Below are 57,671 nucleotides of genomic sequence, written 5' to 3' on the forward strand. Positions count from 1 at the left end.
TTTGAATGTGTGCGGATAAACAAAATAATATTTCGTTTATTGAGGGTGTGATTCAGTCAACTTGCTGCGAGCTTTGATTTTGCTACGTGACAACAAGTAGTAGGCAGGCAGCGTGAGTAACACAGCATCAAAAACCTCAATCGTGGTGATAGTGATCCAGCCCTGATTAGACGCCATTGAGGTAGAGACTCCAATGACCCAAGCGATGATGGCACGTATATTCAAGCTTTGGTTGTGGGCAAGGTGTTGCAGGGTATATTTTTCACAGCGTCTAACGATAAAAAAATCCACCACGTAAATGGCGGCGACTGGGGTGAATATAATGGATAAACTAAACAAGAAATTGGTGAAGTTGTCCAATAGATCAAATGACGCGACCACGGTGCCCAAGACGCCTGCAGCGACTATGCATTGCCACTCTTTACATTTAGGGAACACGGCAATAATGCCTAGGCCACAACTGTAAAGGTTGATCACATTGGTGACGCAGCAAGAAATAAGTAATAAAAAGAATGCCAAACCGCCTAAACCCAGCACCAGCATCACAGATAGAATGTCGCTATCGGCCACAACAATGCCCGCGAAAGCCGCAACAACGTATACAAAAGAGTTGATCAGCAAGAAGGGCAGAAAAGAAGCGTAAACCGTATCAACGGGTTTAGCGGCATAGCGGCTAAAATCTGGCATTAATACCACACTCACAATAAAGCTACCGACGACCGCTGAAACCCCTTCGCCAAAGGTCATTGAGCCGCTCATTATTTCGGATGTAGGGTCGCTTTGAGCATAGCCAAAACTCTGTACCAATAAATACACCACAATGGCAAACAGGATAGGCACTAATAGATTGGTTATGCGCTCTATGGTTTTAAAACCCCATATGGTTATCACTGTGATGAGTACACCAAATAACATTTCAAGCTGCCATGCCTCTGGGGCAGAATCAGTGTATTTAAGTAAAAGCTGCTGGCTAACTTGGCTGAATAAATCGACGTTAATGCCATACCAACCGAGCAAAGAAACCACAAACGCAAGGTTAATGACGTTTGCCCCGGATGTACCAAACACAAATTTAATCGTCATGCAGGATGAAAAACGATTATGCATGCCAACAAGCCCAGTGACTGTGCCTAAAATAGCCAGTGTTAAACCACCCAGCAGAAAGGCAAAAATCGATTGCTCTAGCCCAAGAGCATCGCCAAGTTGGATACCGGTGATCAAACCCGGTACGGCAAACGCTAGCCCGCCGTTTATCATGCCAATCCCAATGCCATTGACAGTCTCGCTTTGGGGCACTGGAGTTGTAGCATAATCGTTCAAAGAGGTTGCAGTTGCAGCGCTGTGTTTATCTGTCATGTGTGGGTAACCTATAAAAGACAGCCCCTTGGGGCTGTTAAAAATGTTTAGCTGTGGCCCTAGGGATGCTATACAGGTTTGCGCTAAAAGCGGTATGCAGCTTCAATCCCGTAAGTGCGAGGTTTATTAGGCTGACGCGCAAACTCTGTTACACCATCGTCTAATATAAAAATGTCCTCGATCGCACGTTCATCGGTTAAGTTATTCACAAACAGTTGAATTGTCCATTGTTCGCTTCGTAATCCTAGGTTGGCATTGATAAAGCGGTACTGAGACGAACGAATTTGTGGCTGGGTAATATCGAATGATTTAGGTCCTTCCACTTGCAGCGACGCGCTTGAGGTGAGTGACCAAGTATCATTTAGCTCAGTCAGGTAGTTGGCTGACAATGCTAAGTTGTAATCAGGCACCCACACCATGGTTTCTCCCTCAAGCGAAGGCTGGCGAGAGAATGCTTTAATTTCAGAATCAAGCAGGCCTGCGCTGAAGCGAATATCTATGTTCTGTGATGCTGCTACGGCAAGTTCAAGTTCTACCCCGCGGGTTTCAACACGTTCAATGGCGAGGTTTTCAAGAGTAAAGGTGCGTACGTTGAATTGTGTGACTTGCGCATCATCTTGATCGATAGCAAACGCGGCACCGTTTAAGGTCACCGAGTTATCAAACAAGGTGGCTTTAAAGCCTGCTTCAACGCTGTCTGATACTTCTTTGTTGAATGTGCGGCTTATGCCTTCTGCTGGCTCATTGAATCCACCGCTGCGAAAGCCTTTAGAGTAACTTGAATAAACCAAAAAGTTTGGCATTGCTTGGTAGGCAAGGGTGACCTTTGGCTGTGACTGGCTAAAGGTTTTCTGCGCGAAGGTGTTATCAGCAAAATTAGGATCAAACGACTCCCGTTTATCTTGATCAAAACGTAAAGCAGTGGTTAATTCTAGTTTGTCGGTAATGTCATAGTTTACTTGGCCAGAAATAGCCCACGCTTGGCTGCTGTTGTTGTCGGCAATAACTAAGTACTTCTCTTGGTCAGTAAAGTCGCTGTGATTACGGGGAGTGTCGCCCGCAAAATCATCAAAAAAGCTTACCACTGTGTCTCGTTGCCTATCTTGATAGAATAAAGACACCGCCCAGCGTAAAGGTTGCTCACTTTGCGAGGTGAAACGACTCTCAACCGTAAACGATTCTACGTCTGACTCACCCGCAGTACCAAAAGGAGCGCGAAATAAGTCTGCTTCATCGATGAAAGTGGCATCAGCAGAGTAGTCACCATCGTAGAAATGCTCGTTCTCGGATTGACTATAAGCTGTGATGAAATCAAAGGTTCCAAATGCGTAATCCTGTGACAGTTTGGCACTTATCTCGAACACATCGCGCTCGTCACGGTTTGCTATGTTTTGCGAGGTGTCGATAGAAAAATCTTCGATGGTGTCAGCGGTCACACCTTGATAATACGCAAATCCAGCCGTGCTGGTGGTATACCTGCTTTTAATGTTTAAGCTGGTGTCGTCAAACATATCAAATTGCAATTGGGCAAAGACTGAGTCTTCATCTAAGGCATCGGCTTCATCGTTTAAAAATGTGTTATCGATTAAACCGTCACTGCTTTTTGTGTAACCGCCTACTCTAAAGTAGGCGCTGTCTTCTTCGTTTAACGAGCCTGATAGTACACCACTTAGATGATAGGCATTACCATTGCTGTAGAACCCTTTTACACTTCCTTCTAAGTCTTCTATGGGTTGTTTGGTGGTGATTAATACTGCACCGCCCACTGCTCCGCGGCCATATAAAGCACCTTGGGCGCCGCGCATCACTTCAATGCGCTCAACGTCTACTAAATCTTGGTTGATAAATTCAATATCAGATGCGGTGACGCCATCTACCACAAAAGCAAGGGGAGGATCGCCCACTTGAGGTGTGATCAAGCCACGAATAGTAATGCGCGATAGACCAGGGCGGAAGTTATCTAACTGCGTTAGGTTAGGTGTCAGGTTTGCTACATCTCTGAAATTAGCAATTCGTGCGCTTTCTATCATATCCGATGAAAATGCGGTGACTGAATCAGGCACTGATTGAATGGACTCTGTTCGACCACGAGCAGAAATAGAGATAATTTCTAGATCATTTGTTTGAGCCTGTTCCGAGGCGCGTGTGTCAGTACCTTGTGCGTAAGCATGGGGAATAAGCGATAGACTAACGCATAGGGCAAGGGTAGATTGGTTGAACGACTTTATTTTATTGAACATATTAACGCCTCAGTGGGAGTTTATTTTTTATATTGAGCAGTTCCAACGCTGCTCAAATTTTGTGTCGTTTAAGTTTCCATAATTGGAACAAAATATTATTTTGTTGTGCGTGCCCGTTTCAGGCATTATTTTTTGAACCCTAGCCCGTGAACGCTGGATTTTGTTTGAACAGGCTTTATCAGCCAGGATGAGAGGCAAACATCAGGTAGTGAAATGAAAAAAACGATTAAAATCGATAGTTACAACCGAAAAATTCTAGCAACACTGCACCTGCAAGCTGATTTAACCAATATAGAGTTATCAGAAATCGTTAACTTATCGCCAAGCGCCTGTTTTCAAAGGGTAAAGACGCTCAAAGATGCCGGCTATTTCAGAGCTGCGCATGCTGACGTGAACTTAGATCAGTTATGTGAGCATGTGTTGGCCTATATTGAATTTACCTTTGACAATAACACCGCTGCCACTAGCAGGCGCTTTGCCGCCGTCATCGAGCACATGCCTCACATTATGGATTGCATGCAGCTTAGCGGCGACGTGGATTATATTTCCTTGAGTTGCTTCCCGGATATTAAAGCGCTCAACGCAGCGTGCACTGAATTAAGTGATAACCCTGATTTGTCGATTAAACACATTAAAACACGCATCGTATTAGACAGAGCTAAGTGGTTTTTGGGGTATCCGCTGGCGCACCTTAAATGGATTGACGAAAGCCCAGAGTTTTAGTGGGAGCGTGTACAGCTTAGCTAACTTACCAACACATGCTCTGCAGTTTTTTAATATGTCATGCAATTTTTTCAGTGCGTTGTTAACAGTGGATAAGGGCTGCCTTTAGTCGAGTAAGGTTTTTAATTGGTAAAACACGCGAAAAATGTGTGATGGAATGTATAAGTTCATTACTTTACGGATTCATTAAATCGTTAATAATGACGATATATAGTGAAAGGTGAAAATAGTTTGTACTGGGGTAAACTCAGCGCAAGCAATAATAATATTGAACAAGCATAAGGTAAGTGGAATAACCTTAGGCTATAAAAACAGGGCAAGACGTTGGTTAATATAAAAAAACTCAGTTCAAAAGTATTAGGTGTGTTAATGGTTTTTGTGGCTGCACTAGGCCTCATTGCTGCATTAACTATCAACAACCTTAGTTCTCATGTTGATCAATACAGCGACTTATTAGAGCGAGAAGTCAAAGCTGCATTATTAATCGATACGGTTAATCTTACTTTTAAGCGCCAAGTGCAAGAATGGAAGAACGTACTTTTGAGGGGCAAAGATAGCCAAAAACGTGAAAAATATTGGAATAGCTTCAGCGCACGCCACAAAGAAATTGAGCAGCAACTAACTGTTTTGAAAAGCATAGACGTGAGCGCACAAGTGCGCGAGCAGTTAAACGACTTTGCCTCAGTGCATTCGACCTTGTACGACAAATACCAGCTGGGCTATCAAGCCTTTATCAATTCAGGTTATGACCCATACATTGGTGATGAAGCTGTGGCGGGTATTGACCGTGCACCTACCAAGCTGCTCGAAACCCTTAGTGCGCAAATCAGCAGCCAAGTGATAGCGCAAAACGAGTCCAAGAATAGCCAAGTTAGCAGCTCATTGTGGTGGGGAAGTGTCAGTTTAATCTCAACTATAGTGCTTGGCTTTGCCCTATTATTGTGGTGCTTAAAGGCACTAGTGACTTCGCCTTTACATAAGTTAAGTGAGCATATTCACGCTGTTAGCCAAGGTCGACTTGCATCTCCTTTGATGTTTGAACGTCAGGATGAAATTGGTCAAATGGCTCAGTCTGTAGAGACTTTGCGCGTAGATCTGTTAGAGATCCATTCAGGGCTTGGCTCAACCCAACAAGATTTAGACAGAGTGTGCTTTAGTTTAGTCGATAGCGCAGGGGCCATCAGCCAAGGTGTTACAGAGCAAAATCACGGCACGGCCAGCGTGCAGGAAGCGGTGGATCAACTGTCGCAAGTTGCGCAAATTATTGAGCAGCATGTGCATCACGCTGCAGATTCGGCGACGACAGCCAGTCGCTCAGCGGTCACCAGTATTGAAGTTATGCAGCAAACTATTGAGACCATTTCTGGCTCGTCTAAGCAAATAGAAGACACGGCAAAAGTTATTTCAGCGTTAAACGAAGACGCGCGAAAAATCGGCACCGTATTGGACGTCATTCAAGGCATTGCAGAACAAACCAACTTACTAGCACTTAATGCTGCCATAGAAGCCGCCCGAGCCGGTGAGCATGGTAGAGGCTTCGCTGTGGTGGCGGATGAAGTCCGTACGCTTGCGGCCAAGACCCAGCAATCTACAGAAGAAATCAAACAGATGATCGCAAATGTGCAGCAAGGCACCAGTGATGCGGTAAATGCGATTAGCCAAGGGCAAGACCAAACAAAATTCAGTGTCGATAAGGTGCTTGAAGCCGATGGTAATTTGAAAGGGGTCACCAACGCAATTGAAGATATCGCAGCCGTGAATCAACATATCGTTGAAGCGATTGCCCAGCAAAACAACGTGACTCAAGACATACTGCGTCATTTGAGTGAGCTAAGCCAAATAGCGAAACTCAACGGTGAGCATGCCCAATCGTGCGACGAAGATAACCTGACCTTGATGGATGTCAAAGATCGCATGGCAGGCATCATCAAAAAATTCGTGCAATAGCCCTAAGCTCAAAAGCAGCCCTGAGCTTAGAAATAGCCCTGAGCCAATAAACAGCCCTGAGCTTAAAAACAGCCTTGAGCAGATAAACCGCGAGGGAATGACAGCGGCTTTTGCTCTGAGTTGTCACTATTTAAAAGGGAACAACCATTCCTACATAGTGGCGCCTTAACCAATAACCGCTGGACGCATTCTAAGGGGGCACTTATTAATGCGGATTGCTATTATTACCTCGAAACGTAAATGGTGGTTGACCCTCTATCCGCTTTGAAAACGTGATAAAATTTAAGTAATTCAAATAACGCACGCAGCTTCTATATTATCCTAGGCTGTTTCATTATCATCTCGAGACCCACTTATGCTCAAAAAAATTATGCTACTGGTCGTCCAAGGCTTGCTAGCTGTGGTGCCTATTACGTTGACTGTCTATGCATTGTATTGGCTGGTAACAACTGTGGAATTGGCGTTAACACCGATCATACCTGCTCAATGGTACTTCCCGGGCATGGGGTTAGTCACAGGCATTGTTTTGTTGTTTTTCGCGGGGTTATTGGTCAACGCTTATGTGGTCAAAGTACTACTGCATTGGGGCGAGCGCGTTTTTGAACGTATTCCATTGGTGAAAACCTTTTATGGCGCCATTCAAGATGCCGTAAATCTGATCAATGTGGGCAAGCAACAAAAGGTGCAAAGCGTAGTATCGGTTCAAATTAGCGACAGTATTGATTTAATTGGCTTTGTGACGAATGCCGAAGGTGGAAAAACGTTATTTAACGATGCGCAAAAAATCGGCGTTTACATTCCTCTTAGTTATCAAATAGGTGGCTATACCTTGTATATAGACAAAGCCAAAGTCACCTCACTGGATATAGACGTAGAGACTGCTATGCGTATTGCGCTCACAGGTGGTAGCCAATCTAAGAACGAAAACGGATTTAAAAAGCAAAAACCCCCTCAGTAATTACACTCTCGCTGGGTGTTTTTTGTACCAAAGGCTTGGGCTGTTAGCTAAGTGTCTGTAAAAACCTGCATTATTGCGTCAAAGTGAGCTATTTTTAGGTAAATAATACTCTCTTTTGTCTCAGCTCGTAAGAATTGCACACCCGATGCAATAAATTCCCATTGCTCTGAACGGCTTAGCTGCTCTGTAAATTCATGATTGCTTGTAACTCATTGCCATACAAGGTTTTTCTCTTTCTTGGCCGCGCTGGCACAGCCATTGCTTTTACTTAAGCAAGGATGCAAATAAACACCTATGCATTTGCGAGAACCTTCTCATTGGCTTTAGGCAAAGCGTTGAACGCTAACCTGAACCCAAAGGTGTGAACTTAGCCACTTGGTTAAACGACCTAACAACGTAAGGGGAAAATCATGGAAAATGCAAAAACAACTAACGCGAATACCAACTCAAAAACGGATTCGCCAGTTTCGAAAAAAGCCCAAGAAGCATTGCACGACTCAGTAGATGCAGTGGCAGATAAAGCCTCTCAAGCGGAACGCTCAGTGCGCGACACTGCCCAGCGCTCTGCTGAATCTCTAGGCGAAGCGCAAGAGAAAATGGTCAAACAGTGGAACGGTTCACAAGTGCGTAAGTTCGCTACTGAAAACCCCATTGCTACCGTAGGTATTGCGTTCACGGCTGGCATGTTAATCACTTCGCTGTTGCGTAAGCGTTAAGATAATGGACATGCCTAACCCGGATAAGCCTCGCAGTGCTGAAGAAGATAGCCAACAGCATGTCGAACTTATAAAGGAAATCATCGGGGCCGCTACGGACGCAGGCAAACGTTATCAACGGCAGCTTTCCCTAGCCAAAACCTTAGCCGGGCGAGAGTGTAAGCTCTCTGCCCGAGCCATGGTACTGGTGCTTATTGGGGTGCTGCTATTAACAGCGGTGAGTGCAACCTTATGGATTACCCTCAACGCTATGTTAGCACTAGGGCTTATTCAGCTTAATGTGCATTGGGTGTGGGTAGGCAGCGGAGTCATTTTACTGAATGCTGCAGTCGCTTTGGGGATAGTCATAACGATTAAAGCATTGCTTAAGCACGTAAGTTTATCCAGAGCGTGGGATGCACTGACACTCTCAAGCAGCGAGGCCGTGAAAGACAAACCAGATGATAGCAAAGCGGCCAACAAACTGAATACCGAGCAACATTTTCAGCATTAATCGCGACCTGGGTAGGGGCGCTCAAGGAGGCAAGTAATGTCAACTGACAGTAATTTTGGCCACTCTATCAGCCGACTCTTATTGGGTCGAAGGTTAACCGATGTTGAAAGAGCAACATCAAATGCGTATGAAAATCAGCAGATGATTTTAGCGCGAAAAGAACAGGTTGCTAGTGCGACCAAAGAATTTTGTAGATTACCATTAACACCCGTAGGGGCGTTTGCCGCGGGTGCTGCAGTGGGCTTGAAAGGCTCTAAACCTGCATCGGTGCCACTTATAATGCGCATCGTGAGCCTGGTTAATCTGGCTTAAAACAGTTTTTTAGGAGTCACTCAACTCACCTAAGGCAATATTCCTCTGCCGCTTTTCGGTGACTCCTTTTTTATACCTTATGAGAGCTGGCCTGCCATCTAAAGTGATAAGTAGGCTGGCTCTCAGATAGCCAATCAAATCAGCATTAAGACTATTTGAGCGTAATATTTCTTCTTTACTCCCTGAGCGAACTCAATGACTTTTTATAGGTGATTGAGCAGGTGCCTTAGAAGCACACTTGATCCTTGCCCTGAGCCTTTGCTTGATACAACAGCTTGTCGGCGCAGTTGATAAGCTGTTGCAGAGTATGATCAACATCTTTGGAATATGACGCCACCCCCATAGAGAAAGTGACGTAATTAAAATTTTGGTGTCGCTGTTGTATAATTTTATTAAATTCTTCACGGATCCGCACAAAAATCACCGAGATGTCTTGTGCCGTGGTGTTAGCAAATACAAATAACCATTCTTCTCCGCCGTAGCGCCCAAATCTATCGTATTGGCGAATGACGTTCTTGCATGCCATGGCAAATGCGACAAGCACATCATCGCCCACATCGTGGCCATGGGTGTCGTTCAGCTTCTTAAAATTATCGATGTCAATGATGCCAACCATCAATGGTTGTTGGGTGCGAGATGATTCCTGAAAACGTATTTCCGCGTAGTCTAATATTGCCCGGCGGTTCGGAGCCTTGGTTAGATGATCATTCAACGCCATGGCTTTGAAGTGATTGCGGTTTTTAATCTGGATAAACAGCATAAAACCGATGAAAACTAATATAAGCGCGCTAAACCCAATCACTAGCCACCAAATTCTTTGCTGCGCGGCCTGCTGAGCCTCTTGCTGTTCAATTTGTAGGTTCTTGAGCTTATTTTCGGTGATAAGCGCTTGGTTTTCCTTTTCTTTTAATGCGCTGTTAAAGCGGATGAGCTGCTTTTCAATCTCTTTTTGTTTTTCCTCTACACGTACTTTATCCGCGAATGCGTAGTTCTGAGCCAGAATATCGAAAGCGCGCTGAAAGTTCTTGTTCGCGTAGGCAATATCAGCATCAAGCTTGCCTAGCTTTATCGTGTACGTAGGGTCTTTTAAGTTTTCCAGTAGTAGGTGGCTTTGCTCAGATTTTTTAGCTGCGAGATCCAACTCATTTAGTCCTAAATACGCTTGCGCTTGGCCTATGCGTGTCTCGAATAAAGATAATGCAGAGCCACTTTGCATTAAGATAGGCTCTATTTCATTAAACCTCGCCAGAGCGGTATGCCAATTTTGGCTGTCAATATCGTATCGAGCCAATTCCTTTTTCGCCCAAGCGACGCCAACTTCATCGTCTAACTCCGCGCTCATTTGCATGGCTTGCTGCATGTAATTTCTAGCTTCTTCCAAATTCTCACTGAGTGAATAGGAAACGCTCATATTGTAAAGGACGATGGATGTAGCGAATTTATTCTTTAATTGATAGGAAACCGCGAGGGCTTTGCGCAAATAATCAAGAGCAATATCGGTATTTTCTAGCGTGTTATTAAGATTGGCTAGGGTATTCAGCACTGAGCCGACTGCAGATAAATCATTCGCTAGTTGGTACGATTCATAGGCTTTATTGAGGGATACTAGCGCACCTGTGTAGTCTAAAAATTGATACTGACTGTCACCCACGTCATGATAAATCTCTCCTGCTAATCTAGGCGACTCAATGTTATTGGCTTTCACCAATAATCTGGTATGTTGCTCGGTGATGCCGGCAAACAGTCCTTTAGAATCACGAATATTTAAGTCAACCAATTCTAAGCGTATTAATATAATCGGCTCATTAAGTGCATTGGCTGAGGTCATTAACCGAGGAAGCAAGGCTTCTGCTTCATTGATTTTAGAGGAAGCTAGTAGAACTTCCGCTTTTAACGTATAGGCATATAGGCACGCCACTAACCAGCTTTTCTGCTCGCAGCTTTCAATAATAGGTAGTAGCTTGTTGAGCTTATCAATAGGGGAGTTGGCATTTTCAGTTTTAAGTACATCAATTTTAGCTAATAATTGTGCTTCACTTTCGTCAGAGGCGTCTTGTGCAAAGGCGCATTTACTCGAACAGAATGAAAAGAGTAATAGAAAAATAATGCTTAATATTGATGATGTGTGCATAAATTATTTCGAGGCTCATTCCTGAATACGAGTTCCTTCAATCTCCAATCTCGTTTTTATGCGCTTAGATTAAAAGCGATCAAAAAACGCGCAGCATACCGACTTTTTTATTCACGCACTTTGCGCTGTGACTAACAGATTAGATCAGAGCGTGTATGCAACAAAGAGTAAGCACTAGATCTTATCTATGCAACTGTCTTTGTTAGATAAATTCAGCGAGTCGTTTCGCTATAAGCTTATATAAGGCTGGCATTGAGCCATATGAACGCACAAATAAAAACGGCGGCTCAAGTTGGCCGCCGTTTTTTGTGTAAAAGTTTTGCTTACTCGTTTTAGAGCGTGCCGATGACGCCTTCTCGGCGTTTGTCTGCTGCACCTTCAAGGCTGCCATCAGGCTGGCGCATAATTACGCTTAAACCTGAGTTTTCACCTTTTGAAGCATCAACATCAAAACCCATATCTTTCATGGCTGATATAAGTGATTCAGGTGCAACGTCTTTTTCCAAACGGACGGTTTTGCCTCTGGCAACCATGTTCGGTAAGTCAACCGCCGCTTGCGGGTTTAAATCCCATTCGAATACGCCAACCAAAGTTTTTACTGTGTAAGCGATAATATTATTGCCACCAGGAGAGCCGGTTGCCAATAAAAACTCGCCGTCTTTGTCTAACACAATGGAAGGTGACATAGATGAGCGCGGGCGTTTATTTGCCGCTACTGCATTGACGATAGCGTTGCCATTTTTGTCATGGTGCTGAAACGAGAAATCAGTTAGCTGGTTGTTTAAGAACATTCCGCCTACCATGCGTGTGGTACCGAAAATACTTTCAACGGTGGCAGTCATAGACACCACATCGCCTTTTGTGTCGACAATTACAAAGTGGGTCGTGCCGTGCACATCCCGGGTCGCGTCAATACCTGCCGTTTCGCTACTTTGCGTACCGTTATAAGCCCAAGGGTCGCCAACGGCATAGGTTTCAGGTGTCGCTTTATCTGAGATAAGCGTGGCGCGCTTGGCAAGGTACTCTTTATTCAACATGCCGGTAATGGGCATATCAATAAAGTTAGGGTCGGCAATAAATTGGTCTCTGTCGGCGTAAGCCAACTGTTGCGCTTGCGCCAAAACAGCCCAGTTGTTGGGATCATCAGGGCCAGCAGCACTCGGGCGAGGACCATTTTCTAAAATCCCCATGATCATGCCTACAGCCAGCCATGAAGAAGGTGGTGGTGCGCCACAAATTTGCGTATCTCGGTAGTCCTGACACAGTGCAGTGCGCTTAACAGCCTGATAAGCTGCGATGTCTTCAGCCGTTAACGAGCCCGCTCTAGGCTGCTGCTGCACCATGGCAGCAATCTTTTTAGCAATATCGCCGTGGTAAAACTCGCTGGGGTCGTTAGCAATTATCTGTAGTGTTTTCGCGTACTCAGGGTTCTTTAAAATGTAACCCGTTGGATGAGGTTGGCCTGCCTCATCAAAAAAGTAATTATGCGCATCTAACGGGCCTTGGTCACGGGTGCTAGGGATATATTTACCAAAACGCTCTAACATGCCGTGTAAACGAGGAGATATTTCAAAGCCATCGGTAGCCAGTTTACTGGCATAGCTAAACAAGCTACTCCATTCTAGCGTACCTTGATCTTTGTGGGCCATAGACAACATAGAAACTATGCCGGGTACGCCGGTGGACAAGCCACTGGTTTTTGCATCGATATACGACATTGAATCGCCATTTTCTAGCATGAACATATCGGGCTTGGCACCACTGGGTGCACTTTCACGGCCATCATAAACCGCCAGTGATTTAGTCTCGTTGTCGTAATGCACCATAAACGCACCACCAGCTAACCCTGAACTCTGGGGCTCTACAAGACTTAATACCGATTCAATGGCGATGGCTGCGTCGACCGCTGAACCACCTGCGCGCAATATTTCTAACCCTGCGGCAGTAGCGTGTGGGTTGGCAGTGACAACCATAGCTTGTTGTTTGGGTAGTGTTGCTTTTAATTCTGTTTGGTTCTCCGCTGAACTACAGCCCCAAAGGCTGACGGATAACACCCCGAAGGCGAGTAAATGAAACTTCATTGATTGTTCCCGATAGTTAAAATTTGATAAACAAATGATAGTGAAATTAAAGAGGCGAGAATCACTTTTGAAACGTTTCAAAATGCGCAGTACACCCAAAAGGTGACACTAAGATGTATCACCCGCTATTTTTCTATCACAAAAAAGCCCTGGCTGACAGTAGGCTTACAAAAATCACACCTAATTGACTCTTGAACATACAAATAAGGGTTTTAATTTAGACTTGCTCAGCAAAAATTTCGTTCATATTATCGATTCTCATCGTTTTGCCTTATGCTGGGGGGATAAAAATAATGTCACCTCATTTAGACTTAAGGGATAGCTTTTATTATGTCGACCATGCACTTATATATTTATGATCACTGCCCATACTGCGTTATGGCGCGTATGCCTTTTGCTATGAAAAACATACCTGTTGAACTAACCGTGTTACCTAACGACGATGAAACAACGCCTATATCAATGATAGGCGTAAAAGCATGCCCCATTTTGAAAAAGCCTGATGGTAGCTTTATGCCCGAAAGCATGGAAATAGTCAGCTATATTGACCAACTTGACAATAACCCGATATTTTCACCCTCAGCGAATCGAGCTGATTTATCGGCTTGGTTTAAGGACGTTAACTTATTAATGAAGCAACTACTTTACCCTCGGTGGATCACCTCGCCGGTAAAGGAGTTTCAAACTCAAAATGCGATTGATTATTTCACTCACAAAAAAAGCAAAGAACTTGGCTCTTTTACCGATGCATTGGCCAATAGTGAGCAACTCATAAAAGCGCTGGAAATCCAGTTGGAGAAGCTCGCGACGATATTGCACAGTGAGACAAGTGTGAATGAGCAGCTTTCTTTTGATGATATCACTCTGTTTGGCCGATTACGGGGCATCACCTTAATCAAAGGGCTGACAATACCGGCAAAAATAAGCGTTTATCTGGATTACTTTTCAACAACCTGTGACATTCCTCTATTTTACGATGCCGCGCAATAATAGGTCGCAATAATGCGAATCACCAACAAAGCCAATACCGTATGTAGTTAAGCGCTACTGACACTTTATAAAAAACCTTATGGGTAAGAGGATTATTTTTTGCACCACGTTAAATTCAAGATAGCGCTGTTCGTTCTAAGTATTTTGGTTTTGAGTAGCTGTTTCAGGGTCAATACGCCAATGGCCACCCCAAAAAATATGTGCCACATCATTTATGATGCTGGAAGTAGCGGTACACGTTTATTTATATATGAACAATCTGGTACAAGGCTAATCGCCCATAGTGGCCCAAAAATCGAGGCGCTTGCCACGCCATTGTACGTTAATAACCCTAGCCAAATGACGAGTATCGATAACACGGTTAATGACGTGATCAGCACATTAGATTTAATTAGACGTGACGGAGCCCTAGATAACGGATACCCCAAGTGGATAGGGTTCGACTGGGTTAATCAATGCAATATGGTATCAGCAAAAATATATGCCACGGCCGGTATGCGTATTGCGCAGCAAACCAATCCCGAGGCTAGCCTAGCCATGTGGCGTGCCCTAAAGTCAACGTTAGCCGAAAAAGTTGGCCCTAAGGTGTTAATTGAAACGAAAACAATCACCGGATTTGAAGAGGGCTTGTATGCTTGGTTAAGTGTGCGAGATACACATAGTACAAGCGATTTTGGGATTGTTGAAATGGGCGGCGTATCCTCACAAGTGACGTTTGCCTGCCCAGAGTGCTCACCTGCCAATGATGCGGTCAAGAAGGTGAGGTTAAATGGCAAATCACTACAGATTTACAGTTATTCTTACTTGGGTTTAGGGCAAGATGCAGCGCCGAAAACGTTGACCTTTCCAGTTATTTATCCGGTGCCAAAAACGTGTGCTTATGGAATAGGGGGGAGGCAAAAAGATTGGCGTGTTGCCGATTGTGCCGATGATATTCTACTCACTATTCAAGGTAATAGCTCAGAGATAAAAGACCCATATAATTACTCATTGGCCGAAGAAAAAGGGAGGAAAGGGGCAAAAGGGACAACGAATACCTTACCCACACCCCAGAAAAACATTCCTAAATGGACGTTAACCGGCGCATTTAACTATAAAAAAGAAACAGACATTAAAGAATGTTGTTTCAATGAAGGTCATGGGTGCTATCACACGCAAACCTCATGCTTTGTTCCTATTTATTTAGATAAATATTTACAGACCCTAAATATTTCCCCGGCTCAAACCACTAAAAATGACGTGAGCTGGACACGAGGCGCAGTGCTGTGTGAAATCGAAAACTGCTTAGCTGATATGGCGACTCCGCCGGTATGTCGCTGGATGGCGTCTGGCTGCTTAAGCCACTGATAATTACAAAAGATAAACCATGCACATCACCTTCTTTATTGTTGATAGGATCTATCGGTAACCAGACTAAATTCAATGAGCCAAGCATTCATACTACGAGATTACCAAACGCAAGCGGTTGACGCCGCACTAGCGCATTTTCGGCAAAGCGATGACCCCGCTGTGATTGTATTGCCCACAGGCGCTGGTAAAAGCTTGGTCATTGCCGAGTTGAGTCGACTGGCAAAAGGCCGTGTTATCTGCCTTGCACATGTCAAAGAGTTAGTGGAGCAAAATCACGCTAAGTTTCTGGCTACTGGCTCAGCAGCGGGGCTATTTTCCGCGGGCTTAGGCCAAAAAGACAGCAACCTAAAAACCACCTTCGCCAGTATTCAGTCACTGTCTGGAAACCTAGATACTTTTAATACCCCTGCCAGTCTAATTATTATTGATGAATGTCACCGAGTAGGGCTAGAGGACGGCGCTCAATACAATAAAACCTTGGCACATTTTCGCAGCTTGAATCCAAAAGTAAAAATACTTGGGTTAACTGCTACCCCTTACCGGTTAGGCAGTGGCTGGATTTATCAGCATCATTATCATGGTTATACACGGCCCTCGGGCCAAACTTTTTTTAAAAAATGTATTTTTGAGCTGCCTTTGCAGTACATGGTCAAAAATCAATATTTAACACCGCCCATACATTATGATGCGGCTGTTGCTCATTATGACTTTAGTTTGCTAACAGAAAGCTTAGACGGTGAGCAAAACACCGATGATATCGCCTTAAATGAACTTATTCACAAACACCCAAGAGTGACTAAGGCTGTGACCGAACAAATACTGCAGCTTAGTCAAGACCGCCAAGGCGTCATGATTTTTGCCGCCACTGTCGACCACGCAAAAGAGATCTGCGCTTATTTACCTGCACAGCAAACAGCCTTAATTACCGGTACCACAAAAATAAAACAACGTGACAGCCTCATCGCCGCCTTTAAAGCCAAGAAAATTAAGTATTTAGTGAATGTATCGGTACTAACCACGGGCTTTGATGCGCCCCACGTAGACGTGATTGCCATTTTACGCCCCACCCAATCTATCAGTTTGTTTCAACAAATTGTCGGGCGCGGCTTGCGCCTCAGCCCTGGCAAAAAAGACTGCTTAGTATTGGATTACACCAATAATGGTTACGATATTTTTCAACCTGAAATTGGCGAAAAAAAGCCCACACCAGATTCCGTTGCCGTACAAGTACATTGCCCTCGATGTGGTTTTGCTAATGCATTTTGGGGGCGAAAAGACGCACAAGGTCATATTCTTGAACATTTTGGTCGCCGCTGCCAAGGCTTGGTCGACACCCCAGATGGTGAAACCCAATGCAGCTATCGTTTTCGCTTTAAACACTGCCCCTATTGCAATCAAGAAAACGACATTGCTGCCAGACAGTGCCAGCACTGCAATGAGAAGCTCATCGACCCTGACGACATATTAAGAAAAGCGTTAAATTTAAATAGTAATAAAGTACTGCGCTGCGCTGCCATTACCCCTGTGATCAACTCAGCAGAAAAGAGTATAAAAATCACCTATCACGATGAAGATGGCCTGACATTATCAGAGACTTTTCGTTTCAATTATAAAAAAGCCAGACAACGCTTTAACGATTTATTCGCACGAAGATTAGCTAGCGGTACCCAGTCGATTCATTTCGAATCCATTGAAGAGCTACAACCGTTTTTGCCCTATCTGCCAACGCCCGACTTCGTAATAGCCAAAAAGCAAAAACACCACTGGCAAGTCACCGAACGATTATTTGATTACCAAGGGCCTTACCGAAAGGCCAATGCGCTTGGCTAGCGCACCTTTTGCGCTAGCACTTGATATACCCAGGAGCTTAGGGCTTATCGCCGCGGTGCTCTTTATTCGCCGCAGGCGCTCTTTATTCGCCGCAGGCGCTATGCAGAAGCGGGTTCCTTCGGCGATTGTTTTGACTCCTCAATGGCTGATAACGCTGAGCCGCTGCGAATGTATTGCACTACCGCCAGCAAAATCACCAAGCTAGAGAATATCAAAGCATAACGCAGTGATTCACTACCGTATTCAGGGGCGAAATAATCACTGACCACACCGGTGGCAACAGGGCCACAACCCAAACCGACAATGTTAAGAATAAAGAACAAAATCGCCGAGGTTGTCGCACGCATCGACGGTTTGACCAAATGATGGGAGATCGCAATCGTTGGTCCAAGGTAACAAGAGCCAAATACATTGCTGATAAAGATGCACACCAACACCAAGGTCAACGAGTCTAAGCTCAATGCCAGTAAACTAAAGGGCACAGAAAGCAGCACGCCAATGGCAGGCACCCACATGTACCAACGCAAATTCATCTTACCGAATTTGTCAGCCAGAAAGCCGCCGCTGAGAGCGCCAATGACACCAGAGAAACCAATGATAAGGCCAAGAGAAACGCCCACTTCTGAGATGCTCATACCATGGCTACGAATTAAGAAAGACGGGATAAAAGTTAAAGTGGAGTAACCGGTAAAGGCACAAAAACCGGCAGCAAAGGCTGCTTTGCGAAACGGCTTAGACTTCCACAAGAAACTCAATGTTTGCTTGAAAGTGTATTTCTCGCCTTCGTTCGGGTCAGAGACCATACCTGAGCCACCTCTAGGCGGCTCTTTCAAAGTTAAGCGCACTACCACAGCCATCAAAATACCGGGTAAACCCACAGCGAAAAACGCCATCCGCCAACCAATTTTGTCGGCCAACCAGCCGCCTAGCAGCAAGCCAACCAAAATACCCAGATACAAGCCCATGCTGTAAATAGACATGGCCGCACCGCGCTCTTCAGGGGCGTAGTAATCTGAAATCATAGAATGGGAAGGAGGGCTCGCGCCAGCTTCGCCGATACCCACACCAATTCTAGCCAGTAGCAATTGGGTATAGTTTTGCGCCAAGCCTGACACAGCGGTCATGCCGCTCCATATGACTAAGGCTAAGCTGACAATATTGCGCCGATTACCCACATCTGCCCATCGAGCGATAGGGATACCCACCACCACATAGAACAAAGCAAAAGCAAAACCAGTTAATAAACCTAGCTGGGTATCAGATAACCCCAGCTCCGCTTTAATCGGTTCTTGCAGGATGACCAAAATTTGGCGATCAACAAAATTGAAGATATAAACCAAGGTAAGAATAAACAGGACATAGCGTCGATAACTGCGTGTTTCCGCATTCATAGAACATTCTCAAAAGAGTATTGGCTGATAGGAAAATCGAGTATGCCGACTAAATATTATCCACTCAAGCATCACAAATGGGCGTGAGAGTGCTCACTGGGCACACGCAAAATGCAAATGCGTTTACAAGTCAGTAACAATGCGGTTACTGGGTGGTTACAACTTGCAGGTGACGCATCTATTTTTATTATGAATGAACAATTATACCTGTTGGGTTGTGATCTTGAGGGGCATGGGCGGTGCTTATTTATGCGCTTCGCGCACTGAGATTACGCTTCGCGTAGGGCATGCGCGTTGCTCACTTATGCGCTTCGCTTATTTATGGCCTTCGGCCACAGAGCATGCACTTCGTTTATCATGTGCTGCGCACACTGAGATTACGCTGCGCGTAGGGCATTCGCGTTGCTCACCTATGCGCTTAGCTTATCGTCATCCATGACGAGTATGACTCTCGTCCCTACGAGCCAGTGACTTCTTTTCAACAGCCAAAAGAAGTCACCAAGAAAGGCCGCCCTCCGGCAAGTCACTTATCCCTGTGCTTCTCGACTAACACTGGTCGTGAAAACGCGTTCCCGACGCGGCTTTCACTTGAATGACATCCATGTCATTAATCCAGCGTTAGCCTTCGATGCTCGGGGTGACTTGAGTCGGTGAATAAAGCATGCGCTTCGCTTACTAAGATTACGCTGCGCGTAGGGCATTCGCTTCGCTCACCATGCGCTTCGCTTACCGCAATCCATTGCGTTTTTGATACGGCATCCCTGCCGCACCAGTAACTCTTTCTTCAACAGCTAAGAAAGAGTAACCAGACAAAGTTGTAGGGAACAACTTTGAACATCCGCAGGATGGTGCGCAGCACGAAGGGCATGGATAGCCCGAAGTAAAGAAGCCGCCTCCAGCAAGTCACTTATCTCGGCAACTGCTCCCTGCGTTGCTCTACCTTCCAACATCCATGTTGGTCGCCTGCGCTTCTCGTCTAACACTGGTCGTGAAAACGCGTTCCCGACGCGGCTTTCACTCAGATTGCTCCCGGCAATCTCACCAGCGTTAGCCTTCGATGCTCGGGGTGACTTGAGTCGGTGAACAAAGCAAAGCATGCGCTTCGCTTATCGTCATCTCGGTAACTGCTCCTGCGTTACTCTACCTTCCGCCATCCATGGCGGTCGCATGACGAGTATGACTCTCGTCCCTACGAGCCAGTAACTTCTTTTCAACAGCCAAAAGAAGTCACCAAGAAAGGCCGATCTCCAACCAATTTTCTGATCCATATTTTTAATCGACTTTAATGTCAGAGCGGCGAAAGGAAACATCCATGTAAAGCACTTCGCCTTGTCCAGACGTCCATGTCTGGACATCTGACAAGCCATTTAAAAAGATGGAAAATTGGAGTCGTGGAAAAGCCAAAGCATGCGCTGCGCTTATTTATGAGCACAGAAAAATACTCGTTACCTTCGGCTATTCCGGTAAACAGCAAGATCTTGGAAGTTTTCCGTGTTTCTACAAAAGCGTGTTTAAAAAATGGAAAAAATTTAACCTGTACAAAAAGTTACGGTGTATGCTAAAAACGACATATAGGGAAAGGTGGAAAAATGCCGTGTTTAATACGCGGATGCAATCACGGCATTTTGCAAGTTTTTAATATTGTTACATGCCTCAAAGGAATCGAGTTGAGCACTAAATTCGAAGTTAAAGGCCTCTTTTACGAGTCCAATGGATATAAGTTACGTAAGTATCTAGACATCACGCGAGCTGACGTAGAACTCAATGAACCTGATCTCATGGTTGTAATGATGAATCCTGGCTCTTCTTATCCATTGGACGGTATCGACAACAACTCCGTACCATCAGTGGCGGAGCCAGACACTACACAACAACAAATTATGAAAGTCATGGATGCGTCAGCGTTTAACTACGCCAGAATTTTAAATTTGTCTGATCTCCGTACACCGGATTCAAATGAGCTGTATCGTTTCTTGAAGTCCGAAGAAAGCAGTACAGTAGAGCATTCTATTTTTTCGCCCGATCGTAAATTTGAATTGGCACAGCTATTCGTTAATGGTGTACCGGTTATTTTTGGCTGGGGCGTAAACCAAGCTTTAATTCCTTTGGCCAAACAGGCTATAGACACCTTGTGTATTAGCAACCCTTTCGGAATTTTAAAACCAAATACTAGATACTCGTACTATCACCCATTACCAAGAGTCTATGCAAAGCAACTTGAGTGGGTTCAACATGTAACAAGTCAAAGCAGTCGGGCGGCTAACCCCGCCGCTGTTTGAAGCGTTATAAGTTGGTCTAAATCGTCACGAATATAGAGATTGAGAAATTATTGTGTATGAAATAATTGCTGCGGCTACAAACCTTACTGCTTTAGCAGTTATTGCGTTCATATACGCCGCGTATATAAAAAATCTTCGGTCAGTGAATCAGCTTAAGGATTCTCAGCTTAAAGTAGCAGAGCAAAATCTGAAGCTCTGGAAGGACAAAGCACTGGAGCTCGAACGAAGAGCCCCTGAGTTTATTGAAAAGCAGCTCAGCGAAAGAATAAAAATAAGAGAAGAAGAGCTTTCCAGATTAGCCAAAGATAGTGAGTTTCATGTAGAGCAGATTGAACTGAAAAACAGAGAAATAAGATCACTTCGAGATTCCATTGAAAAAGCAACGGAATATCGAAAAAGTATCACGGTGTGGGATAGTGAAGAAAAAGATTTTGTGGAAGTTTCTGATAGCAACTTGGAGCAAAGGTACATCGGGTCAGTATGTGTGGACACCGCGAGTTTAATGATCTGTGATCCTTGGTACCCAAAGATGTCCTCAGAAAGGGAAGCAGAGGAGTTTCAGTCGCAAACACATATGTATCAAGTCATAAACTCTGGAGAATTGTTTTGCACTGATGATGAAGGTGATTCATTTTCGTCAGAGCTTCTTGGTTTCGAGGAAGAATTAACAGTGAAGGATATGGTTGGGAGCGGTTTAATAAAGAAAATTGAATACAACGGAAATATGCCCGCCATAAACTCTAGCTATATCGGAGGTGATATGAGTGATCCGGAGTATAAAAAAATACGACACTTATCATTTATTAATGGTCGTCTGGGCGCGGGTATTTCTATTTCTATAGGCGCTGACGGGGTTTATCCTGTCTACATTGAATACTATAAGGATGAAATGCAAAGAATAATCATCGGTGCGGGGAATTAACAGGAAACCCATGATAATTCATATTAAATCCGCACTTGAAAATACCGCTTTTTTAGCGACGTAGTCGCTGCTTTGGTTCACGACTCCAATTTTCCATCTTTTTAATTGGCTTGTCAGATGTCCAGACAGGGGTAAGCCCGTGGCTTTTAGGAGCAATGCTCCTATCGGGTGAACGATTCGCCATGGATGGCGAAGCTGGGAGAGACACCAAGGACGGGTTTAAACACCGTTTTGAATTATAAGTTTTCGAAGAGCTTAGTCAGCGAAGTGCTTTACAGGGATGTTATCTTTCGCCGTTCTGGCATTGAAGACAATTAAAAATATGGATTAAAAAATTGGTTGGAGATCGGCTTCTTTTATGAAATGCGTCCATGCATTTCACCTTGCGCAGACGACGCTTAGGCCATCCTTCGGATGTTCAAATTCACTCCCGATGAATTTGTGCTTACTTTTCTTAGCTGTTGAAGAAAAGTCAGTTGGACCGCGCGGCGGCCGCTCATAGATTTCGTTTGAAAAAAGACATGGATGCCGGTAAGCGAAGCGCATGCTTTGCTTTGTTCACCGACTCAAGTCACCCCGAGCATCGAAGGCTAACGCTGGTCAGATTGCCGGGAGCAATCTGAGGGAAAGCCGCGTCGGGAACGCGTTTTCACGACCAGTGTTAGTCGAGACGCACAGGGATAAGTGACTTGCTGGAGGGCGGCTTCTTTTGCTTACTTTTCTTAGCTGTTGAAGAAAAGTCAGTTGGACGAAATGGATTTCGTTTGAAAAAAGGCATGGATGCCGTGTGCGAAGCATATAGTGAGCGAAGCGATTGCTTGATGTGCGCAGCACATGATTAGTGGCTGAAGGCCATAAATAAGCGAAGCGCATAGGTGAGCACCGCGAATGCTTGGTGCGCATAGCGCATGCCCTCGCGCAGCGTAATCTCAGTGTGCGCAGCACATAAGTGAGCGCAGCTCATAAGGTAAGCGAAGCGCATAGTGAGCAACGCGAATGCTTGGTGCGCATAGCGCATGCCCTACGCGCAGCGTAATCTCAGTGCGCGCTGCACATGCACTATGCTCCTTCTTATTTAAAGAGCTATCCGTTAAGCCTTAATCTTCCTTACGGTAAAGACTTATCAAACATATCGCTAAAAGTAACGTTGCAATCACGCCTGAGCCGCCTGCAACGCCAGAGGGAAGAAATCCGTCGCGGCCAAAGGTGATTAAAATTCCATTAGCAAACATAGCAACCAGACCCGCTAACGCTGTAACGCCGCCTATCACTTTGCCGCCTTTAGCGATACTTGCCATTCCAAAGACAAGTGCTGCTAACCCCAATAGCATTTTGGCGGCATAGTAAATCATAAAAGATAAAGCAACCACGCCACCAATTAACGGTTGAGCCCCTTCAACGGCACCTGCAACTTTTCCAAACGACGAAAATAAAGTCAGGCCAATACTCACCTGTACAATGTTAATAGCGGCACAAAACGCTATAGCCGACCATCCTAGTTGGCAGTTTTTTGCCTGCACCATAGATGCACCGGCAAAAGCAACAAGAAGAGTAAATATTAATGCTTCTAGCCCCCATAAAACTTGCCTTGAAAAGCTGACTTCAGCAACATAAAGGGCAGTATAAATAATCTGTGTTATCGCCACCAATAATACTAAAGATGCTGTAATTAGCATGGTGCGTTTGTTCGTAAACTCCATTGTGTACCTCTAATAATTTTAATTTTAATTTTAACGTTTTCATGTAGTTCTATTTTACTAGATTAGCCCTAGCTGATATGGCTCAGCACAAATAATTAGCAACCCACTGTATGTTGCTACTTGCCCAATAGAGAACGTATCGAAGCTTTTCTCAGCGAGCAAATTGCTAACATTGTTTGATGCTTTAAACGGCGCGGCTATTTTTGAAGTTACATGCTTCATTTCCAATATAAAACCGACTAAATCAAAGTTACATACAGAGCTATTATCGTGACATAACGCTCTAAAAAAGTACGTTACGGGTGCAGTCGCTCTGAATACATCAAATCGGTAAAGCGTTCTAAGAAATAGTTTTCATATTGGATAGCATAAGACAGGGGAAGTTATTTAATTCTTTCACCTGGCAGGTGTATAGCACTCAAATATTATTTTCTCAGAAACTAATATTTGAAAACGCCACTAGATCTGAGGTGTAGATATTGATTCTGGCGACGTAGTCGCTGCTTTTTTCTTTTGTTACCGACTCAAGTCACCCCGAGCATCGAAGGCTCATACTGGATTAATGACATGGATGTCATTCAAGTGAAAGCCACGTCGGGAGCGCGTTTTCACGACCAGTGTTAGGCGAGACGCGCAGGCGACCAACATGGATGTTGGAAGGTAGAGCAACGCAGGGAGTACCGGGCTGGCGTGCCAGTTGCCGAGATAAGTGACTTGCTGGAGGCGGCTTCTTTACTTCGGGCTATCCATGCCCTTCGTGCTGCGCACCATCCTGCGGATGTTCAAAGTTATTCCCTACAACTTTGTCTGGTTACTCTTTCTTAGCTGTTGAAGAAAGAGTAACTGGTGCGGCAGGGATGCCGGATCAAAAACGCAATGGATTGCGATAAGCGAAGCGCATAGTTAGCAAAGCGATTGCTTGGTGTGCGAAGCACATACTCTCAGCGCGAAGCGTAATCTCAGTGTGCGCAGCACATAAATAAGCGAAGCGATTGCTTGGCGCACGCAGTGCGTAACGCAGCGAAGCTGTGATCTGTGGCCGAAGGTCATAAACAAGCGAAGCGCATGCCTAATGTCTTGCTAATTCCTGATATACCGCCGGGTTGTCTTTAATTGTTGCTAGCACCTTCGCTGCTAGTCCTGTTGGGTTACGACGTCTTTTTTCCCAGCTTTTGATGGTATCAACACTCGTGCCTAGTACTGCGGCAAATTCTATTTGAGAAACATTTAGTTGGGCTCGAATAGCTTTAACATCAGCAACCTCATAAGAGGTCACACGAGCAGCTTTCTTTTGCCCTTGCTTGATAACAACAGCCTCTTCGAGAGACGCTTTCAATTCATCAAAAACACTCATTTATCTTCCCCTTTCAATAATTTTACAAGGCTCTTTAATTCAGCCTTCTCATTTTGGCTCAAGGAGTCTTTAACGCTCTTGGGATACGCTAAAATCAAATAGATCTTTTCAACATGAGCCAAAAAGTAAATAACTCTAGCACCGCCACTTTTTCCTTGATTGCCCACAGCCATTCGTATTTTGCGCAGGCCACCAGTATCTCGAATCAAATCGCCTTTTTCGGGCTGGGCAATAAGCTCTACTTGAAGATCTTTAAGTTCATCGTCGGTAGCAATAGCGCTGATCTGCTTGGTAAATATCGAAGTCTCAATAAATTCAATAGCATGACTCACAGGATACCCCATTGCTAAAGCATTAAGTGTACAATGTACACCTGTAGATAAAAACAAACAATACAAAAACTAAATCAAATGGCGTAATGAAAACCAAAGAATTAACAGTACACCCAAGTCAGCGGCGTAGCCGATTCTCTTGGCGACGCAGTCGCTGCTTTTTTCTTTTTCTACCGACTCAAGTCACCCCGATGATCTCGAATTCTTAGTGCGCGCAGCGCATGCTTTGGCTTTTTCACGACTCCAATTTTCCATCTTTTTAATTGGCTTGTCAGATGTCCAGACGGGGGTAAGCCCGTGGCTTTTACGAGCAACGCTCCTATCGGGTGAACGATTCGCCATGGATGGCGAAGCTGGGTGAGACACCAAGGACGGGTTTAAACACCGTTTTGAATTATAAGTTTTCGAAGAGCTTAGTCAGCGAAGTGCTTTACAGGGATGTTACCTTTCGCTGTTCTGGCATTGAAGACGCTTAGGCTATCCTTAGGATGTTCAAATTCATTCCCGATGAATTTGTGCTTACTTTTCTTAGCTGTTGAAGAAAAGTCAGTTGGACCGCGCGGCGGCCGCTCATGGATTTCGTTTGAAAAAAGGCAAGGATGCCGGTAAGCGAAGCGCATGCTTTGCTTTGTTCACCGACTCAAGTCACCCCGAGCATCGAAGGCTAACGCTGGTGAGATTGCCGGGAGCAATCTGAGTGAAAGCCGCGTCGGGAACGCGTTTTCACGGCCAGTGTTAGGCGAAACGCGCAGGGATAAGTGACTTGCCGGAGGCGGCTTCTTTACTTCGGGCTATCCATGCCCTTCGTGCTGCGCACCATCCTGCGGATGTTCAAAGTTGTTCCCTACAACTTTGTCTGGTTACTCTTTCTTAGCTGTTGAAGAAAGAGTAACTGGTGCGGCAGGGATGCCGTATCAAAAACGCAATGGATTGCGGTAAGTGAAGCGTATGGTGAGCAAAGCGATTGCTTGGCGCACGCAGTGCGCAACGCAGCGAAGCTGTGCCCTGTGCCCGCAGGGCATAAACAAGTAACGCGTTTGCTTAACGCACAGCATACCGCTGATCCAACTCACTCACCCCTAATCCACTTTTCTTGGTCACTGCCAATTGCGCTACTATGCGCTCTTTCATGGCTTCAACATGACTGATAACCCCAATCATCTTGCCTGAGGCGTGCAAGTTATCCAGTGCATCCAAGGCGATATCTAGGGTTTCGCTGTCTAGCGTGCCAAAGCCTTCGTCTAAAAACAGCGAGTCGATGCTGGTCTTGTGACTGACCAGTTCTGATAGCGCCAGTGCCAGTGCTAGGCTGACCAAGAAGCTTTCGCCGCCGCTGAGGGTCTTGGTGTCGCGCTGAATATCCCCTTGCCAGGTATCAATTACGCTAAGGGCTAAACTGGCATCGGCTTTACGCTTGAGTAAATATCGGCCGTGTAAGCGCTCTAATTGTTTATTGGCCAAGTACATTAAGTTATCAAGGGTGAGGCCTTGGGCGAACGTGCGGAACTTGTCGCCTTTTTGGGAGCCAATCAACGAATGCAGATAATGGATATGTTCAAATTCACTGCGCTGATGCTCAATCTGACTAAACAGGCTTTGTTGCTCGCTGCTGCGCTGTTTGTCGAAATTCAGTGCTTGGCTGATTTCCCCTTCACGCTTGTTCGCCTCGTGTTGCTCTTCGGTAAGGGCATTAAGGGCCTCACTAACCTCATCGCGCGTTTGTTGTTGCCACTGAGCAGCATTGTGATGTGCTAACAGCGTGCTGACTTGGCTGTTCGCTTGCTCAAGCAGCGCCTGGGATTTGGCTAGGTTGTCATCCAACGTCTGCTTGAGTGTTTGTAATTGCACACGGGTGGCTTCATCAAGTAAAGCGGCTTCAAAGGCTTGCTGAGCGGCAAAGGGGCTGGCTTGAAGCTTGGTTTGCCATTCGTTTTGCCGAGTTTGCAAGCGAGTTTGGCTTTGTTGCAGTTGAGTTTGGGCGTTTTGTACGTTAGCCAAATGCGTATTATGTTCCTGCTCTTTCTGACGTAATTGCTGCTGAGCTTGTTCATGGCGCGCTTCTAATGTGCGCAGCTTTTCGCTTAAAATCTCGCGCTCTGTTTTTACTGATTTATCAGCAAACAGACTAAAACGTTTGGCATTTAAGATTTCAAGTTGTGCGCTTAACGTTTGGCTTTGCTGCTCAATAGCGGTTAGCTGACTCTTGATGTCGCTTGATAGACTGAGCTGATGTTTCTGGGCGCTAGTGAGCTTGTCTATTTCTACCACCGCTTCATTGTGCTGATTTGCGTGGTGCTCCCACTGTTTGGCGTCTTGTTCTTTGCTCGTTAGCCATTGAAGCAGATCATCCGCTTCGGGCGGGGTATAGCCGTGTTGGTGAATATGCGCTAACAGGCTTTGGCTCAATGAAGTTACGGTCTCATTGACCAGTTGCATGTCGTTGCTACGATTGTGCACACTGCTTTCTAGGCTTTTCGCTGACTGTTGTGCCAGTAACGAAGCTGAACTGGCGCTTTGGCTCTGACTTTGACTGTGTTGCCATTTTTCCTTGCTGACTAACAAAGTGCGAGCTTGCGTTTTTAGCTGATTTATCTGCTTTTGTAACTGCTGAATTTGCTGGTTGATTCGACTTTCAATGGCAATAAGCGCGTCAGCATTATCAATAGTAAGTTGTTGGTTAGTGTGTTGGTCAGATAACGGGCTTAGGGCTTGGCACATCTCAGGCCATGCTTGGCTTAATTGTGCTTGTTGTGTGCTGAGCCAATCGATACGTTGCTTCAGCTCGGTTTCACCGCGCAAGAATGCATCCAGTTTTGCGCGTATTTCTTTGCCGTGCTCTTCTAACTGCGCAAGTTCGCTTTCCTGTTGTTGTTTTTGCGTGACGGTATCAGGAATATCCACCGCTGCTGCAGAGGCAAGCGGGTGCTCTTTGGCGCCGCACAAGGGACAGGGCTGTTCATCTTGAAGGGCTGCACGAAAGTGAATCAATTGCTCTTCTTGGCTGATAAGTTGGCTGAGCAGTTTCACTTGCTGGCTTTTCGCTAAATACTGACGTTTTATAGCTTCCCGCTCATCGGTCAGGGTTTTCTGCTGAGCAACGTTATCAGCGTGTTGAGCCTGCTTTTGGGCTAACTCTTGGTTTTGCTGTTGCCACTGTTGATGGGTGTTTTTTAACGCCAATAGTGGCGGTGTTAAGCCTTGTAAAGTATTGAGCCGCCGCTCCTGGATGTCGAGCGTGCCGTGCTCTTCAAGCTTGGTTAGTAGCTCGGCTTGTTGCTGATATTCGTTCTCCAATTCGCGGGTTTGTTGATTAATTTTTTCATGTTGTTGCTGGTTAAGCTGAGCGTCTTGATGGGCAAGGTGTAATTGGCTTTGTTCTTGTTTTAACTTTTCAGCCAGATGCTGATAACTCGCTTGTTCTTTTTTGATCTGTTGGGCTTGCAGCTGCCATTGGCCTAAATACTGTTTTAGTGCTTCATCAGACGGATGGGCGGTTAAGTAATCATTAGCTTGTTTTAACAATTGCTGCTGGCTGTTAATCCCAGACTGAGTGTTTTCAACATCTTGCACAAGCTGTGCATGTTTAGTACTTAACTGAGCGTGTTGCTCGCTTACTTGGGTGAGCTGCTCTCGGTGTTGGCGTATTTTGTTATCTAGGGGAATAACCTCATCATTAAGTAAGGTTTCCTGTGCGTGATATGCCGCCTTGATTGCTTGAAACTCAATGTTTACTGCCACACTTAGAGTTTTACTTTGCGCTAAGCTAGCGTCACTTGTTTGCAGTTGCTGCTGACTTTGATTCAAGGCATTTTCGTCGTTAATGCACTGGGCTTGAGTGTCGGTTAATAGCTCAAACGGGGCCCGTAGGGCTTCGCTTGGGTGGCTATTGGCCAGTCGTTGTAAGGCCTCTTTTTGCTGTGTTTTTTGCTCTTGGGCTTGGGTCAGTTGCAGCTTAGCTTGCTCTTGTGCGCTTTGAGCTGTGTTAAGTTGTTGCCACCAGTTCATATGATCTTGGGTGGCGGTTATCTGTACTTGACGTTCTTTTTGCTCTGTATGCAGGCTTTGCTGTTCATCCATGAGTGTTTGCTTTTGCTCTTCACTGAGCAATTGCACACCTTTGGCTTGGGCTTCAAGCTCGGCTAACTGTTGTTTCGCTTGGCTGTAATGTTGGTGTACTTTTTCTGATATCAGGCCATAAATTTCAGTGCCTGTTAGTTCTTCTAATAGCTCGGCGCGCTGCTTTTCATCAGCATTTAAAAATGCGGCAAACTCCCCTTGAGAGAGCATCATGGATTTAGTAAAACGACCAAAATCGAGGCCGGTGATCTGCTCTATTAGCTCAGACTTTTTCTTAATTTGGCTAGCAAGCACTTTTTCTGAGGCAACTTCCCCTAGCTCCACCACTGCCGCTTGCAAGTTGCCATCTGGGTTGCCACGAGAGCGGCGCATGCTCCAGAAGGCACGATAGGCCACGCCTTTTACTTCAAATTCCACTTCGGCGCTACACTCGGCTGTACCTCGCGTCATGATCTCATTGTTGTTGGCCGACAGTGCTCCTAAGCGCGGGGTTTCATGGTAGAGCGCTAAGCAGATGGCATCGAGCAAAGTGGTTTTGCCTGCCCCAGTGGGGCCGGTGATGGCGAATACACCGTTATCGGCAAAAGGTGCTTGGCGAAAGTCTATTTTCCATTGGCCTTTTAATGAGTTGAGGTTGCTAAATTGCAGGCTAAGGATTTTCATTATTTAGCCTCCTGCTGGTGCACTTCTTCGACTATTTCATTAAAGGTATGGCGAATTTTCGTTAAGCGTTGTTGCTCCTGTTCCCCTTCAAAATTTTCAAGGGCGAGTCGCTTTTCAAACACGTCGAAGGGGGTGAGCTCTGCCAGTGTTTCATTGTTAACTTGGTTTAGACTTTGGCTTGCTCTGGCGCGAGTGCGACGTAATTGCAACACTTCCACATTTCGCCCCTCGGTCAAGGTTTGAATGCTTTGCTGCAAATCACTTAAGTAGTCTTGCGCATCAACATGAATGCACAGCCAAGTGGGCTTTACTGAGGTTGGCTCTGGCGGTTTATTGGCATCGTCAGTTTTGCCGTCGACTGCGCCACCATTCACTGTACGATTTATGTCGCATTTCTTGTCATCGTTGAGAAGCGGAAACTGTGTGAGTTGTGCTTTTATGCTTTGCAAATCCCCTTTGAGCATAGCCATAGGCTGAAACATGGGGATATTCATAGGGACAATGCTGCGCTGACCTTGCTGATCAAACTCTACGATCACCACTTGTTTTTGCGATTTAAGCTCATCAAAACTCAGTGGTATAGGCGAGCCACTGTAACGAATGTGCTCAGATTTAGCGACCATTTGTGGCCGGTGAATATGCCCAAGAGCAATATAATCCGCTGGGGGGAAACCATCAGCCGCAAAGCCGTCTAACGTACCGATGTAAATCTCTCGCACGGATTCGGATTGACTGACGCCTAAGGCGGTTAAGTGACCTGTGGCGATAATAGGAATAGAGGCGTGGCTGCTGTCATCATTGTTATTACCTTGGGCCGCTTTGCCAGTGCTGCTATGGGCAATTCGGCTACGACGTTCAACGGCGAGCTGATAAATGCTGGCGTAATGGGCTTTTATGGCATCACTTAGGGCAATCTTTTTGTCTTCGCTGGTTTCACCTGCTCGGCTTTGCAGCACGTCCCGCGGGCGAATAAACGGAATCGCGCATAAGATAGCGCCTACACCGCCAGTGGTGTCTGTTAGTTCAATGACTTGCTGTTCCATATCATCAGTGGTGTTGGCAATAACATGGGTGTGCAAGCAGGCTAGCAACTGCTTAGACTCATTTAGGGTCGATACAGAATCATGATTGCCCCCTAACACCACTAAGGTGCATGTGAGCTTGCTTAGTTCAACCACAAACTGATTGTACATCTGCCGAGCGTAACTGGGTGGCGTGCCTGTATCAAAAATATCCCCCGCGACAATAACAGCATCAATTTTTTGTGCTTGAATCACGTCAAGCAACAAGTCTAAAAAGGCTTGGTGTTCGTCTTTGCGGCTTTTTGTGAAAAAGTTTTGCCCTAGATGCCAATCAGAGGTGTGTAGAATTTTGATACGCCAAGTCCTTAGTGGTTTTACAAATAATATGTTGCAGGGTGCCAGTGTACTGCATCACCAGTACGCAAAGTAGGTGATACAAAAAATTCAGCCACTCTAATAGCCAGTTTGGCGACTTATGTTTAGCTTATTTGGGCGCTTATGTTTAGCTTATGAAGAGAAAGAGTAAGCCCCTCACGTTCATGCCCTGAGACGATTCAGCGCAAAGGTTAGGGGCGAAAGTTAAGGCCTATCGCTACCCAGATGGCTGTTACTGTAAGTTGAAGGCGTGGAGTTTGCCTTATATTCTTTGATGTTTTTGTGACTTCCTGAGGGCGTATCTGAGTCCGTCGCTGAAATTCTTATCGTTCAGTGCGCTTCGTGCCTGATTGAACTATTTTGCCGAAATTAGCTTGAAATCAAACCCAAGTTATCGCTTTTCGAGGCAGTTAACTTCTTGATTTTTATGACTTGTTTAGCGTGAGAATTGTAACCAAATATGTGGGGCTGCGCCGCTGGGTGTTTTTCGTGGTAATAGTGATGTAGCTCAGTTAACTGGGCAACCACATCAGCTGTTATAAGAACAATAATAAATCGTACTTCTGGCCGGACAGAAAGCAATAACAGAAGACGGTGCAGTGTTGATTACTCCACATTGACATTGGGACATGCAACACAATGAAAAAAACACATACCTTTAAAGCCAAAGATCAGTGGTTAAAAGTCGCATTGATGATGAGCGCATCGTCAGCAATTTTGAGTACAGCTAATGTTTACGCTCAAGAGCAAACGGCTGCAGCCGCAGATGATCTAGAAACAATCAGTGTTATCGGCTCACGCCGTTTAGGGCGTACGGTTGAAGATAGCCCTGTGCCTATCGATATCATTGGTGCTGACTCACTTAGCACTACAGGGCAAACTGAAACTAACATGATTCTGGGTAACTTGTTGCCCAGTTTTAATTTTCCTCAGCCATCATTAACCGATGGTACCGACCATGTGCGCCCAGCGCAGTTGCGCGGCTTAGCGCCGGATCACACGCTCGTATTAGTCAACGGTAAGCGACGTCACTCAAATGCTTTGCTTAACCTCAATGGCTCAACGGGGCGTGGTTCGTCCGCGGTCGATTTAAATGCGATCCCTGCTAACGCCATTGAGCGTATTGAAGTGCTGCGCGATGGTGCCGCGGCACAATATGGATCTGATGCGATTGCTGGCGTTATCAACATTGTACTGAAAAGTGCCAGCAGCGGTGGCTCGGCATCAGTCACGTACGGTGCGAACGTTACGACTATGGACGGTGTACCTGATTTAAAAGACGTCGGCATTGACGACAACGGCGACCTTGCGTTTACCGAAGGTGGCGATCGTGAATTAACCGATGGTCAAACCGCTACCATGCGCGCCAACATGGGTTTTGCATTAGGGGATAATGGTTTCTTTAACTTGTCAGCTGAATTTCGTGATCGCAGTGCTAGCAATCGTTCTGATTACGACCAACGGGAAAACTACTCACGTTTAGAAGATGGCTCGTTAGATCCCCGCGAACTCACATGGGATCGTTACAACCATAACTTTGGTAACGGCGACGTTGAAGACGTGGCAGTGTTTTATAACGCTGGCTTTGAGCTAAACGAGAACGCAGAACTATATTCATTTGGTTCCTACAGCACCCGTGAAGGGGAAGGCGGCGGATTTTATCGCCGTGCCCAAGACAGCCGTAACATCGAAGCGATTTACCCTGATGGCTTCTTGCCTATTATTACCTCTGACATTAATGATTATTCATTTGCCACTGGCGTAAAAGGCTTTATGAGTGATTGGAACTACGATCTCTCTGCTGTATACGGTGAAGATGAGTTCGAGTTCGGGGTAAAAAATAGCTTAAACACCTCACTCGGGCCAACGAGTCAAACGGTGTTTGATGCCGGTACGTTGATTTACGACCAACTGACGATTAACCTCGACCTTAGCCGCGAAATTGATGTGTCTGGCCTAGCCAGTGGTGTGAACGTGGCGGTAGGTGCTGAATATCGCCGTGAAGGCTACGAAATTGAAGCCGGTGAAGAAGCATCTTATGTTCAAGGTACCTTTGGTGGCTCTGCAGGCTCCCAGGTATTTCCTGGTTTTACCCCTGAATCAGCTGGCGACAACAGCCGTCACAACGTCAGCTTATACATAGATTTAGAAGCGTATATCACTGACAACTGGAACGTGACCGTAGCCGCTCGTTATGAAGATTACTCTGACTTTGGCTCAACGGTAAATGGTAAGTTTGCCACCCGTTATACGCTGACTGAAGAGATTGCTCTGCGGGCGTCAGTATCAACAGGCTTTAGAGCACCATCGTTGCAGCAACAATACTTCACCTCTATTGCGACGGTATTTGTGGATGGCGAACCAACTGAAACCGGTACTTTTTCACCCAACAGTGATGTTGCGCAAGCCCTTGGTTCTCCCGGTTTGGATGCAGAAGAAGCGGTGAACTACGGTGCGGGTATTACCTGGTCGCCAGATTCAAACTTCAGTCTCTCAGTGGATTATTACAACATCAAAATTGACGATCGCATTGTGCTGTCTAATAACTTGTCGGGTGAGGGGATTGAAACCTTATTAGCAGGTACAGGGGCAAACCGTGCGCGCTTCTTCTTGAATGCCATTGATAGCGAAACATCAGGGGTTGATGTGGTGGCGTCATACAATACGGACATTCAAAACTGGGGCGATGTGGCCTTTAATGCAGGCTTTAACTACAACAAAAATGAAGTGACTGACATCATTGACCCACCTGCAGTACTTGCCGGTGCTGGGGTTGATCAAGGTAACTTGTTCTCGGATGTTGAATTGCGCCGATTTGAAGTGGGCTCACCAAAAACCAAGCTTAACTTGAGTGCGGTGTGGACCATGGATGAATGGCATGCAACGTTGCGTACGACGCGCTACGGTGAAACCCAAGAGCCATCAAGTGACCCCGCTACCAATGAAGTGTTGCCTGAAAAATGGGTCACAGACTTGGACGTTGGTTATGACGTAACAGAAAACGTAACGCTAACGTTAGGGGCGAATAACTTATTTGATGTTTACCCTGATACTACCCGCGAATTGGTGGAAGATGTGGGCACGTTCTCACGCTTATTCCCCTATTCAGGGTTTTCGCCGTTTGGTTTCTCAGGGCGTTTTGTCTACGGTAAGGTATCTGTCACGTTCTAATGTTGCGCTGTATAAGCGCCCTTAGCTTGGAAACAAGCATTTAGGGCAAGCAATAATGAAGTAGACTATTTGCAGCGGGCGCAGTGAAAACTGAGCCCGCTTTTTTATGGGCTTTATTCTATTCAGGGGTTTCAACACTTAGGTGATAACCAGAATACTTACGCATGTTGATCACACGATCCCCGTCTAGCATCCAGTATTGGCCTTTAATACCTTGCAATACACCACTAAAAGACAGTTCTTTGTCTAGATTGATGGATTTTACTTTTTCTGGATATTGGTCCACCGGGTAATGAATATCAACCGCGGGTAAATCAAGAATATCGATGGCTTGAAAACCATATTCTTCGGTGATTTCGTCTAGCTGATCTTCTATCTCGGTAATGAGATCTTCTTTTAACTGCTGCAAATCGGCACTGTCAGGTTGGCTTTTGAGCATGGTGCGCCAATTGGTTTTATCCGCAATAAACTCTTTCATGGCTGTTTCGACTAAACCACTTGTTAAGCGATTTTGTACCCTCATGATGGCCATCGCCTGAGTGGCACCTTGGTCGAGCCAGCGACTTGAAACCGCATCACTCACATGACGAGTAATCCCCACTTTAATCGTACCCGTATTGGCTAGGTATACATAATGATCTGAAAGGCAATTTGCTTCGCCCCAGCTTGGTTCACGGCAGGTTCCAGCATCATAATGACAAAGTTCAGGCTTGATAATACAGGTGTCACACTGTGCTAACGTCGTTAGGCAGCGGTAACAATAACCTTGATTAAAGCTCTTTTTGGTTTTTGCTTGGCAATGCACGCAGTTTATCTGGTTATCGAAACTGACTTTGAGCGTTTTACCGATCAGCGGGTTCATATCGATAAACTGCTCACCTATGGGCAATTGATATTGGGCACGATGCTCGGCATCGGTGGATACGCGCATTTTGCGAATATTACCTTGGTAAGTGGTCATTTTGTTCTGGTCCTGTGTACGAAATTGACGCCTAACAACTGTAGGGCGTTAACAGCTCGCCATTGTGACAGCCTAAAGCCTTGATTGCCAAAGTAACCTTAAGGCAAAATAGCCCGACTCCTCCAATGGCCGTTACATTCGCTTTATTAGGCAAGTATGCAAACTCAGTTACTTTTGGCACTACGAGATTTTTTTAACGACCCTCGACTTATTAAGCGTGAGCTATTGCAAAGCTTGTGGAGCGAGTACGGTGAGATTGCTCGTTACGATAGCCCTAAGCTGGGCAAGAGCGTGATTGTGAAGCATGTTTCACCTCCCTCCAAGGTGCATCATCCTCGAGGTTGGCACAGTGACGTGGGGCACCAACGTAAAGTGCGCTCCTATCAAGTGGAAGCGGAGTTTTACCAGTCTTTCGCCGGGCGTTGTGATGAGACGTGTTATGTGCCGCAGTTTATCGGGCTAATCAAAGAGCCAAACCACCCAGAGCAACTAACCTTAATCATGGAGGACTTAAAAAGTAGCGGTTTTGATTTGCTATACACTGGCGTTACAGACACGCAGATTAAAACAGTACTGAGTTGGTTAGCGCATTTTCACGCACGTTTTATCAATATAGACACATCGACATTATGGCCCGTTGGTTGTTACTGGTATTTGGCTACTCGCCAAGCAGAGTTTGATGCGATGCCCCAAGGCGTGCTCAAAAACAATGCTCAGCGTATTGACGAGGCACTGAATAATGCGCGTTTTCAAACACTGTTACACGGCGATGCAAAACTAGCGAATTTTTGTTTTAGCGCGGGTGAAAAAGTCGCCGCGGTGGACTTTCAGTACGTAGGCAGGGGGATAGGCGTCAAAGATGTCATGTATTTCTTAGGCAGTTGCTTGTCTGCCCCTGTGCTGTTCGAAAGACACGATATCTATATTAATTATTATTTTGCGCAGTTGAATAAAACGCTAATTTCTAGGCACTCACATGAGAATAATCAGCCTTGGGTCGCACAGCTAGAGGAAGAGTGGCGAGGATTAATACCTTTTGCATGGGCTGATTTTCATCGTTTTTTACTCGGCTGGAGTCCAGAGCATGTGAAAATAAACGAATTTATGCAAGGGCAGACGGCAAAGGTATTGAATAGCGTTCTGTGAGCAGCCGCACGATCCGCTATTTTTGCTATATTGACGTAGCCGAACTATTCGCTATTACCTCGCTATATGGCTTAATTTTGCTTTTTACAGTAACAGGCTTACGGAATTGATGATTAAGATTGTACCCTAGGGCTAATCATTACAGTATTGAACTTCGTGAATTTGCATTAGTACGTTCTGCTGGAATCGATGACGCTAGCATCCGCATTTTTCTCTATGGTAAACATGCTTACTTGAGACATTTATCCTTTATGAGTCATTCTCTTTTGGTTTCGAACATCCGCCGAGCATTAAAACTAAACTTCATTCCTGCCGTGTGTTTACAGCTGATTGCATTAGGCATTGGATTAAGCTTTTTCCATTGGCCTGCAAGCCAACCCGTGTTTAATTTTTTCGCGGATCTTAAATCGCACTATGGTGTGGTTTACGCTGTAATATCTACCGCGGTGTTCGGCGGCTTACTGCCTTTTTTGTACTTACGCTTATCCGGTCAAATTCATTTTAAGCCTTCGGGGCAGTTATTATTTTACTGTTTACTTTGGGCCTTTATGGGTTGGTTGGTAGATGCATTCTATGGTTTGCAAATTACCTTGTTTGGCAACGGTACTGATGCCGTCACCCTGATCCAGAAAATCGCTTTTGACCAGTTTGTGTTTAGTGCTTTGTTCACATGTCCACTACTGACGATTTGTTATCAATTTAAAGACGCGCATTTCAATGTACGTCATACTATGCAGCTATTGGATAAACGACTGTTATTAGTCTATTTACCCACTACGATAGTAACCAATTGGTTGGTGTGGATCCCTTCAGTTTTGCTGATTTATTTGATGCCGCCAGCGTTGCAACTACCGCTGTTTAACCTAGTGCTGTGCTTCTTTGTATTGGTGCTTGCTATTTTGAATAGTGAACCCTCTCGTGCACCTTCTATTACAACTTCTACTAAATCCTCTTGTGTGTCCGACTCAGGTGAGCCTCGCTAATAATTCGGCGCCTTAAATGGGTTAATAAGTTCCTGATGCACCTTGTCTGTGAATGACTGCTAATAATTAAGGTAGCGGTTCTGTTAAGCGATTTTCAAACTGTTTCTTATTCTTTATCTGATATTTGTGATTTATCTAGTAATTGTACTTTACCGTCTTGCAAACACGTACTAACCGGCGGAATGCCGTTAAGTAAATTTTTATTCTCTAGCTTGAAGTGCAGCACACTGCAGTCATGTACGTGGTCATTACAGAAGCAATCTGTATCACTTTGAGTATTGTGGCTATATTAAAAAGGCAATAACTGTTACTTGGAGCTTCTCGATAAACTGGTTTACCAGTATAATATTCTTACCATTGCTGTGGTGCTGTTTTCGTGTAGATTAAAGATCAAGGATCAACGGCCAATCTTTCGAAAATTGCGCACTTCAACGTTAGCGTTTATTCTTTGTATAAGAGTACAGGCGCTATCTTCATGCCCATACTGTTACTCATAGGCGCGATATTGATTACTAAAGATAGGCAAAGCTTATCTACACTAACCAAGAGGCAGTCAATTTAGTACTATGATAGTCCATCAAGAAGCCATAAAAGACGCTGTATATCAGTTGTTTGACGAGGTAGATGCTCTTTCTGTTCAAGGATACGATGAAGAGCGGAATGTAATTTACTGGAATTTAGGCAGTGAGTTGCTGTATGGCTATAGCGAAGAAGAAGCCTTAGGTCAGAAACTCGAAGACCTCATTTTCCCCGACTTTATGCGTGAACCCGTTATTGCCGCCCACACTGATTGGATCAATAACGGCATTAAAATTCCTGCTGAAGAACTGACATTGCGCCATAAAAATGGTGGCGATGTAATTGTCTTTTCAAGTCATGTTTTGTTCACTAATGAACATGACAAGCACGAAATGTACTGTATTGACATTAATCTTGCCGAAGTAAGACAAGCCCAAGCGCAAGCTAAATTTAAAGACAACATGTTGGAAGCTGTCTTTGAGGCCACCCCAGATTTGTTCTTCTTGATGGAAGAAGACGGCACCATAATTGATACCCATGGGGGAGATGGCAAATATCTCGGTGCGTCGCCAAGTGAATGCGTCGGACGCACTATCACAGATTTGTTTCCACGCAGGGTGGCACGCAAGTATACGCTATTCAATAAAAGGGTGATTGAGCAGGAGGGCATTTCAACCTTTGAGTATGAGCTAACACTGCCTGAAGGTGTTTGCTACTTTGAAGCTAGGCTAAGTCATGTTAAGGCGTACAAACAAATTGTTGTGATCGTTCGCGATATTACTGAACAGCACAAAGCGGCGGAAACGATACGCCATCACGCCTATTACGATAGTTTAACCTTGCTGCCAAATCGTTTCTTGTCCCTGGATCGTTTATCGCAAATGCTTAAAGAGGCGCAAAGAAACAAAGAAAAAGCCGCTCTGCTATTTCTAGATCTAGACGACTTTAAGAAGGTGAATGACTCATTAGGCCACGAAGTAGGTGACAAACTCCTATTAGAGGCGGCCAACAGGCTAACCTTAGCCTTACGTAAAGCCGATACGGTAGGGCGTTTAGGGGGTGATGAGTTTATCGTATTATTGCGCGCGCTAGCCGATGATAATGATGCTAAAGAGGTGGCTGAAAATCTACTCCGGGTTTTTAGAGAGCCTTTTCAAATTGACGGTAAAGAGCTTATTTTAACGTTAAGTATCGGTATTGTGGCCTATCCGGAAAATGGTAGTAGCGCTTCAGATTTATTGCGTAACGCTGACGCGGCTATGTATCAATCAAAATTGTCTGGGCGCAATACGTATTCATTTTTTACTAAAGAAATGAATGCAATCATGTTGCGCCGTTTTGAGATTGAAGAGCAGCTCAATCTAGCCCTGCAGCGCAACGAATTTGAGGTCTTCTACCAACCGAAATTTGATGTGCAAAATAGAAATGTCATTGGTGCTGAAGCATTAATTCGTTGGCGCAATCCGGCATTGGGTAATGTGCCGCCTGACGAATTTATCCCCATCGCTGAACATACCGGCTTAATTGTGCCCATTGGTAAATATGTTATTGAACAAGCTCTAGAGTTTTTGCGGGAGTGGGCGTGTATTCATAACAAAAACTATACTATTGCGGTCAATTTATCGCCGCGCCAATTTAGGGATAAAGAGCTAATTAACTTTATTTTATCGGCATTGCGCAAAGAAGAAATCGCGCCCGAAAACTTGGAGTTTGAAATTACTGAGGGAGTATTAATGGTTGGTAATGCCTATGTAGATGAGGCACTTGAAGAGCTTCATCAGTTAGGTGTGAAATTATCGATGGACGATTTTGGTACAGGCTACTCTTCACTGAGTTATTTGCGTCGCTATTCATTTGATATTTTAAAGATAGACCGAAGCTTTATTGATGGCATCACTGTGAACAAGGAAGACTTTGATTTAGTTAAAGCAACCATCGCAATGGCACATAGTTTAGACCTACAGGTGGTCGCTGAGGGTGTTGAAACCCATGAGCAACTTATGTTGCTAGATAAACTCGGTTGCGACTTAGTTCAAGGCTACTATTTTAGTAAACCCATACCAGCCCAAGCATTAATAGATTATAGATTTCCAGCAAGCTAAACATTTTTTTGTAATGAAATAACCTAATGCGATCGCGTCGATTCAGGTGAGTAGAAGAGCGCAGTATTGGCAATAGATGAGCCGTGATATAGGCACTAAAATGACAATTTTCCAGCCTCATTAGAAAGCCCTCTGATGAGGGCTTATGCTCGAACAGTCTGTTATACCAATCTGCTTTAATAAGTAAGGGATCATTTATTAACGTGCAGTGGAGTTAAAGGAACATTTTTCGTCTTGTGCGTACAAGCGCCAACATGCCAAAACCAAAAAGTACCAGTAAGGCGGGTTCAGGCACCGCTAAAGCAGCGAGTGCGGCAGAGGCAATAAGCTGGTGGCCAACAGCGGTAGGGTGAACTTGGTCCCAAAGTAAATACTCATCAGGATTAGTACACAAAGTCGCATTCGCCACATCTAAACAGGGCTCCGTCACATTTGTTAGGTTGTAATCACCTGGGTTTAACGTGATGTCTACAAAGGTACTGAAGACATCAAGTTGGGTGATGTTTAGGCCGCTACTGATGCCATTTAGGCCATTTGCCAACGCCATGTTAAATTCGATCGCCCAAGGTGCTGCAATCGGCAAATTCGGCACTAGAAAGTTCATCGCCCCCGCTAAAGCTAAAGTAGCCACGCTGTCGACAATGTTCTGTGCTGCATCGCCTGGGGTATAGGTACCGTCGGGATCATTTTGCAAAAAGTCATTGCCTCCTGCCCAGATAACATAGAGTGCATCGGCATCTGCCATGCCACCTGCGCTGCCTAAGTAGTTAAAAAGTTGGCCACCAAAGTTGGAGTCAGCAAATAAATTGTCCGTACGCTGGCCTCCTATTGCCCAATTTGTGCCACCTGCATAAGCGGTAGTGGCTGACACGCCTAAATCAGTTGCTAAGTGCTCAACCCACACAGGGCCATTTGAGAACCGACAATCAGCATAAGGTGGATCAGGACAAAAACCAGGAGCCAGTGCTGTAAACGCGCCTGTGTCAGAAAGCGAATCACCGAACACATACATATCACTGATCGGCGTGGCGGACGCGGTTGAACTGACAAACATCAGCAATGATGCTCCCGTTACACACAAGGTTCTTTTAGTTGTATTAAGCAAATATTTGAGGCCACTGGACAGTGGCATGGTCAGTTTATTCATTATTTCACCTCAGGGCGCTTCTATACTGCACAACGCCAATTAGAATTTATTGTTGTTAGTATCCAATTAAGGACAAGCATCAGCACAGAACACCCATAATGCACGCAGATGTTTTTCATGCTAGAAATTTGCAATGCATAATTCAAGCCTTCCAATAAAATCAAAGGCTTAAGCTATTTCTGGATGAATAAAACATAAAATTGCAAAAAAGTCTGACACTTAGCAAAGCGCTAAAGCGTTCAGTTCATGTTGTCAGCATCTAAATTGCAGGCTTAATTATCACCAGTGTGAAGCTGTTAATATTTATCCAACTCATTACCATTGCAAAAACGCCATACTTCTAGGGGCAGTGGTAAGAATGTAGCGAGCATCATGGTAAGCAAATAGGGTAGTGAGACACCTCTCTGGGGGCATATGGGGGCATACCGTTTCGGCTTGATCATTTCGTGGAACGGACAGGGGGGAGTATATCCATATAGAGTTTGCTTGTTGCTAAACAATTACAGCTCACCTTGTGAAGAGTGGAGTACCAGTGTATTAAAGATTGAAGCTAAACACCTGATTTATTACCCGATGTAAATAACTGATTTAAAATGCAGCAAAGTGCCCCAACATTCTAATAATCTGTTTTAAGTCGAATGTGAAATATATTGTTGAGTCACTCTTATTTTGCGTTGGTAATATTTTTAGGACACCTGTGAAAGCTGTAAAAACTCTTACCTTAATGCGCTGGTTATTTGGCCAACTCGCTCCGTATAAAACAAAGGTGATATGTGCTATCGGTGCACTTATCGTGGGCTCTGGCTCTTGGTTGTTACTGGGGCAAGGCGTAAAGATTGTGGTTGATGAAGGCTTTGTTGCCAATAACGCTGCCATGCTTAATCAAATGATGCTGGTGGTGGTGGGGATTGCTTTACTGGGCAGTATTGCCGCCTACTTTCGCTTTTACCTGATGATTTGGCTAGGAGAGCGCGTCAGTGCAGATATTCGCCAATCTGTGTACTCTCACCTGCTGACGCTTCCCCCCGCTTTTTTTGAAAAAACCCGCACGGGTGAAGTGATTTCACGTTTCACCAGTGACACCACTGTACTGCAGTCGGTGGTGGGTATGGGGCTGTCAATGGCACTGCGCGCAGGCATTACCTTTATTGGTGCATTATTGCTGATGTTAGTCACCAGCCCCATGCTGACCTTGTACGTATTGATTGCAGTGCCGATTGTATTATTGCCAATTCGCTTCTTTGGCGCCAGAGTGCGTTTGCATGCCAGAAACAGTCAAGACCGAGTTGCAGATTTAGGTGCTTACGTGGATGAATCACTGCATGAAATTCATACCGTTCAAGCCTACTCACATGAGCATCTAGATAGAAGTATGTTTGCCGGTCGGGTAGAGGATGTTATGACAGCGGCCAATAGCCGCATTCGCTTTCGTGCTTTGATGATGGCCACCATTATGGGCATCAGCATGACCGCCATTACCTTAGTCGCTTGGTTAGGGGCACAGCAGGTGCTAAGCGCCAGTATTAGCGCTGGTGAGCTTACCGCATTTATGTTCTATGCCGTTATGGCAGGCGGTGCGGTCGCGACATTAAGTGAGGTCATAGGGGAAGTCCAAAAAGCAGCCGGAGCTAGCGAACGCTTAATGGAATTATTGCATACCGAAAGTGAAGTGCTTGAGCCAGAAACCCCACAATTATTAGCAAAAAAGGTGCAAGGCAATTTAACCCTATCAGATGTGACTTTTAGTTATCCAAGCGGCGAAGGTAGTCCAGCATTACAGCATATCTCCCTCGACATAAAAGCGGGCGAGCGTATTGCGTTAGTTGGGCCAAGTGGAGCTGGCAAATCGAGTTTATTTCAACTGTTGCTGCGGTTTTATGATATTCAGTCGGGGCAAATTAGCTTAGAAGGGGTGAACATAGCAGAACTTGAGCTAGAGGCTTTACGCCAACAATATGCCCTTGTCCCCCAAGATTCAGTGATTTTTGCTAGTAGTGTTGCCGAGAATATTCGCTACGGACGACCGGACGCCAGCGATGAAGACGTGCAAGCAGCAGCTAAAGCGGCCAGGGCTGATGAGTTTATTGAGCAGTTGCCCGAAGGCTACCAAACTTATTTGGGCGAGCGAGGTGTCCGTTTATCTGGTGGGCAAAAACAGCGAATTTCTATCGCTAGGGCGATCCTCGCTGATAGGCCTATTTTGTTGCTGGACGAAGCAACCAGCTCACTGGACGCTGCTAATGAGCAGTTCATCAAGCTGGCTTTGGATGAACTCATGCGCGAAAAGACCACCTTAATTATTGCCCACAGATTAGCTACTGTAATTAATGCGGATCGCATAGTCGTGATGGACAAAGGCCAGGTAGTGGCAATAGGTAATCACCAAGAATTACTCGCTAGCAATGCGCTTTATCGGGAATTCGCCGAGTTGCAGTTGGTCAGTTAATTCACGAAAAGAATGAGAAAAATAACATGATGAAAATTGCCCAAGTGGGTGAAGTTGTCTTACGTACGCCAGCCAAATCAGTCTCCCAGACAGATATTGAAACCGCTGCGTTTCAAGAATTCGTAGATGCCTTACTCGGGACGATGGAAGAGGCCAATGGGGTCGGTATTGCAGCACCGCAAGTATTTGATGAGCGCGCAGTCATGATCATTGCATCACGGCCCGGCCCTAGATACCCAAATGCACCTGACATGGAACCTTTGGTGTTAATTAACCCCAAAGTGATACAAAGTAGCGAGGATACAGTAAAGGACTGGGAAGGGTGTTTGTCTGTGCCTGGTTTACGTGGTTTTATTCGCCGGGCGACTTGGGTTGAGATAGAGTATCTGCAACGCGATGGAACGCCGGCCACTCAGCGCTTAGATGGGTTTGTGGCACGCATTTTCCTACACGAATTTGATCATCTAATTGGTAAAACGTGGCTTGACCATATTGAGCTTAACACCGATATTATGGCTGAATCCGTATGGCGCAAAGAAATAGCAGGCATTGATGAACCAAAGAGCGAAATCAAAAACGACGATAATCGTTAAGCGGTGTTACGTCGAGCACTGCTAAGAGCCGCTCATTCCGGCATGTGCTTATATCAACAAATGAATAGGCGTATTTGAATAATTTTTTGACGGGCGAAGGCTAAAATAAGCGATACCCACTCAAAGCTATGATTTATTACCAGTGGTATAGCGTAAGAAAACTTATGTGAATGCCCATTTTTATCAGTAAGGATATCCGTTGCAAACTGTGTTAAAGAAATTATCTGCCATAGTATGTTGCTCATTGCTAAGCGGCATCAGTGTGGCTGCTCAACCAGATGCCAGTGACGTAAATGCGTCAGGTGAACAGGAGATTGCAAGTAAGGCCCAAGTGGTGGCGAGCCCACAGGCCATGTTTGCACAATGTGTTGTCGACCTACAGGGGCAAGCTAAAACAGCCGGTGTCTCTAAGCGTGTCACCGAAGAAGTGCTTGGCGGCGCCAGATACAAAGAAAAGATCATCTCGCTGGATAGAAATCAACCTGAGTTTGTACAAACCTTTACAGATTACTTTGAAAAACGGGTTAACACATGGCGCATTGAAAAAGGCCAACAAATGATGGCCAAGCACCGTGCTTTTCTTGGGGAGTTAAATAAAGAATATGGTGTACCAGCTCAGTATCTATTAGCCTTTTGGGGCTTAGAAACGAATTTTGGCTCTTACAAGGGAAAAAGCCCAGTTATTGATTCGCTAGTCACTTTGGCATGTGACAATCGCCGTAGCCGTTATTTTTCCAGTGAATTAATGCAAGCCTTGTTACTCATCGATCGTGAAAAACTAGACGATAAAAAAATGGTTGGCTCTTGGGCCGGTGCCATGGGGCATACACAATTTATGCCCTCTGCTTATATGAAATACGCAGTTGACGGAGATAAAGACGGCCAAATTAATCTTTGGGACAGCGAGCAAGATGCACTGGCTTCGGCCGCTAACTTTTTGAAAAATTTAGGTTGGCAATCGGGCTACAAATGGGGACGTGAGGTGAGTCTGCCTGATTCATTCGATTATACCTTAACCGGCAAAAATGAACCCAAAGCGCTTTCTGTATGGAACGGCGCTGGCGTCACCCGTACTGATGGCCATGCTATTGGTAACGCCGATATCAAAGGTGCGCTTCTGGTGCCAGCTGGTCATGCAGGGCCGTCGTTCTTAGCCTATAAGAACTTTAATGTGATATTGCGCTGGAACAACTCAGAGTATTACGGTATCGCTGTGGGGCACTTGGCGGACCGTATTGCTGGTTTGAGTACCTTGTCTAAAACCCTGCCTGAGCTGCCGGATTACACGGTAGATGAAATGCGTCAGCTACAGGATAAGCTTAATGGTTTAGGTTTTGATGTGGGCAAGGCCGACGGTATTTTGGGACCGGGTACACGAAGTGGTATTCGCCAATTTCAATTATCAAAAGACATGATTGCAGATGGTTACCCAGCACGGGACGTGTTCGATGCCTTAATGGAGCAGCCTCTGCCAAGCAACTCATAAGCACTGTGCAATATATTGTTTTGTTACAGCGTTAAACTGCCCATTAATCTTATGGGCAGTGTCTATTATTCCTCACGGTAAATATTTGCCTTTTTTGCGGTCTTTACTGGGCTAAAAAGCACTTTAGGTATATACTCCCGCGGTCAAATTTTAAGCGTTTTTTCGCATTTCCTTCTCGAGCGCTTTTTTAATACTTTTTATTTTTGTGGAGTTGTATGTCCAACCTGAGTCAACCTGTCGCTAAATCGCCTGTTAAACGCCAGTCTGCTGAGCGTATGAAAGCCGAGCGCGGTCTTTTTTCTTATCCCAAGTATTGGGCTGAGTGTTTTGGCCCTGCGCCATTTTTACCCATGTCACGCAAAGAAATGGAAATCTTAGGTTGGGATAGTTGCGACATCATTATTGTTACCGGGGATGCCTACGTGGATCACCCGAGTTTTGGTATGGCGGTGATTGGCCGTGTGCTTGAGTCACAAGGTTTTCGCGTCGGGATTATTTCTCAGCCAGATTGGACTAACAAAAACGATTTTATGCAGTTAGGTGAGCCGAATTTATTCTTCGGCGTGACCGCAGGTAACATGGACTCCATGATCAATCGTTATACTGCTGAGCGAAAATTGCGTCACGATGATGCCTACACTGCTAATAATGAAGGGGGCAAGCGCCCAGACCGAGCAGTTACCGTATACACTCAGCGTTGTAAAGAAGCCTACAAGAAACCAGTAGTGATTGGTGGTATCGAAGCCAGTTTGCGCCGCATTGCCCACTATGATTACTGGTCAGATAAAGTGCGCCGCTCTGTGCTGTTTGATTCAAAAGCTGACATGTTGATGTTCGGTAATGCTGAACGTCCGCTATTAGAAATGGCCCATCGATTTGCTGCGGGTGAGAGCATTGAGCAAATGCAAGATATTCGCGGAACGGCAGTTATCCGCAAAGAACCGTTGCCTGGTTGGCAAGGTGTCGATTCAACTCATCTAGATACCATAGGTAAAATTGACCCTGTTATTAGCCCCTACGAAATCATCGAAGATAAATGTGCGGTATCTTCTGAGGCGGATAAACAAGCGGCCATTGAAGAACAAAAAGCCCAGCCGATTGTGGTGCAGCCTTTTACCTCAAAAACTAAACGTCGCAAGCCTTGGGATAAAACCTATGTGATGCTACCAGCTTACGATGTGGTGCGTGCCGAGAAAACTCATTACGCTCATACCTCGCGTATCTTGCACAAAGAAACCAACCCTGGGTGTGCTCGCGCACTCGCGCAGCGCCATGGCGATAGAATCATTTGGATTAATCCACCTGCTTACCCGCTTGAAACTGAAGAAATGGATGCCGTGTTTGATTTACCTTATGCACGCGTTCCGCATCCTAGCTACGGCAAAGCAAAAATACCTGCTTACGACATGATTAAAACCTCGGTGAATATCATGCGCGGTTGTTTTGGCGGCTGTACGTTCTGTTCAATCACTGAACATGAAGGGCGGGTTATTCAAAGCCGCTCTGAAGAATCGATTATTCGCGAAATTGAACAGATCCGCGACAAGGTTCCGGGTTTTACTGGTGTGATCTCTGATTTAGGTGGCCCAACCGCCAACATGTATAAATTGCGTTGCAAGAGTCCGAAAGCAGAACAAGCATGTCGTCGTTTATCCTGCGTATGGCCAGAAATTTGTGGGCATTTAGACACTGACCAAACGCCGACTGTCGAGTTATATCGCAAAGCGCGTAATGTGGAAGGCGTGAAGAAAGTCCTTATTGCATCGGGTGTACGTTACGATTTGGCGATTGAAGATCCAAATTATGTACGCGAGTTGGTCACCCATCATGTAGGCGGCTATTTGAAGATTGCGCCTGAGCATACTGAGAAAGCCCCGTTGGATAAAATGATGAAACCGGGGATGGGCACCTACGATAGATTTAAAGAGTTGTTCGACAAGTACACCATGGAAGCGGGCAAAGAGCAGTATTTGATACCGTATTTTATCTCTGCTCACCCAGGGACTGAAGACGAAGACATGCTGAACTTGGCGCTGTGGCTAAAAGAGCGCAATTTTAAACTCGACCAAGTACAGAACTTTTATCCGTCACCCATGGCGAACGCCACGACTATGTATCACACGGGGAAAAACCCAATACATAAAGTGAATCACAAAAGTGAAGCTGTGACCGTGGCCAAGGGCGAAATTCGTCGTCGTTTGCATCGTGCCTTTTTGCGTTATCACGATCCGGCTAACTGGCCAATGTTACGTAAAGCATTAACTGACATGGGTAAAGGCTATCTTATTGGCAATGGCGCTAAATGCTTGATACCAGCTGAGAGCCGAAATGAGTTAAAAGGACGTGAGCAAAAAGAGTATGCGAAGCGCTCTGCAAATAAGGCGTATGCGAAAGGCAAAGGGAATGGTCAAGGTCAGCAAACAGCGAAGGGTAAAAAAGCCCAACAGGGCTTAACTCGATTCAGTGACAATCAGCCGCATAATGAGGCCGGTGGCACCGGGAACACGGCCGGTACAAACACTGATAACCGCCGTAAAAACAGCAGTAATAAAAAAAGAAAGCCACATTAATGTGGCTTTTTACTATTTAAATTCAATGTCTAAAACTCAACTTTATTGTGCTTGAGGGTTAGGCGCTTAACGCTTTGATGATTTGTTCACTAAATGCGGGCAAGTCATCTGGATTGCGGCTGGTAATGATCTGGCCATCAATCAGCACCTGTGCATCTTGCCAATTTGCCCCCGCGTTACGTAAATCAGTTTGAATGCTGGGGTAAGAAGTTAAATTACGCCCTTTCACTATTCCCGCTTCAATGAGTAACCAAGGGCCGTGGCACACCGCTGCGACGGGACGTTGTTTTTCATCTGCAAAGAAATCTTTAATGAACGCGATGGCAGCATTGCTGGTACGCAATGTGTCGGGGTTGAATAATCCGCCAGGTAGAACAAGAGCGTCATAATTTTCGCTTTTCGCTTCTTGAAGTGTCAAATCGACCTTAATCGACTCCCCCCAATTATCTTCATCCCAACCCTTAATCGACCCTTTCTCAAGAGAAATGATATCCACCTTTACGTTGGCTTCTTTTAAGGCATTTAGTGGGTGAAATAACTCGCTTTGTTCAAAGCCATTAGTGGCCAAAATGGCAACACGTTTATGTGCTAGTGACGTAGTCATAATTTTTCCTTCATCTTTCAAGCTCAAGAATGTGAATGATGAAATGCTAATGCCGTGCCACAGTACCCTTATGCCTAAATTTGCCGCAAAGTCCCGTCAGGTATGAACGTTTTAAATTTAACTGTAAAGGGGAGGTTTTCTATCACACCCTGAGCCAGACAAAATTTTAGAGACAAGCGAAATTTTTACAGAGGCCAGTGTCAGCTTGCACCGACGCAACTATTCACGTCATCTGAGCGGGTGAAGGACACCGTAAAAAGCTAAAAGCTAAAACGCAATTTCTGTAACCTTTGCAGGTTGAGATACGCTTATTACCAGTGAGTATCCAGATTAGTAGGTTACCTTCCCTAAAGCGGCCTTCTTCCGACAGCGTTAGCAGTTAGGCTACTGATATACAAAGCGTCAACCGTTTCTAGCACGCCAGTGGTGAAGGGGTACGCACCACTAGGGTCTTGCAAGTCCATCAGCACCTCACCGTTCTCGGCAATTTTAATGACATGGCCATAATCTTTCCCTGTTGGTTGCAGAAAGCTGGGCAGGCGCTGAATCATTTTTCTTAAAAAGGGGGATTGAGATAAGTCATCTATGCTCTTGGCGCGAGGGGAGGCAAAGCCGAGCCAATACCCACCGCTAGGAGAGCGGGCGATGTTATCAGGGAATCCCGGTAGGTTATCAATAAGCGTGTCAACTTTACCGGCCTTTGGGCCCTTTAACCAATAACGTAATACACGGTAACTACCGGTTTCATTGATTAGCACCGAGCGTTGATCGTGACTCACCGCGACGCCATTGGCGAAGACTAAGCCCTCCAGTAGTACTCTGGTTTCAGCGGTGTTTGGATTGTATTGCAAGAGACGTCCGTTGCCTTTATGTTCCATTATTTCTAGCAAACTCGCGGGTAATGTTCCGCCGAATTGCGAGGCAGAAAACTTGCTGGTGGCATCGCTGAAATAGACCATACCGTTTTGTGCGACGTCTACATCGTCCGCGTATACAATGTCAGCATCGTCTACCTGATTTGTTACAAGGCTAATATCGCCATTGGGGGATATGGATAGTAATCCTTTCATCGCGTCGGCAACCAATAGATTCCCTTGTAGGTCATACTCGATTCCCAGTGGGCGACCGCCTGTACTGACCCAAGTTTTAAATTCGTTGCTTTTGGGTGCCAGCAGCATAATGTCACCCGAATGGGTAGCTGTGGCGATAACACCGTCATCTCGAAGGGCAAAATCTTCTGGCCCATGATGGCCACCTAACGACAATAGATCTAAGTCGGCTAATGCATTGTTTGATGCCCATGGACCAACATAACCTGTGGCTTTGGGGGCTTGCCAAGCGACTGGGTCAATAGCGACAGGCCATAGTAGTAAATACGCGCCAAGGGCAAAAATGGCGAGTAGCGTGAATTTAACCAATTTCATGATATCTTCCTGATATGTAAGGGATAAAAATTCCAACAAGATATAGCATGATGATATTGTTAGGTTAAATTATGATTAGTTATCTAGGTGTATTTATTAACCTGATTATAAAGCGAGCTTGTCATTGAAGTGCAATTGAGGCGCTGTAAGTTTTAGGGAAGTAGCAAGTGTATTCTGTAATATTAGACTTGCCCCTAGATAAAAACAGAAATAATAAAAAAGAGTATTTTAACGTCATAAAAAACGATTATCGCGTCACTTAACATCCTATTAACCCCTATTTTTGTAGGGAATAGCCAGTATAAGGCTATAAACATACAGGTTATTTTTATTTTGACCGTATAAGCCTTATACTTGCTCGGTTTTATATACATACTCAAGAACGTCCGGTGTTCTTTGAGTCAACCAAGAGGTCCTAATTGTGTTAGAAGCATATCGTAAACATGTTGAAGAACGTTCTGCCGAAGGTATCCCACCTAAACCATTAAATGCCGAGCAAGTTGCTGGTTTGGTTGAGTTGTTAAAAGCGCCGCCTGCAGGGGAAGGTGACTTTTTACTTGAGTTGTTATCAGAGCGTGTTCCACCGGGCGTAGATGAAGCGGCTTATGTTAAAGCTGGTTTCTTAAATGCTATCGTTATCGGTGAAGCATCATCTCCTTTGATCAGCAAAGACGCTGCTATCCAATTATTGGGTAACATGCACGGTGGTTATAACATCGTGACGCTAGTTGATGCACTTGATAACAATGATTTGGCTGAGCTTGCTGCTGAAGAATTGAAGCATACTTTGCTGATGTTTGATGCCTTCCATGACGTAGAAGAAAAAGCCCGCGCTGGAAACGCATTCGCCAAAGACGTATTGCAATCTTGGGCTGACGCAGAGTGGTTCACTTCACGCCCTGAGATGCCTGAGAAAATCACTTACTCAGTATTCAAAGTGACCGGTGAAACAAACACTGATGACTTATCACCTGCACCTGATGCATGGTCACGTCCTGACATTCCATTGCACGCTCGCGCTGCTTATAAAATGACCCGTGACGGCTTAACGCCAGAGGTGCATGGGGAAATTGGGCCACTTAAACAAATCGATGAAATTAAAGCGAAAGGTCACCCTGTTGCTTTCGTTGGTGACGTTGTAGGCACAGGTTCATCACGTAAGTCAGCGACTAACTCGGTACTTTGGTTCTTCGGCGAAGATTTACCTGGCGTACCAAACAAACGTGGCGGCGGTGTATGTATCGGCGGTAAAGTTGCGCCAATTTTCTACAACACCATGGAAGATGCTGGTGCGTTGGTATTTGAAGCTGAAGTAGACAACATGAACATGGGCGATGTAATTGACATCTTCCCACTTGAAGGTCGTATTACTAACGCTGAAACAGGCGCTGAACTGGCTAAATATGAGTATAAGTCTGAGGTATTGTTAGACGAAGTACGCGCTGGTGGTCGTATCAACTTAATTATCGGTCGTGGTTTGACTGAAAAAGCGCGCGAGTCTTTAGGCCTTGGTGCTTCAGATTTATTCCGCAAGCCAGACCAACCTGTTGATACTGGCAAAGGGTATACCCTTGCTCAGAAGATGGTAGGTAAAGCATGTGGTGTTGAGGGTATTCGCCCAGGCACTTACTGCGAGCCTAAAATGACCACTGTTGGTTCACAAGATACTACTGGCCCTATGACCCGTGATGAGCTTAAAGATCTGGCATGTTTAGGCTTCTCAGCTGATTTAACCATGCAGTCTTTCTGTCACACAGCGGCGTACCCTAAGCCGGTTGATATTGATACTCAGCATACATTGCCTGATTTCATTATGAATCGTGGTGGTGTTTCACTTCGCCCAGGTGACGGTATTATTCACTCTTGGTTAAACCGTATGTTATTGCCTGATACCGTTGGTACTGGCGGTGACTCGCATACGCGTTTCCCTATGGGTATTTCATTCCCTGCAGGTTCTGGTTTGGTTGCATTCGCAGCTGCAACAGGCGTAATGCCGCTTGATATGCCTGAGTCTGTATTGGTGCGCTTTAAAGGTAAAATGAAGCCGGGTATCACCTTGCGTGATTTGGTTCACGCCATTCCTTTGTACGGCATCAAACAAGGTTTATTGACTGTTGCTAAAAAAGGTAAAGTAAACGCTTTCTCCGGTCGTATTCTTGAAATAGAAGGTTTAAACGACTTGACCGTTGAGCAAGCGTTCGAATTGTCAGATGCCTCTGCAGAGCGTTCAGCTGCAGGCTGTACTATCAAGTTGTCTGAAGCATCTATCGCTGAGTACCTAACGTCTAACATCACCATGTTACGTTGGATGATCAACGAAGGTTACGGCGACCCTCGTACCCTTGAGCGTCGTGCTCGTAAGATGGAAGAGTGGTTGGCTAACCCAGAACTAATGGAAGCGGATAAAGACGCTGAGTACGTTGAAACCATCGAGATCGACCTTGCTGATATCAACGAACCTATTCTTTGTTGCCCGAACGATCCAGATGATGCGAAAACCTTGTCTGACGTTGCAGGCGAGAAAATTGATGAAGTGTTCATCGGTTCTTGTATGACGAATATTGGTCACTTCCGTGCTGCAGGTAAACTACTTGAGCAATACAACAAAACCTTACCAACTCGTTTGTGGATCTCTCCACCGACTAAGATGGACAAAGCCGTATTGATGGAAGAAGGCTACTACAACATCTACGGTCGTGTGGGTGTGCGTACTGAAATGCCTGGCTGTTCGTTGTGTATGGGTAACCAAGCACGCGTATTAGCTAACTCAACAGTATTGTCTACTTCTACTCGTAACTTCCCTAACCGTTTAGGTGATGGTGCTGATGTTTACTTGTGTTCTGCTGAACTTGCGGCTGTTGGCGCGATTGTTGGTCGTATTCCTACGACTGCTGAGTACATGGAATATGCGAACAAGATTGAGTCTATGTCTGGTGATGTTTTCCGTTACTTGAACTTCGACCGTATCGAAGAGTTCAAGCAAGCAGAAGCTGCTGCGAAAGAGAAGATTATTCCTGCTCTTAACATTGCTTAATCACTGATTTATATAACTAAATCAGAATAAAATAGTGTAAGCCGAACAGGTGAATGCCTAGTTCGGCTTTTTTTATTGGTAAACCCGTATTTGATACAATCTGTGTTCTCGAGCTATTCCTTTCTGTTTTCTGGTAAAGTAGACTTTAGTCTGATAAATAAACTAACCCATTGTTTTTAAGTTTGTTTTAACCGAATTAATAATAAAACTCCGTTATTGCTTACACGCTACGTGCCAGCTAGCTGCGAGGGTTTTATCTAAATCATTGGAATACACATGTTGATTAAACCACTTCGCTTGTTCACGTCTGTTTTGCTAGCAGGCTTTTTTAGTTTGAGTGTGATGCTAGGGGCAAATGCCCAAGAGAACGAGTCATATCAGACGTTACCTTTGGTTAGCATTACTATCGGTAAACAGCCTCTTGAGGTGGAATATGCTTATACGTTTGAGCAAAGAGCAAAAGGCTTAATGTTTCGTAAAACGCTGTGTAACCAATGTGGAATGTTATTTAAGTTCTCAGGTGTCAAAAAAGCCAGTATGTGGATGCAGAACACATTTTTAGCGCTCGACGTCGCCTTTATCACCAGTGACGGTGTGATCACCGATATTAAAGCGATGCAACCCCACGACTTAACCTCAGTTGGGGCATCTCAAGCGGTACTTTACGCACTTGAGATGAATCAAGGTTGGTTTGCAAAAAATGATATAAAAGTAGGTGACAGGTTAGTTATAAAAGATTAACCAATTGAATTGGATGATAAAGGCGGCATTTTAGCCGCCTTTATCATTTTCGCTGCGGCGTGCTTTAGTGCCGATAGGCACTGGTCTTACAGCCAACGGTTTTTATACGCTAGAAAAGTAGCGGAGTGATACGCGCATTAGTTGCTTGCTCAAACCCATAAGCCGCCTCAATCAGCAGACCTTCACTTTTTGCGTCACCAATAAAGCTCATATTGACAGGCATGCCGTGCACTTCTCCCATAGGAACGGTAATGTGCGGGTAGCCAGCGACTGCTGCGGCGCCGCTAGCTGAGCCAAGAAAGTGATCACCATCAATATGGTCTATTTTCCATGCAGGTGCCGTAGTAGGGGCAATCAGTAGATCTACGTTGTATTTTGCGAGTGTGGCGTCTATGCCATCTTTACCTGCTTTTTGTTTGGCGCTGTGTAACGCATCGAGGTAACGTTCATCTGTCAATTCAGGCGCTGCTTGGGCGCTGATGAATATTTCCTGACCAAAGATAGGCATAGTGCGCTCTTTCGCTTCTTGGTTTTTGTCTATCGCCTCTTGTAAGCTTTTTATGGGTGCATTGCTCTTCGTTAAATAGTGATTTAAATCCGCTTTAAACTCAGTCAGCAACACACTGTACTCGTCTTCATTCCAGCTACCTTTATCCACGATATTGGCATTGTCTATGATGATAGCGCCTGCTTTTTCCAATATAGATAACTGAGCTTCAAAGACGACATCAAGTTGTGGATGATAGCCCATCATGTTGCGCACTACGCCTATCCGCTTGCCTTTTAGTCCGTCAGCTTTTAAATGTTCAACTAAGGGGACAGGGGCAATGCTGCTCGCATCGTTCTTGTCTTCACCCATCATGGCTTCAAGCATAACGACAGCATCAGCTACCGAGCGTGCCATTGGGCCAGCTGTGTCTTGTGAGTGGGCGATAGGGATGATACCGCTGCGACTGATAAAGCCCAGTGTAGGTTTGATGCCCACGATACCGTTCACTGCGGCAGGGCAGGTGACCGAGCCGTCTGTTTCGGTGCCTACGGCCAATAATGTGAAATCAGCGGCAACGGCGACACCTGAGCCCGAGCTAGAGCCACACGGAGAGCGGGTTACATCATGCGGATTGAGGGTTTGCCCGTGCAAACTACTCCAACCGCTTGAGGACATAGTAGAGCGAAAGTTTGCCCATTCAGACAAGTTGGTTTTACCCAAAATAATCGCGTCCTGCGCTTTCAACTTTTCGACTAGGTAGGCATCTTTGCTAGGAACGTGTTCTCGCATTAACCAAGACCCTGCGGTGTTTGGCATACCTATGGCGTCAATATTGTCTTTAAGTAGCACCATGGCGCCAAATAGCTTGCCCAGCGGCGCGTCACTCATAAGTTTCTTATCTAACGCGGCAACCTGTTCAGCAAGCTGCTGATTAAGCGTGACGACAGCATTGAGTTTCGGGCCGTTATCGTCGAATGTTTCGATTCGCTGTAAATAGTAATTGCTTAATTGGGTGACGGTGATGGTGTTATCACGCAATAAGGTTTGTGTTTCATTGAGGGTGAGTTCATGTAGTTGCTTAGAAATGGCTTCACTGGCTCGTGCAGCAAAACTATTGGTGGCGACCAAAGCAATGACGATCCCGCTCATTAATGAATTGCTGATGGTTTTACATCGGAGCATGTTTGTGTTTCCTTAACTGACTGTATTTGCGCCATTAATTCGACTGGATTTGGCGATTTTTATTACTAAATGATAGAAGGCAAGACGTGCTTTGAAATACTCAAATAGCACGGCTGGTGTCACTATCGCATAGGCTATTCCAAAAAGTGTACAGAAAGAGGCAAAATGTGCTTTATCTGCGCAAAAAAACTGGTAATTTATGGCATCTTTTTTGTACATATTCTAATTAGGAAAAACATTGAGTGAGTCTTCGATAAACGTAGCTAAATTTGGCGGAACCAGTGTCGCAACCTACGCCACCATGCTTAATTGCGCCAAGGTGGTAAAAGACAACCCTGCTACCAAAGTGGTGGTGGTGAGTGCATCAGCTGGGGTAACCAATATTCTGGTAGAGCTGGCACACAAGGCCCTGACCAAAGATGAAATTTCGGCTTACATTGAGCAAATACAAGCCATTGAATTCGCTATATTAAATGACTTAGGCGCGCCGACTTTGGTGGCAGATAAGTTATTGGAGTTACTTGAGTCATTGAAACAATTGGCGTTTCATGAAGAAATACTCCACCGCCCTGATTTAAAAGACAGCTTGTTGTCTCACGGTGAACGCATGGCATCGCTGCTGTTTTCCGAGGTGTTGACACAACAAGGTCTACCAGCAGACAACTTTGATGTGCGTAATGTCCTATTGACCGACAGCGAGTTTGGTCAAGCAGCTCCGCAACTCGATGGCATAAAGCAGCGTGCGGCAAAGCTAATGGCTCCTGAAATAGCTAAAACAGTTCTAGTTACTCAAGGATTTATTGGCTCTGACGAAGCAGGGAATACCACTACGCTTGGGCGTGGTGGCTCTGACTTTACCGCCGCTTTATTAGCTGAAGCCTTAGGCGCACAAAGCTGTGAAATCTGGACGGATGTGATTGGCGTTTATACCACGGACCCACGCATTACTAATGCAGCAAGGCCTTTGCCTGAGCTAAGTTTCGAAGAAGCGGCAGAAATGGCTACCTTTGGTGCTAAGGTGTTACACCCAGCGACCATGGAGCCTGCGCTTCGTCAAAATATAAAGGTATTTGTTGGTTCAAGTAAGGAGCCTGAAAAAGGCGGTACTTGGATTGTTCGTGATTGTGAACATGAACCTTCTTATCGCGCTATTACGCGCCGTAAAGACCAAGTTATGGTGACAGTGAAAACGCCTAAGATGATGTACGCTCAGGGGTTCTTGCAGAATGTATTTACCATTATCGCCAAGCACAACCTAAGTGTTGATTTGGTCACGACATCTGAAATTTGTGTCTCATTCACTTTGGATAACCCGCCAAACTCAGTATTGCAACGGTTAAACCGTGAGACAATCGAAGAGCTTAGCCAGATTTGTGAAGTAGAGCTTGAAGAGCATTTTGATTTGGTCACGGTGGTAGGCAATAACATGCACAGTGCAGCTGGCGTATCGAGCCGTATCTTCGCTGCCGTGTCTGACTTTAACTTGAGGATGATTTGTTTCGGTGCCAACGTGCATAATATGTCTATGCTCGTGAGCGAGCAAGACAGCACGAATGTCGTCAAAGCACTGCATAAGAATCTATTTGAAGCGTAAGTTTCAAAACTAGTGGCTGGTATATGAAACAGCTACGCATAAAAAAACCGCTACCTGAAAAGTAGCGGTTTTTTTGTGCCCAAATGAATGAGCAGTATAGGCTAACTAAACCTTAAACTGCTGTACAGAACTTTGTAGCTCTTCAGCCAGCTTGGCCACCTCGTGACTTGATTCAGACGTTTGGTGCGCGCCTACGGAGGTTTCTTCGGCGATATTCACGATGTTTTCTAGCTTCT

38 protein-coding genes (1 of these 38 running past the window's edge) are annotated in these 57,671 nt (G+C 45.3%); 22 read left to right on the forward strand and 16 right to left on the reverse strand.

The annotated features are described in order from the left end of the window. Positions 1-36: 36 nt before the first annotated feature. Both GMES_RS18600 and GMES_RS18605 read right to left on the reverse strand, forming a co-directional pair. Positions 37-1,356 (reverse strand): cytosine permease, encoded by a 1,320-nt coding sequence (locus GMES_RS18600; protein WP_006994328.1) that lies wholly within the window; start codon positions 1,354-1,356, stop codon positions 37-39. 83 nt (positions 1,357-1,439) lie between these two features. Beyond that, complete coding sequence (locus GMES_RS18605; RefSeq protein ID WP_006994329.1) at positions 1,440-3,596, reverse strand: TonB-dependent receptor; 2,157 nt, start codon at positions 3,594-3,596, stop codon at positions 1,440-1,442. 213 nt (positions 3,597-3,809) lie between these two features. Here GMES_RS18605 and GMES_RS18610 point away from each other — a divergent pair, with 213 nt between their 5' ends. From GMES_RS18610 to GMES_RS18635, 6 genes are all read left to right on the forward strand, one after another. Then, positions 3,810-4,319 carry an Lrp/AsnC family transcriptional regulator gene (locus GMES_RS18610; RefSeq protein WP_006994330.1) on the forward strand — a complete coding sequence of 170 codons (510 nt, stop codon included), beginning with the start codon at positions 3,810-3,812 and terminating at the stop codon, positions 4,317-4,319. A gap of 324 nt (positions 4,320-4,643) precedes the next feature. Then, positions 4,644-6,266: a methyl-accepting chemotaxis protein gene (locus GMES_RS18615; protein ID WP_006994331.1), complete on the forward strand. Its 1,623-nt coding sequence runs from the start codon at positions 4,644-4,646 to the stop codon at positions 6,264-6,266. Positions 6,267-6,621: 355 nt separating this feature from the next. Next, a complete protein-coding gene (locus GMES_RS18620; protein ID WP_006994333.1) occupies positions 6,622-7,224 on the forward strand; it encodes a DUF502 domain-containing protein in 603 nt (200 codons plus the stop codon). Positions 7,225-7,634: 410 nt separating this feature from the next. Continuing rightward, entirely contained in the window at positions 7,635-7,940 is a 306-nt protein-coding gene (locus GMES_RS18625; RefSeq protein ID WP_006994334.1) for an ElaB/YgaM/YqjD family protein, read from the forward strand. Between the two features lie 4 nt (positions 7,941-7,944). Continuing rightward, positions 7,945-8,433 carry a hypothetical protein gene (locus GMES_RS18630; protein WP_006994335.1) on the forward strand — a complete coding sequence of 163 codons (489 nt, stop codon included), beginning with the start codon at positions 7,945-7,947 and terminating at the stop codon, positions 8,431-8,433. A gap of 36 nt (positions 8,434-8,469) precedes the next feature. Continuing rightward, positions 8,470-8,745 carry a hypothetical protein gene (locus GMES_RS18635; protein WP_006994336.1) on the forward strand — a complete coding sequence of 92 codons (276 nt, stop codon included), beginning with the start codon at positions 8,470-8,472 and terminating at the stop codon, positions 8,743-8,745. Between the two features lie 226 nt (positions 8,746-8,971). Here GMES_RS18635 and GMES_RS18640 read toward each other — a convergent pair whose 3' ends face one another. Both GMES_RS18640 and GMES_RS18645 read right to left on the reverse strand, forming a co-directional pair. Then, positions 8,972-10,876, reverse strand: coding sequence for a diguanylate cyclase (locus GMES_RS18640; protein ID WP_006994337.1), 1,905 nt, complete (start codon positions 10,874-10,876; stop codon positions 8,972-8,974). 332 nt (positions 10,877-11,208) lie between these two features. Continuing rightward, complete coding sequence (locus GMES_RS18645; RefSeq protein WP_006994339.1) at positions 11,209-12,957, reverse strand: gamma-glutamyltransferase family protein; 1,749 nt, start codon at positions 12,955-12,957, stop codon at positions 11,209-11,211. Between the two features lie 330 nt (positions 12,958-13,287). Between GMES_RS18645 and grxB the strand changes: the two genes are divergently transcribed. The 3 genes from grxB to GMES_RS18660 all read left to right on the forward strand — a co-directional run bounded on the left by grxB (position 13,288) and on the right by GMES_RS18660 (position 17,127). Continuing rightward, entirely contained in the window at positions 13,288-13,947 is a 660-nt protein-coding gene (gene grxB, locus GMES_RS18650; protein ID WP_006994340.1) for a glutaredoxin 2, read from the forward strand. Between the two features lie 180 nt (positions 13,948-14,127). Continuing rightward, complete coding sequence (locus GMES_RS18655) at positions 14,128-15,294, forward strand: acetate and sugar kinases/Hsc70/actin family protein (protein ID WP_006994342.1); 1,167 nt, start codon at positions 14,128-14,130, stop codon at positions 15,292-15,294. Positions 15,295-15,369: 75 nt separating this feature from the next. Next, complete coding sequence (locus tag GMES_RS18660; protein WP_006994343.1) at positions 15,370-17,127, forward strand: DNA repair helicase RadD; 1,758 nt, start codon at positions 15,370-15,372, stop codon at positions 17,125-17,127. A 98-nt stretch (positions 17,128-17,225) separates the two neighbouring features. On the opposite strand, the gene GMES_RS18665 is transcribed toward GMES_RS18660, so the two are convergent. Further along, positions 17,226-18,518: a spinster family MFS transporter gene (locus tag GMES_RS18665; protein WP_006994344.1), complete on the reverse strand. Its 1,293-nt coding sequence runs from the start codon at positions 18,516-18,518 to the stop codon at positions 17,226-17,228. Positions 18,519-20,185: 1,667 nt separating this feature from the next. Between GMES_RS18665 and GMES_RS18680 the strand changes: the two genes are divergently transcribed. Both GMES_RS18680 and GMES_RS18685 read left to right on the forward strand, forming a co-directional pair. Further along, complete coding sequence (locus GMES_RS18680; RefSeq protein WP_161601915.1) at positions 20,186-20,797, forward strand: hypothetical protein; 612 nt, start codon at positions 20,186-20,188, stop codon at positions 20,795-20,797. A gap of 52 nt (positions 20,798-20,849) precedes the next feature. Next, on the forward strand, positions 20,850-21,719 hold the full coding sequence (locus tag GMES_RS18685; RefSeq protein WP_006994349.1) for a hypothetical protein: 870 nt from the start codon (positions 20,850-20,852) through the stop codon (positions 21,717-21,719). 1,097 nt (positions 21,720-22,816) lie between these two features. On the opposite strand, the gene GMES_RS18695 is transcribed toward GMES_RS18685, so the two are convergent. The 5 genes from GMES_RS18695 to sbcD all read right to left on the reverse strand — a co-directional run bounded on the left by GMES_RS18695 (position 22,817) and on the right by sbcD (position 31,221). Next, entirely contained in the window at positions 22,817-23,419 is a 603-nt protein-coding gene (locus tag GMES_RS18695) for a hypothetical protein (protein WP_006994352.1), read from the reverse strand. Between the two features lie 1,069 nt (positions 23,420-24,488). Beyond that, positions 24,489-24,773 (reverse strand): NadS family protein, encoded by a 285-nt coding sequence (gene nadS, locus GMES_RS18700; RefSeq protein ID WP_006994354.1) that lies wholly within the window; start codon positions 24,771-24,773, stop codon positions 24,489-24,491. Then, complete coding sequence (locus GMES_RS18705; protein WP_039987789.1) at positions 24,770-25,105, reverse strand: type II toxin-antitoxin system RelE/ParE family toxin; 336 nt, start codon at positions 25,103-25,105, stop codon at positions 24,770-24,772. The genes nadS and GMES_RS18705 overlap by 4 nt, the downstream gene beginning before the upstream one ends. Before the next feature lie 1,041 nt (positions 25,106-26,146). Next, positions 26,147-29,845, reverse strand: coding sequence for an AAA family ATPase (locus tag GMES_RS18710; RefSeq protein WP_006994358.1), 3,699 nt, complete (start codon positions 29,843-29,845; stop codon positions 26,147-26,149). Next, entirely contained in the window at positions 29,845-31,221 is a 1,377-nt protein-coding gene (sbcD, locus tag GMES_RS18715; protein ID WP_039987791.1) for an exonuclease subunit SbcD, read from the reverse strand. Before sbcD ends, GMES_RS18710 begins: the two co-directional genes overlap by 1 nt. 660 nt (positions 31,222-31,881) lie before the next feature. On the opposite strand from sbcD, the gene GMES_RS18720 reads away from it, so the two are divergent. Next, entirely contained in the window at positions 31,882-34,413 is a 2,532-nt protein-coding gene (locus GMES_RS18720; protein ID WP_006994361.1) for a TonB-dependent receptor plug domain-containing protein, read from the forward strand. A 118-nt stretch (positions 34,414-34,531) separates the two neighbouring features. On the opposite strand, the gene GMES_RS18725 is transcribed toward GMES_RS18720, so the two are convergent. Further along, a complete protein-coding gene (locus GMES_RS18725) occupies positions 34,532-35,374 on the reverse strand; it encodes a DUF2797 domain-containing protein (RefSeq protein WP_006994362.1) in 843 nt (280 codons plus the stop codon). Between the two features lie 156 nt (positions 35,375-35,530). Between GMES_RS18725 and GMES_RS18730 the strand changes: the two genes are divergently transcribed. From GMES_RS18730 to GMES_RS18740, 3 genes are all read left to right on the forward strand, one after another. Further along, on the forward strand, positions 35,531-36,520 hold the full coding sequence (locus GMES_RS18730; RefSeq protein WP_006994364.1) for a phosphotransferase: 990 nt from the start codon (positions 35,531-35,533) through the stop codon (positions 36,518-36,520). A gap of 251 nt (positions 36,521-36,771) precedes the next feature. Then, positions 36,772-37,503, forward strand: coding sequence for a hypothetical protein (locus GMES_RS18735; RefSeq protein ID WP_039987793.1), 732 nt, complete (start codon positions 36,772-36,774; stop codon positions 37,501-37,503). Between the two features lie 566 nt (positions 37,504-38,069). Next, a complete protein-coding gene (locus GMES_RS18740) occupies positions 38,070-40,124 on the forward strand; it encodes a bifunctional diguanylate cyclase/phosphodiesterase (RefSeq protein WP_006994368.1) in 2,055 nt (684 codons plus the stop codon). Between the two features lie 214 nt (positions 40,125-40,338). On the opposite strand, the gene GMES_RS18745 is transcribed toward GMES_RS18740, so the two are convergent. Then, positions 40,339-41,271 carry an SGNH/GDSL hydrolase family protein gene (locus GMES_RS18745; protein ID WP_039987794.1) on the reverse strand — a complete coding sequence of 311 codons (933 nt, stop codon included), beginning with the start codon at positions 41,269-41,271 and terminating at the stop codon, positions 40,339-40,341. Positions 41,272-41,968: 697 nt separating this feature from the next. On the opposite strand from GMES_RS18745, the gene GMES_RS18750 reads away from it, so the two are divergent. The 4 genes from GMES_RS18750 to GMES_RS18765 all read left to right on the forward strand — a co-directional run bounded on the left by GMES_RS18750 (position 41,969) and on the right by GMES_RS18765 (position 48,366). After that, entirely contained in the window at positions 41,969-43,717 is a 1,749-nt protein-coding gene (locus tag GMES_RS18750; RefSeq protein WP_006994370.1) for an ABC transporter transmembrane domain-containing protein, read from the forward strand. Between the two features lie 29 nt (positions 43,718-43,746). Further along, positions 43,747-44,310, forward strand: coding sequence for a peptide deformylase (def, locus tag GMES_RS18755; RefSeq protein ID WP_033186154.1), 564 nt, complete (start codon positions 43,747-43,749; stop codon positions 44,308-44,310). A gap of 199 nt (positions 44,311-44,509) precedes the next feature. Beyond that, on the forward strand, positions 44,510-45,796 hold the full coding sequence (locus tag GMES_RS18760) for a lytic murein transglycosylase (RefSeq protein ID WP_006994372.1): 1,287 nt from the start codon (positions 44,510-44,512) through the stop codon (positions 45,794-45,796). A 215-nt stretch (positions 45,797-46,011) separates the two neighbouring features. Next, a complete protein-coding gene (locus GMES_RS18765; protein WP_006994373.1) occupies positions 46,012-48,366 on the forward strand; it encodes a YgiQ family radical SAM protein in 2,355 nt (784 codons plus the stop codon). Between the two features lie 58 nt (positions 48,367-48,424). Here GMES_RS18765 and GMES_RS18770 read toward each other — a convergent pair whose 3' ends face one another. Both GMES_RS18770 and GMES_RS18775 read right to left on the reverse strand, forming a co-directional pair. Beyond that, positions 48,425-48,970 (reverse strand): type 1 glutamine amidotransferase domain-containing protein, encoded by a 546-nt coding sequence (locus GMES_RS18770; RefSeq protein ID WP_006994374.1) that lies wholly within the window; start codon positions 48,968-48,970, stop codon positions 48,425-48,427. Positions 48,971-49,317: 347 nt separating this feature from the next. After that, entirely contained in the window at positions 49,318-50,394 is a 1,077-nt protein-coding gene (locus tag GMES_RS18775) for a strictosidine synthase family protein (protein ID WP_006994375.1), read from the reverse strand. Between the two features lie 421 nt (positions 50,395-50,815). On the opposite strand from GMES_RS18775, the gene acnB reads away from it, so the two are divergent. Both acnB and GMES_RS18790 read left to right on the forward strand, forming a co-directional pair. Beyond that, entirely contained in the window at positions 50,816-53,428 is a 2,613-nt protein-coding gene (gene acnB, locus GMES_RS18785) for a bifunctional aconitate hydratase 2/2-methylisocitrate dehydratase (protein ID WP_006994376.1), read from the forward strand. A 276-nt stretch (positions 53,429-53,704) separates the two neighbouring features. Beyond that, on the forward strand, positions 53,705-54,169 hold the full coding sequence (locus GMES_RS18790) for a DUF192 domain-containing protein (RefSeq protein ID WP_006994377.1): 465 nt from the start codon (positions 53,705-53,707) through the stop codon (positions 54,167-54,169). A 109-nt stretch (positions 54,170-54,278) separates the two neighbouring features. On the opposite strand, the gene GMES_RS18795 is transcribed toward GMES_RS18790, so the two are convergent. After that, entirely contained in the window at positions 54,279-55,841 is a 1,563-nt protein-coding gene (locus GMES_RS18795) for an amidase (protein ID WP_006994379.1), read from the reverse strand. Between the two features lie 238 nt (positions 55,842-56,079). Here GMES_RS18795 and lysC point away from each other — a divergent pair, with 238 nt between their 5' ends. Continuing rightward, positions 56,080-57,435, forward strand: coding sequence for a lysine-sensitive aspartokinase 3 (lysC, locus tag GMES_RS18800; RefSeq protein ID WP_006994381.1), 1,356 nt, complete (start codon positions 56,080-56,082; stop codon positions 57,433-57,435). A gap of 105 nt (positions 57,436-57,540) precedes the next feature. On the opposite strand, the gene GMES_RS18805 is transcribed toward lysC, so the two are convergent. Beyond that, a protein-coding gene (locus GMES_RS18805) for a methyl-accepting chemotaxis protein (protein ID WP_006994382.1) crosses the window boundary here: on the reverse strand, positions 57,541-57,671 show its 3' portion. Its footprint extends 1,894 nt past the window's final position; only the last 131 of its 2,025 coding nucleotides appear in the window; its start codon lies off the right edge, out of view; the stop codon is at positions 57,541-57,543.

It is taken from the genome of Paraglaciecola mesophila KMM 241, assembly GCF_000315015.1.
Classification (GTDB): Bacteria; Pseudomonadota; Gammaproteobacteria; order Enterobacterales; family Alteromonadaceae; genus Paraglaciecola; species Paraglaciecola mesophila.

Coding starts and splice junctions, on each gene's coding strand:
- GMES_RS18745 (WP_039987794.1), bottom strand. CDS start 41,271: ATGAATAAACTGACCATGCCACTGTCCAGTGGCCTCAAATATTTGCTT.
- GMES_RS18655 (WP_006994342.1), top strand. CDS start 14,128: ATGGCCACCCCAAAAAATATGTGCCACATCATTTATGATGCTGGAAGT.
- GMES_RS18665 (WP_006994344.1), bottom strand. CDS start 18,518: ATGAATGCGGAAACACGCAGTTATCGACGCTATGTCCTGTTTATTCTT.
- GMES_RS18610 (WP_006994330.1), top strand. CDS start 3,810: ATGAAAAAAACGATTAAAATCGATAGTTACAACCGAAAAATTCTAGCA.
- GMES_RS18600 (WP_006994328.1), bottom strand. CDS start 1,356: ATGACAGATAAACACAGCGCTGCAACTGCAACCTCTTTGAACGATTAT.
- GMES_RS18740 (WP_006994368.1), top strand. CDS start 38,070: ATGATAGTCCATCAAGAAGCCATAAAAGACGCTGTATATCAGTTGTTT.
- GMES_RS18725 (WP_006994362.1), bottom strand. CDS start 35,374: ATGACCACTTACCAAGGTAATATTCGCAAAATGCGCGTATCCACCGAT.
- def (WP_033186154.1), top strand. CDS start 43,747: ATGAAAATTGCCCAAGTGGGTGAAGTTGTCTTACGTACGCCAGCCAAA.
- GMES_RS18640 (WP_006994337.1), bottom strand. CDS start 10,876: ATGCACACATCATCAATATTAAGCATTATTTTTCTATTACTCTTTTCA.
- GMES_RS18630 (WP_006994335.1), top strand. CDS start 7,945: ATGGACATGCCTAACCCGGATAAGCCTCGCAGTGCTGAAGAAGATAGC.
- GMES_RS18660 (WP_006994343.1), top strand. CDS start 15,370: ATGAGCCAAGCATTCATACTACGAGATTACCAAACGCAAGCGGTTGAC.
- GMES_RS18645 (WP_006994339.1), bottom strand. CDS start 12,957: ATGAAGTTTCATTTACTCGCCTTCGGGGTGTTATCCGTCAGCCTTTGG.
- GMES_RS18735 (WP_039987793.1), top strand. CDS start 36,772: ATGAGTCATTCTCTTTTGGTTTCGAACATCCGCCGAGCATTAAAACTA.
- GMES_RS18790 (WP_006994377.1), top strand. CDS start 53,705: ATGTTGATTAAACCACTTCGCTTGTTCACGTCTGTTTTGCTAGCAGGC.
- GMES_RS18795 (WP_006994379.1), bottom strand. CDS start 55,841: ATGCTCCGATGTAAAACCATCAGCAATTCATTAATGAGCGGGATCGTC.
- GMES_RS18620 (WP_006994333.1), top strand. CDS start 6,622: ATGCTCAAAAAAATTATGCTACTGGTCGTCCAAGGCTTGCTAGCTGTG.
- GMES_RS18775 (WP_006994375.1), bottom strand. CDS start 50,394: ATGAAATTGGTTAAATTCACGCTACTCGCCATTTTTGCCCTTGGCGCG.
- GMES_RS18695 (WP_006994352.1), bottom strand. CDS start 23,419: ATGGAGTTTACGAACAAACGCACCATGCTAATTACAGCATCTTTAGTA.
- GMES_RS18765 (WP_006994373.1), top strand. CDS start 46,012: ATGTCCAACCTGAGTCAACCTGTCGCTAAATCGCCTGTTAAACGCCAG.
- GMES_RS18605 (WP_006994329.1), bottom strand. CDS start 3,596: ATGTTCAATAAAATAAAGTCGTTCAACCAATCTACCCTTGCCCTATGC.
- grxB (WP_006994340.1), top strand. CDS start 13,288: ATGTCGACCATGCACTTATATATTTATGATCACTGCCCATACTGCGTT.
- GMES_RS18770 (WP_006994374.1), bottom strand. CDS start 48,970: ATGACTACGTCACTAGCACATAAACGTGTTGCCATTTTGGCCACTAAT.
- GMES_RS18635 (WP_006994336.1), top strand. CDS start 8,470: ATGTCAACTGACAGTAATTTTGGCCACTCTATCAGCCGACTCTTATTG.
- GMES_RS18710 (WP_006994358.1), bottom strand. CDS start 29,845: ATGAAAATCCTTAGCCTGCAATTTAGCAACCTCAACTCATTAAAAGGC.
- GMES_RS18625 (WP_006994334.1), top strand. CDS start 7,635: ATGGAAAATGCAAAAACAACTAACGCGAATACCAACTCAAAAACGGAT.
- nadS (WP_006994354.1), bottom strand. CDS start 24,773: ATGAGTGTTTTTGATGAATTGAAAGCGTCTCTCGAAGAGGCTGTTGTT.
- GMES_RS18720 (WP_006994361.1), top strand. CDS start 31,882: ATGAAAAAAACACATACCTTTAAAGCCAAAGATCAGTGGTTAAAAGTC.
- GMES_RS18730 (WP_006994364.1), top strand. CDS start 35,531: ATGCAAACTCAGTTACTTTTGGCACTACGAGATTTTTTTAACGACCCT.